The 57,671-nt window shown below is 63.6% G+C and carries 51 protein-coding genes (2 of these 51 cut by a window edge); 19 read left to right on the top strand and 32 right to left on the bottom strand.

Translation table 11 applies throughout. The features are described from left to right. Positions 1-111: the 5' end (the start) of a hypothetical protein gene (locus tag CKO25_RS14205; RefSeq protein ID WP_242467622.1), read on the bottom strand. Its footprint begins 222 nt before the window's first position; only the first 111 of its 333 coding nucleotides appear in the window; its start codon is at positions 109-111; the stop codon falls past the left edge of the window. A gap of 203 nt (positions 112-314) precedes the next feature. On the opposite strand from CKO25_RS14205, the gene folP reads away from it, so the two are divergent. Together folP and CKO25_RS14195 are read left to right on the top strand one after the other, a co-directional pair. After that, the gene (gene folP / locus CKO25_RS14200) at positions 315-1,172 is read left to right on the top strand and encodes a dihydropteroate synthase (RefSeq protein WP_200388598.1); all 858 of its coding nucleotides are present in this window, start codon (positions 315-317) and stop codon (positions 1,170-1,172) included. 65 nt (positions 1,173-1,237) lie between these two features. After that, a complete protein-coding gene (locus tag CKO25_RS14195) occupies positions 1,238-2,542 on the top strand; it encodes an META domain-containing protein (protein ID WP_200388597.1) in 1,305 nt (434 codons plus the stop codon). A 137-nt stretch (positions 2,543-2,679) separates the two neighbouring features. Here the strand turns inward: CKO25_RS14195 and CKO25_RS14190 are convergent, their stop codons facing one another. The 4 genes from CKO25_RS14190 to ppsR form a co-directional block, all read right to left on the bottom strand. Then, complete coding sequence (locus CKO25_RS14190) at positions 2,680-4,080, bottom strand: NAD(P)(+) transhydrogenase (Re/Si-specific) subunit beta (protein WP_200388596.1); 1,401 nt, start codon at positions 4,078-4,080, stop codon at positions 2,680-2,682. A 12-nt stretch (positions 4,081-4,092) separates the two neighbouring features. Further along, on the bottom strand, positions 4,093-4,389 hold the full coding sequence (locus tag CKO25_RS14185; RefSeq protein ID WP_200388595.1) for a proton-translocating transhydrogenase family protein: 297 nt from the start codon (positions 4,387-4,389) through the stop codon (positions 4,093-4,095). A gap of 273 nt (positions 4,390-4,662) precedes the next feature. Further along, positions 4,663-5,760: a Re/Si-specific NAD(P)(+) transhydrogenase subunit alpha gene (locus CKO25_RS14180; RefSeq protein WP_200388594.1), complete on the bottom strand. Its 1,098-nt coding sequence runs from the start codon at positions 5,758-5,760 to the stop codon at positions 4,663-4,665. A 269-nt stretch (positions 5,761-6,029) separates the two neighbouring features. Then, positions 6,030-6,845 carry a posphoenolpyruvate synthetase regulatory kinase/phosphorylase PpsR gene (ppsR, locus tag CKO25_RS14175; RefSeq protein WP_200388593.1) on the bottom strand — a complete coding sequence of 272 codons (816 nt, stop codon included), beginning with the start codon at positions 6,843-6,845 and terminating at the stop codon, positions 6,030-6,032. Positions 6,846-7,033: 188 nt separating this feature from the next. Here ppsR and CKO25_RS14170 point away from each other — a divergent pair, with 188 nt between their 5' ends. Then, a complete protein-coding gene (locus CKO25_RS14170) occupies positions 7,034-7,489 on the top strand; it encodes a hypothetical protein (protein ID WP_200388592.1) in 456 nt (151 codons plus the stop codon). A 92-nt stretch (positions 7,490-7,581) separates the two neighbouring features. On the opposite strand, the gene CKO25_RS14165 is transcribed toward CKO25_RS14170, so the two are convergent. After that, positions 7,582-7,821 carry a HypC/HybG/HupF family hydrogenase formation chaperone gene (locus CKO25_RS14165; protein ID WP_200388591.1) on the bottom strand — a complete coding sequence of 80 codons (240 nt, stop codon included), beginning with the start codon at positions 7,819-7,821 and terminating at the stop codon, positions 7,582-7,584. Positions 7,822-8,083: 262 nt separating this feature from the next. Between CKO25_RS14165 and CKO25_RS14160 the strand changes: the two genes are divergently transcribed. From CKO25_RS14160 to ubiD, 4 genes are all read left to right on the top strand, one after another. After that, the gene (locus tag CKO25_RS14160; RefSeq protein WP_200388590.1) at positions 8,084-8,569 is read left to right on the top strand and encodes a hydrogenase maturation protease; all 486 of its coding nucleotides are present in this window, start codon (positions 8,084-8,086) and stop codon (positions 8,567-8,569) included. Between the two features lie 88 nt (positions 8,570-8,657). Further along, positions 8,658-9,230, top strand: a complete 573-nt coding sequence (locus CKO25_RS14155; protein ID WP_200388589.1) for a CNP1-like family protein — start codon at positions 8,658-8,660, stop codon at positions 9,228-9,230. A 310-nt stretch (positions 9,231-9,540) separates the two neighbouring features. After that, a complete protein-coding gene (gene prlC / locus CKO25_RS14150; RefSeq protein WP_200388588.1) occupies positions 9,541-11,574 on the top strand; it encodes an oligopeptidase A in 2,034 nt (677 codons plus the stop codon). A gap of 30 nt (positions 11,575-11,604) precedes the next feature. Then, a complete protein-coding gene (gene ubiD / locus CKO25_RS14145; RefSeq protein ID WP_200388587.1) occupies positions 11,605-13,089 on the top strand; it encodes a 4-hydroxy-3-polyprenylbenzoate decarboxylase in 1,485 nt (494 codons plus the stop codon). Positions 13,090-13,211: 122 nt separating this feature from the next. On the opposite strand, the gene rbp is transcribed toward ubiD, so the two are convergent. The 4 genes from rbp to CKO25_RS14125 all read right to left on the bottom strand — a co-directional run bounded on the left by rbp (position 13,212) and on the right by CKO25_RS14125 (position 15,798). Continuing rightward, positions 13,212-13,493 (bottom strand): RNA-binding regulator, encoded by a 282-nt coding sequence (gene rbp, locus CKO25_RS14140; RefSeq protein ID WP_200388586.1) that lies wholly within the window; start codon positions 13,491-13,493, stop codon positions 13,212-13,214. A gap of 407 nt (positions 13,494-13,900) precedes the next feature. Next, the gene (locus CKO25_RS14135; protein WP_200388585.1) at positions 13,901-14,131 is read right to left on the bottom strand and encodes a YMGG-like glycine zipper-containing protein; all 231 of its coding nucleotides are present in this window, start codon (positions 14,129-14,131) and stop codon (positions 13,901-13,903) included. Positions 14,132-14,287: 156 nt separating this feature from the next. Beyond that, complete coding sequence (locus tag CKO25_RS14130; RefSeq protein WP_200388584.1) at positions 14,288-14,698, bottom strand: Rap1a/Tai family immunity protein; 411 nt, start codon at positions 14,696-14,698, stop codon at positions 14,288-14,290. Between the two features lie 212 nt (positions 14,699-14,910). Next, entirely contained in the window at positions 14,911-15,798 is an 888-nt protein-coding gene (locus tag CKO25_RS14125; protein ID WP_200388583.1) for an SDR family oxidoreductase, read from the bottom strand. Between the two features lie 30 nt (positions 15,799-15,828). On the opposite strand from CKO25_RS14125, the gene CKO25_RS14120 reads away from it, so the two are divergent. The 5 genes from CKO25_RS14120 to CKO25_RS14100 all read left to right on the top strand — a co-directional run bounded on the left by CKO25_RS14120 (position 15,829) and on the right by CKO25_RS14100 (position 24,749). After that, positions 15,829-16,863, top strand: a complete 1,035-nt coding sequence (locus tag CKO25_RS14120) for a CDP-6-deoxy-delta-3,4-glucoseen reductase (RefSeq protein WP_200388582.1) — start codon at positions 15,829-15,831, stop codon at positions 16,861-16,863. Positions 16,864-16,980: 117 nt separating this feature from the next. Continuing rightward, on the top strand, positions 16,981-17,595 hold the full coding sequence (locus CKO25_RS14115; RefSeq protein ID WP_200388581.1) for a hypothetical protein: 615 nt from the start codon (positions 16,981-16,983) through the stop codon (positions 17,593-17,595). Positions 17,596-17,692: 97 nt separating this feature from the next. Further along, entirely contained in the window at positions 17,693-22,849 is a 5,157-nt protein-coding gene (locus tag CKO25_RS14110; protein ID WP_200388580.1) for a response regulator, read from the top strand. 176 nt (positions 22,850-23,025) lie between these two features. After that, on the top strand, positions 23,026-23,952 hold the full coding sequence (hemC, locus tag CKO25_RS14105; protein WP_200388579.1) for a hydroxymethylbilane synthase: 927 nt from the start codon (positions 23,026-23,028) through the stop codon (positions 23,950-23,952). Next, a complete protein-coding gene (locus tag CKO25_RS14100; protein ID WP_200388578.1) occupies positions 23,952-24,749 on the top strand; it encodes a uroporphyrinogen-III synthase in 798 nt (265 codons plus the stop codon). Before hemC ends, CKO25_RS14100 begins: the two co-directional genes overlap by 1 nt. A gap of 11 nt (positions 24,750-24,760) precedes the next feature. Here CKO25_RS14100 and CKO25_RS14095 read toward each other — a convergent pair whose 3' ends face one another. Together CKO25_RS14095 and CKO25_RS14090 are read right to left on the bottom strand one after the other, a co-directional pair. Next, the gene (locus CKO25_RS14095) at positions 24,761-25,468 is read right to left on the bottom strand and encodes a Crp/Fnr family transcriptional regulator (RefSeq protein WP_200388611.1); all 708 of its coding nucleotides are present in this window, start codon (positions 25,466-25,468) and stop codon (positions 24,761-24,763) included. A gap of 150 nt (positions 25,469-25,618) precedes the next feature. Continuing rightward, entirely contained in the window at positions 25,619-27,085 is a 1,467-nt protein-coding gene (locus CKO25_RS14090) for an MltF family protein (RefSeq protein ID WP_200388577.1), read from the bottom strand. A 244-nt stretch (positions 27,086-27,329) separates the two neighbouring features. On the opposite strand from CKO25_RS14090, the gene CKO25_RS14085 reads away from it, so the two are divergent. Then, entirely contained in the window at positions 27,330-28,307 is a 978-nt protein-coding gene (locus CKO25_RS14085; RefSeq protein ID WP_200388610.1) for a RibD family protein, read from the top strand. A gap of 62 nt (positions 28,308-28,369) precedes the next feature. Here the strand turns inward: CKO25_RS14085 and CKO25_RS14080 are convergent, their stop codons facing one another. From CKO25_RS14080 to mdoH, 6 genes are read right to left on the bottom strand one after another with little or no spacing between them, the layout of a single operon-like run. Beyond that, positions 28,370-29,236, bottom strand: a complete 867-nt coding sequence (locus tag CKO25_RS14080; RefSeq protein ID WP_200388576.1) for a class I SAM-dependent methyltransferase — start codon at positions 29,234-29,236, stop codon at positions 28,370-28,372. Continuing rightward, positions 29,229-30,293, bottom strand: a complete 1,065-nt coding sequence (locus tag CKO25_RS14075) for a glycosyltransferase family 4 protein (RefSeq protein ID WP_200388575.1) — start codon at positions 30,291-30,293, stop codon at positions 29,229-29,231. Before CKO25_RS14075 ends, CKO25_RS14080 begins: the two co-directional genes overlap by 8 nt. 2 nt (positions 30,294-30,295) lie before the next feature. Beyond that, entirely contained in the window at positions 30,296-30,706 is a 411-nt protein-coding gene (locus CKO25_RS14070; RefSeq protein ID WP_200388574.1) for a 6-pyruvoyl trahydropterin synthase family protein, read from the bottom strand. A 54-nt stretch (positions 30,707-30,760) separates the two neighbouring features. Beyond that, a complete protein-coding gene (locus CKO25_RS14065) occupies positions 30,761-31,786 on the bottom strand; it encodes a zinc-dependent alcohol dehydrogenase (protein WP_200388573.1) in 1,026 nt (341 codons plus the stop codon). Beyond that, a complete protein-coding gene (locus CKO25_RS14060; protein ID WP_200388572.1) occupies positions 31,783-32,622 on the bottom strand; it encodes an FkbM family methyltransferase in 840 nt (279 codons plus the stop codon). The genes CKO25_RS14065 and CKO25_RS14060 overlap by 4 nt, the downstream gene beginning before the upstream one ends. A 15-nt stretch (positions 32,623-32,637) precedes the next feature. Beyond that, the gene (gene mdoH, locus CKO25_RS14055) at positions 32,638-34,500 is read right to left on the bottom strand and encodes a glucans biosynthesis glucosyltransferase MdoH (protein ID WP_242467621.1); all 1,863 of its coding nucleotides are present in this window, start codon (positions 34,498-34,500) and stop codon (positions 32,638-32,640) included. Between the two features lie 322 nt (positions 34,501-34,822). On the opposite strand from mdoH, the gene CKO25_RS14050 reads away from it, so the two are divergent. Then, positions 34,823-36,541, top strand: a complete 1,719-nt coding sequence (locus CKO25_RS14050) for a L,D-transpeptidase family protein (RefSeq protein WP_200388571.1) — start codon at positions 34,823-34,825, stop codon at positions 36,539-36,541. Positions 36,542-36,546: 5 nt separating this feature from the next. After that, the gene (locus CKO25_RS14045) at positions 36,547-37,683 is read left to right on the top strand and encodes an aminotransferase class V-fold PLP-dependent enzyme (protein WP_200388608.1); all 1,137 of its coding nucleotides are present in this window, start codon (positions 36,547-36,549) and stop codon (positions 37,681-37,683) included. 27 nt (positions 37,684-37,710) lie between these two features. Here the strand turns inward: CKO25_RS14045 and ubiG are convergent, their stop codons facing one another. From ubiG to CKO25_RS14010, 7 genes are all read right to left on the bottom strand, one after another. Beyond that, positions 37,711-38,466 carry a bifunctional 2-polyprenyl-6-hydroxyphenol methylase/3-demethylubiquinol 3-O-methyltransferase UbiG gene (gene ubiG / locus CKO25_RS14040; RefSeq protein WP_200388570.1) on the bottom strand — a complete coding sequence of 252 codons (756 nt, stop codon included), beginning with the start codon at positions 38,464-38,466 and terminating at the stop codon, positions 37,711-37,713. A gap of 97 nt (positions 38,467-38,563) precedes the next feature. Further along, positions 38,564-39,652, bottom strand: coding sequence for a cell division protein ZapE (zapE, locus tag CKO25_RS14035; RefSeq protein WP_200388569.1), 1,089 nt, complete (start codon positions 39,650-39,652; stop codon positions 38,564-38,566). Between the two features lie 3 nt (positions 39,653-39,655). Then, a complete protein-coding gene (locus CKO25_RS14030; protein WP_200388568.1) occupies positions 39,656-40,858 on the bottom strand; it encodes an aminotransferase class I/II-fold pyridoxal phosphate-dependent enzyme in 1,203 nt (400 codons plus the stop codon). A 9-nt stretch (positions 40,859-40,867) separates the two neighbouring features. Continuing rightward, a complete protein-coding gene (locus tag CKO25_RS14025) occupies positions 40,868-41,650 on the bottom strand; it encodes an HAD family hydrolase (protein WP_200388567.1) in 783 nt (260 codons plus the stop codon). 68 nt (positions 41,651-41,718) lie between these two features. Further along, positions 41,719-42,180: a c-type cytochrome gene (locus CKO25_RS14020; protein WP_200388566.1), complete on the bottom strand. Its 462-nt coding sequence runs from the start codon at positions 42,178-42,180 to the stop codon at positions 41,719-41,721. Between the two features lie 273 nt (positions 42,181-42,453). Next, positions 42,454-43,926, bottom strand: coding sequence for an erythromycin esterase family protein (locus CKO25_RS14015; protein ID WP_200388565.1), 1,473 nt, complete (start codon positions 43,924-43,926; stop codon positions 42,454-42,456). A gap of 91 nt (positions 43,927-44,017) precedes the next feature. Further along, a complete protein-coding gene (locus CKO25_RS14010; protein ID WP_242467620.1) occupies positions 44,018-44,818 on the bottom strand; it encodes a ComF family protein in 801 nt (266 codons plus the stop codon). A 71-nt stretch (positions 44,819-44,889) separates the two neighbouring features. On the opposite strand from CKO25_RS14010, the gene bioB reads away from it, so the two are divergent. Then, positions 44,890-45,957 (top strand): biotin synthase BioB, encoded by a 1,068-nt coding sequence (bioB, locus tag CKO25_RS14005; RefSeq protein ID WP_200388606.1) that lies wholly within the window; start codon positions 44,890-44,892, stop codon positions 45,955-45,957. A 156-nt stretch (positions 45,958-46,113) separates the two neighbouring features. Further along, complete coding sequence (locus CKO25_RS14000) at positions 46,114-46,740, top strand: hypothetical protein (RefSeq protein WP_242467619.1); 627 nt, start codon at positions 46,114-46,116, stop codon at positions 46,738-46,740. A 55-nt stretch (positions 46,741-46,795) separates the two neighbouring features. Here CKO25_RS14000 and epmA read toward each other — a convergent pair whose 3' ends face one another. Continuing rightward, complete coding sequence (gene epmA / locus CKO25_RS13995) at positions 46,796-47,788, bottom strand: EF-P lysine aminoacylase EpmA (RefSeq protein ID WP_200388564.1); 993 nt, start codon at positions 47,786-47,788, stop codon at positions 46,796-46,798. Between the two features lie 52 nt (positions 47,789-47,840). Beyond that, positions 47,841-48,413 (bottom strand): elongation factor P, encoded by a 573-nt coding sequence (gene efp / locus CKO25_RS13990; protein ID WP_200388563.1) that lies wholly within the window; start codon positions 48,411-48,413, stop codon positions 47,841-47,843. Between the two features lie 34 nt (positions 48,414-48,447). On the opposite strand from efp, the gene epmB reads away from it, so the two are divergent. Then, positions 48,448-49,518, top strand: a complete 1,071-nt coding sequence (gene epmB / locus CKO25_RS13985) for an EF-P beta-lysylation protein EpmB (RefSeq protein WP_200388562.1) — start codon at positions 48,448-48,450, stop codon at positions 49,516-49,518. Between the two features lie 154 nt (positions 49,519-49,672). Then, complete coding sequence (locus tag CKO25_RS13980) at positions 49,673-51,481, top strand: EAL domain-containing protein (RefSeq protein WP_200388561.1); 1,809 nt, start codon at positions 49,673-49,675, stop codon at positions 51,479-51,481. On the opposite strand, the gene CKO25_RS13975 is transcribed toward CKO25_RS13980, so the two are convergent. The 5 genes from CKO25_RS13975 to CKO25_RS13955 all read right to left on the bottom strand — a co-directional run. Then, complete coding sequence (locus CKO25_RS13975) at positions 51,478-52,458, bottom strand: 5'-nucleotidase (protein WP_242467618.1); 981 nt, start codon at positions 52,456-52,458, stop codon at positions 51,478-51,480. The genes CKO25_RS13980 and CKO25_RS13975 overlap by 4 nt on opposite strands. A gap of 40 nt (positions 52,459-52,498) precedes the next feature. After that, a complete protein-coding gene (locus CKO25_RS13970) occupies positions 52,499-53,044 on the bottom strand; it encodes a hypothetical protein (protein ID WP_242467617.1) in 546 nt (181 codons plus the stop codon). A 335-nt stretch (positions 53,045-53,379) separates the two neighbouring features. Then, positions 53,380-54,012, bottom strand: coding sequence for a nucleotide-binding protein (locus tag CKO25_RS13965; protein ID WP_200388560.1), 633 nt, complete (start codon positions 54,010-54,012; stop codon positions 53,380-53,382). A gap of 115 nt (positions 54,013-54,127) precedes the next feature. Further along, entirely contained in the window at positions 54,128-54,892 is a 765-nt protein-coding gene (locus CKO25_RS13960; protein ID WP_200388559.1) for a hypothetical protein, read from the bottom strand. Positions 54,893-55,831: 939 nt separating this feature from the next. Further along, on the bottom strand, positions 55,832-57,671 hold the final stretch of the coding sequence (locus tag CKO25_RS13955; RefSeq protein ID WP_200388558.1) for an efflux RND transporter permease subunit. The gene runs 2,090 nt beyond the window's last position; 1,840 of the gene's 3,930 nt are visible here — the last part of the coding sequence; its start codon lies off the right edge, out of view — the gene reads right to left on this strand; it ends in the stop codon at positions 55,832-55,834.

Raw genomic sequence — 57,671 nt, 5'->3', positions numbered from 1 at the left:
GAGGGTGATGTTCGCCGCCTCCGATGGGTTGGTGACCGCCGGCAGGGTGCCCGATAAGCCGCCAGTCGTGCAACCGACCGCAACCCCCAGGATCGCGATTGCCGCACCCATCGTTCCAATCCGCATCATGTCCATCATGGTGACCTTTGCGTTTGCCCACACGCCCCGGCTGCGCGAGGATAGTCGCCTCGACCGGCGCGCCATCGCACCGAGCCCTGATCGACGCGGACACCCTTGCCGCGCCATGCGGGCAGACGATACCTGTGCCGCCCTGAGGACGTCAAAGCGAATCAGCGAACCCAACGGAGCCACCGATGCTGAGCAGCACTCTGGAAAGGGATGCCCCGCCCCTGATCATGGGGATCCTCAATGTCACCCCGGATAGCTTTTCCGATGGCGGACGCTTCACCCGGGCCGGCATGGCCGTGCAACATGCCCTCGACATGATCGACGAGGGTGCCGATCTGATCGATATCGGCGGTGAGTCCACCCGTCCAGGTGCCCTCCCCGTCCCGGCCGCGGAGCAGGAACGCCGTGTCCTGCCGGTCATCGAGCGACTGCGTGAGGTGCTGCCGCGCGCCGTGCGTCTCAGCATCGACACCACCTCGTCGCAAGTGGCCGAGGCCGCGCTCGACGCCGGCGCGCACTGGATCAACGATACCTCGGCCGGGCGCGACGACCCGCGCATGTTCGCACTCGCCGCCGAACGAGCGGTTCCGCTGGTGTTGATGCACCGTCAGGGTATGCCGAGCTCCATGCAAGAGGCTCCCAGCTATCAGGATGTGGTCACCGAGGTCCGATCCTTTCTCGCGGAACGCATCGCCGCCGCCTGCGCCTGTGGCGTTGAGGCCGCACACATCCTGATCGACCCGGGATTGGGGTTTGGCAAGACCTATGAGCACAATCTGGCCCTGCTCGCGCGGCTCGAGACCTTGGTCGATCTGGGGCCGCCCTTGCTACTGGGCGCGAGCCGTAAACGCTTCCTCAGCGCGATCTGTGATGAGCCGCTCTTCACCAATCTCATGCCGGCCACCTGCGCGACCACCGCGCTCGGTGTCCTGGCTGGAGCACGGGTTTTCCGGGTGCACGATGTGCTCGGCAACCGACAGGCCGCCGATGTGGCTTGGGCCGTCAAACAGGCTGCCCGAACCTCCGCGGCCACTCCGCTCTAATCTCTCATACGATTCGTTTTGATCCTTCACCTTGATCTTTGAACCTTGAATGGAGCCCTCTCATCATGACCCTGAACCCCGCCACCCGCGGTCTGGCATTGAGCCTCTCCGTCAGTCTGGGATTCATGACCCTACCCCTCTCTACCGTCGCGGCACAGGATGCCGATCTCAACTCACCCTTGATGATCCAGGGTGAATTGACCTATCTCGCTCGGGTGGCCCTGTTGCCGGACACCCTCGCCATCCTGGAACTGCTCGATCGCAGCGTGCCGGGTGGCCAACCGGTGGCGACGGAACAGCTGGCCTTGGATGGACGACAGGTGCCGATTCCCTTCGCACTGGAGGTCGCGCGTGACCGTCTCGAGGAAACCGGCAGTTATGCCTTTCGCGGAACCTTTCTGGTGAACGGACTGATCGATTGGGTCACCGAGCCGCTGACGATCGATCCCACGAGCGCCCAAGTCGACCTCGGCACCATCTTGATGCTGCGAGAAGAGCCGATCGTGCTCAACTATGATTTTCTCTGTGGTGATCAACCGATTCGAGCAGGGTTCGATGCGGATCGGATGCGTCTGGAGGTTGGCGATGAGGGCTTCGATCTGCGAGCGGCAGTGTCTGCCTCCGGGGCGCGTTATGTCGCGGTTGGGGATCCGAACACCTCGTTTTGGAACAAGGGTGAGCGCGGGACGCTGGAGTTGCGCGGTCAAACCTATCCTGAATGCACCCCGCTCGAGCGCGATCAGTCGATCTTGCGCGCGAGCGGCAACGAGCCCTTCTGGAACCTGAAGATCGAGGCCGCCCGCGTTGAGTTCACCGCCGATCTGGGCGAAACCTGGATCGAGGTCGCGCTCCCCGAGCCTAAGTTAATCGAGGGTGGCCGTCGCTACGCCAATCTCATCGAGGACGGTCAACTGACCATCAGTCTGTTCGACCGGCCCTGTGTCGATACCATGAGCGGCATGCCGCATCCCTTGACCGTCGAGGTGCTGTTCGACGGACGCGCCCTGGCCGGATGTGGCGGTGATCCTGCCGACTTGCTGCGTGGTGGGGAATGGGTGGTGGAGGATCTCGCAGGGGGCGGGATCATCGATCGCGCACGGATCACCCTCGAGGTCGGGAGCGACCAGAGCGTCTCCGGTCGCGCCTCTTGCAATGAATACGACGGATCGTTCGAGTTGACCGGCGAGAGCCTGACCTTCGCGCCCCGTCTCATGACCAACGAGGAGTGTGCGCCGGCCTTGATGGATCAGGAGCGCCACTTTCTCGACCTGCTCAGCGGTGTGCGTGGATTCGCCGTGGATCCGAACGGCGCGCTGCTCTTGCTCAATGCCAACGAAACGCCCTCGATCCTCGCGCGCCGCGCCGACTAGCGACCCGCACAAAGAGCCGCCCCGACGCCGCCAGCCGAACCACGGCGCACAGAACGCTCAGGTGATCGGCTCGATCACCCGCAGCGTCCCGCACCGCTGCCGAACCGGGTTTCGCGGCAGCGGCGCGGGGGCTCGGCTCAGTGCCCGCCGCCCTTCAAGGCGCTGTTCATCCCCTCGATGGTGTCCTTGGCATCGCCGAAGACGAGCGAGGTGTTCTCTTGGTAGAACAGCAGATTGTCGACGCCCGAATAGCCGGGACGCATGGAGCGCTTAAGGAAGTACACCTGCCGCGCACGACCTGCCTCGAGGATCGGCATACCGTAGATGGGGCTGGTCTTATCCTCCTTGGCGGCGGGATTCACGACATCGTTCGCGCCCACCACCAGCACCACATCCGTACTCGCGAAGTCCGGGTTGATCTCGTCCATCTCGAGCACGCGATCGTAGGGGATATCCGCCTCGGCGAGCAGCACGTTCATATGACCCGGCATCCGACCGGCGACCGGATGGATGCCGAATCGCACCTCGACCCCACGCGCCTCGAGTAACTCCATCATCTCCTTCAAGGAATGCTGGGCCTGGGCGACCGCCATGCCATAGCCCGGGATGATGATGACCCGATTGGCATCCTCCATCCAATAGACAGCATCCTCGATCGCCGCCGACTTCACGCCTTTCTCGGCCGCCACGGCCCCGGCGCTGTCGCCGCCACTGGTATCGGTTCCAAACCCGCCAAAGACGACGTTGAGGATCGAGCGATTCATCGCCTTACACATGATGTAGGAGAGGATCGCGCCCGAGCAGCCGACCAGGGCACCGACGATGATCAAGAGATTGTTGTGCAGGGTGAAACCGGTCGCCGCCGCGGCCCAGCCCGAGTAGCTGTTCAGCATCGAGATGATCACCGGCATGTCCGCGCCACCGATCGGAATGATCAGGGTCACGCCCAGGGTGAAGGCGAGCAAGGTCATGAGCAGGAGCGAGAAGATGCTGCCCGTCATCGCAAAATGCACCGCGAGGGCGATGGTCACGATGCCCATGACCGCGTTGAGCAGATGCTGGCCCCGGTACTTGACTGGACTCCCACTCAGGAGCCCCTGCAGCTTACCGAAGGCGATCACGGAGCCGGTGAAGGTGATGGCGCCGATCACCACGCCGGCCGAGATCTCGCCCATCAGCAGCGCGTCCAACTCACCGGCACCGCGCCTGGTCAGGAAGGTCCCGATCGCCACCAAGACGGCGGCCATGCCGACGAAGCTGTGCAAGGCCGCGACCAACTGCGGCATGGCCGTCATCTGGATGCGCAGCGCCACGATGACGCCGATGATGGCACCGCCGACGATGCCAAACGTGATCAAGCCATAGGCCTGGACCTGGTTACCGAGCAGGGTCGCGGCGATGGCGATCAGCATGCCGAGCATGCCGTAGAGGTTGCCTCGCCGTGCCGTCGCGGGATGTGTCAGGCCCTTGAGCGCCAAAATGAAGAGCACGGCGGAGACCAGATAAGCCACCGCCTGGAGATTGACTGAGAGCGTCATGGATGCCGTTCCTTATTTCTTCTTCTTGAACATCGACAGCATGCGATGTGTCACCAAGAATCCGCCGAAGACGTTGATTGACGCCAGGAACACCGCGATGAAACCGATGAACCGTGTGAAGCCACCGGCCTGCGGATCGCCCGCGACCAGCAGGGCGCCGACCAGCACGATGCCTGAGATGGCGTTGGTCAGCGCGACCAGTGGCGTATGCAGCGAGGGCGTGACGCCCCAGACCACCCAGTAGCCGATGAAGCAGGCAAGGACAAAGACATATAATGCAATGAGCGAGGGATCGAGGACCTCGGGCATGGGTGTGACTCCAGTTATGCGGTTGTCTCGAATCAGTTCTCGAGGATTGGATCGCGCGGCTCGGTCAATCGTTGAATCCCAACCCGTTTCACTGAACCGGCTCGACGGAACCGGGGCGGCCTGAGCCGATGCGCGGACCTGATGACCGTTCGCCAGATCTCGAACAGCGGAAAACACGCCCCGCTGCTCGATGTCCCCATGCGGATGCAGGGTGGACAGCAGACCCGATCACCGGCGCCGCGATCGTGGGGGCCACCCCACGACCAGAACGGATCAGGAGGCGGGTTCAACCAACATCGCCGCCGTGATGTCGTCCTCCGCCAGATCCTTCAGTTCCGGGCCGGACGCACCCGATGTGAACATGATATCGATCAGGTTGGCGAGGTTGCGGGCATAGAAGGCGCTGGCATCGGCCGGCAGCAATGCCGGAAAGTTGGTGAGACCAACAATGGTGACTCCATGCCGCTCGACGATCTCACCGGCGACGGTCAGTGGACAGTTGCCACCATTGGCCGCGGCAAGATCCACGATGACCGAACCCGGACGCATCCGTTTGACGACCTCCTCGGTCACCAACACAGGCGCCGGACGACAGGGGATCAAGGCCGTGGTGATGATCACATGGGCCTTGGCAAGTTGATCCGCGAGGGCCGCTTGTTGCTTCGCCTTAGCCTCGTCCGAGAGTTCCTTGGCGTAGCCGCCTTCCCCCGCGCCACTCTCGCCGAGATCAAGCTCGATCGGCTTGGCGCCGAGCGAGCGGATCTGTTCGTGTGTCTCCGGGCGTACGTCGTAGGCATGAACGTCGGCGCCCAGACGCCGGGCCGTGGCGATCGCCTGCAGACCGGCAACACCCGCCCCAAGCACGACGAGTCGCGCCGGCTTGGCCGATCCCGCGGAGGTCATCATCATCGGCAGGAACCGGCCATAGCGCGCCGCGGCCTCCAAAGTCGCGCGGTAGCCGGCGATGTTGCTCTGCGAGGAGAGCGCATCCATCGACTGGGCCCGTGAGGTGCGGGGCATGCGCTCCATGCCGAGCACGCGCACCTGTTTCGCCAGCATCGCGGCGAGCACGGGATCATCACCACAGCTCTCGAGCAACCCAACGTAGAGGCTGCCGGGACGTAATGACCCAACATCGGCGTCATCGGGTCGGCGGACCTTCAGCAGCAGATCGACGTCGAATGCGCCAGCGCGATCCGTAAGCCGTGCCCCGGCAGCCTCGTAGTCGGCGTCAGGATAACCGGCCCGCACACCAGCGCCGGACTCGACGTGGACCTCAAAGCCTTTGCCGACGAACTTTTTCACGACATCCGGAATGGACGCGACCCGGGTCTCGCCCGCAGCCGTCTCCAAGGGAATTCCGATCTTCATCGTCTTGTTGATCCTATTCCACAATGGTCGGCCGCCCATGGGTCGTCCCCGGGCGGCTTAGAGCCGCCGCATTATGGGTGCGCGAACCCTTCACCGCAACCATCGCACCACAATCGCGCAGCAGCAGCCGGCGCGGCGGGGCGGATCCCCCGCGCTCGGTCTCACCACGGGACCCGCTGCGAGCTGCAGTCCGGGCGCGCCCGGTGCGCGCTGGGGTATCGGGTCAAGGGACTCCGGCAATGGTCACGCGAGCGGCGTGGGCGCCGCCTTCAACGCTCGTTCCCGCTGCGCATCGCCTTGATAATGTGCGAGGAGATCTCCTCGATCGATTGGCTGGTGGTGTTGAGGACTGGAATCTGCAGACGCTTGTAGATGGTCGACGCCATGCGGATGTCATCCTGACAGCGTTTCAAGGAGGCGTAGCCACTGCCAGGGCGTCGTTCCTCGCGGATCATCTGCAGTCGCTGTGGATCGATCGTCAGGGCAAACAGCTTATGGCGACAGTCCCAGACCAGCTGGGGCACGTCGCCACGCTCGAAATCCTCTTCGGTCAAGGGGTAGTTGGCCGAGCGCAGGCCATAATGCATCGCCAGGTAGAGGCAGGTTGGCGTCTTGCCGGAGCGTGAGACGCCGATCAGAACGACATCGGCGCGGTGAAAATTGTCCGGGCGAATCCCATCGTCGTTGGCCATGGCGAAATTGATCGCCTCGATCCGCTTGGTGTAGAAGCTGGGTTTGGTGATGGCGTGACTGCGCCCGGATTTGCGGCTTGGGGGAACACCGAGTTCCGCCGACAAGGGCTCGACGAACCCCTCGAACAGCTCGATGTAGAAGCAGTTTCCTTGCTGGAGGATCTCCCGAATCTCGTTGTTCAGCATGGTGGCGAAGACGATCGGGCGTGCCCCATCACGGTCCGCCGCTTCCTGCATGCGTTGCGTCAGGGCATGCGCGCGGAGGTCGGTATTGATGTAGGGCATGTAGACCTGCTCGAAGTCGATGGTATCGAACTGTGAGAGCAGACTGTGGCCAAGCGTCTCGGCGGTGATCCCAGTGCTTTCGGAAACAAAGAAGACAGTACGGTTCATAGGCCCTGACCGAATGATGCAAGTCAATGCAGTGTATATTGGAATTTGGTGATATAGGAAAACATGGCGCGGGACGCTGAGGATGTGCTCCCAACACCGATTTATGCCCAATGCGCACCCAGTCAGCGCCCTGCCAACCCGGCCCCAGCCGGCATGTCCCTGTCTCGAGGATGAGGAGTCCCCCCACCGTGTCACAGATTACGAACGATCATGCGCTCCGCGACGTCCTGAACCATCTGAACGCCACCCAGCAACGCCTGCTCGGTGCGCGCTTCGCCGAGCATGTCATCCACCTCAGTCAGGACGACCGGGTAAACCGCGCCATCGCCACCGGGCTGCGCGAGTCGGCCAGCCCGGGGGAATTGGAAGACGCCTTCAAGGCGGCGAAGGCCTATGCGGCCAAGACCTACACGGCATGCGGAACCGACACCGATTGGCTGGCCCAGGCCGACCATTTCGTCGCCGCGGCCACCGCTGCCGCCCTCACTCCCGATGCGCTCTTGAGCGAGAAGCAGAATCGTGCCTGGAAGGCGGCCATGCATGCACGCATGGCGGTCAACTGCACCCTGATGGAAGACGATGACGCCCCGGAAACCTCCGAAGCCGAGCATCAATACGCCATCACCGGGGCCTTCCTAGGCTGAGCCCGAGCCATCGGCCCCAGCACGGGCGGTGCGCCGAACGCCCTTCCGCACTGACCGAGCCGGCCTGAGCTGAGCAGCTCGCATCCCGTCGCTTAGGCCGGCTCGGTGGCCTCGGCGGCGAGCATCGCGTCATAGATCTCCCACGCCATGGCGGCCTCCTCTGGGCTCATGCGTGAGATGGCGTGCCCTAGATGCACCACGACATAATCGCCGACCGCCAGTCCCTCGTCCTGCAACATGAAGAGACTCACCTCTCGTTGCGCGCCCTTCGCGGTACAACGGGCAACGAAGCCATCAATGGACTGGATCTGCATGGGAATCCCGAGACACATGGACAAACGCCTGTCGTGAAGTCGATCATGACGGACTAGGCTAGACCGGAGCCAGCCTGCCCGCAAGGACGCGGATCAAGGAATGGGCCTGCCACGGCCGTCTCCTGCACCGAGTGGATCAACCGAGGATGGCTGATCAGGCGATGGCTGGTCAGGCGAGGCGATGGCGGAGGCACCGCATACCACTTCAAGGCGAGATGCGCCGACTGCGGTGCGCAGTGATCCAGCGTCATCACCCGAAACCCATAGAGGACCGCCGAGCGTGCAAACAACGACCCTCATTCTTGGCTTAGGCAATGTGCTCATGACCGACGAGGCCGTCGGGGCCGAGGTGGTGCGCCGCCTGGCGCTCCAGAGCGAACCGGATACGCGCCTCGTCTTCGTCGATGGGGGGACCTTAAGTTTCACCCTCGCCTTGCCGATCAGCGAATCTCCACGCCTGATCGTGGTCGATGCCGCGACCATGGGCGAACCACCGGGCAGCGTCCGCGTCTTCGAGAACGAGGCCATGGACCGACAACTCAGTCTCCATGCGAAAACCGTGCATGAGGTGAGCCTCGCCGACCTCTTCGACATTGCACGCCTGACGGACACGCTCCCGCGGCAACGCGCCCTGGTTGGGATCGAACCGGAGTTCGTCGGTTGGGGTGATCACTTGACCCCGGCGGTCGAGGCGGCGATTCCGCGGACCATTGAGCAGATCCATTCGCTGCTCGCACGGTGGGACGCCACGGCTAGCCCGTCGTGACGCACTCTGATGCCGGCCATTGTCGAATCTCTCGCTTGGTCTTAACCTGGCCGACATCTTTCGCCAACCACCGAACCGACCGCACCTCATGATTGATCGCATCTCATCGTGGCCCTGGCTCCTGCTGTTGGCTCTGGCACTCCCCGCGGCACAGGCCGAGAATCTCTTCGTACCGGATGCGAGCCCACCAGTCCCCTCGAGCGTCACCGAGGGCACGCCCTGGCAGGAAGGCAGCAGCACCCTCCCCCCCTGGCCGCAGGATGAGGATTTGATCGAATTCGTTCCTGATGGCCCGCGCTCTGACTTGCGTTATTTCATCGACGAACGCAGCCTGCAGGTTGGAACCGATCAGGCCGTACGATTCACCCTCGTCGCGCAAGGGCCGAGCGGTGCGCGCAACCTCTCCTTCGAGGGCATTCGCTGCACCCCGCAGGGTTCCTACAGAACCTATGCCTATGGCGTGGACGGCCGCTTCGAGCCGGTCGCGAGTGGCGACTGGCAGCGCATCGGACACCGCGCCCCCGAACGCTGGCGCCACGATCTGTGGCGGTTCCATTTCTGCGTCCCGCAAGGATTCACACCACGTCCGCGCCAGGACATGCTGCGGTCACTGCAGGGGCGCATCAACCCACGGCAGAACATGGGGTTCCAGGCGGATTGATCGATCGCGAGCGTCGGGCGTGCAACTGGAAACCGAGCGGAGGCGCCCGCATGCTCATGATCGCGAGATCGACTGAACGTGCCCAAGTCAGATGACACCCGCACGGCAACAGAGCATGCTGTCGGCCTGCCGCCGCGGTCCGGCGACCGATCCACGCGACCGCGACAACCGGCGCGCGCGCCCTTCGCCGCATTGCTCAACCCGCACATCCGCTTGTCATGACGGGCCGCCAGTTCCAGAACGCATCCGCCAACGTGGGCGCCACTGAACGATTACCTGACATCCTCACGACGTCGAAGAGGCCATCACCATGACCAACCCCTTGCTGGACAGCGCCGGTCTGCCGGCCTTTTCCAAGATTCAGCCCACGCATGTCGAGGCGGCGATCGACCACCGCCTCGCCGAGTGCCGGACCGAGATTGCGCGGCTCACCTCCGAGGTCGCGGTCCCGACCTGGGAGAACTTCGTCGAACCCTTGGACGAAGTCGACGACCGCCTGAGCCGGACCTGGTCCCCGATCGGCCATCTCAATGGCGTCCTCAACAGCGACGAACTGCGCGCCGCCTACAATGCCTGTCTGCCAAAATTGAGTGACTATGGCACCGAGGTCGGGCAGAACGAGGCGCTCTTTCGTGCCTACCAGGCGGTCGCCTCGCTCGAGCATCTCGATCCCGCGCAGCGCAAGTTGCTCGAGAACATCCTGCGTGATTTCCATCTCTCCGGGGTCGACCTCCCCCCCGAGCAGAAGGCCCGTTACAAAGAGATCAGTCAGGAACTCTCGCAACTGACGACCAAATTCTCCGAAAACGTCCTCGATGCCACCAACGCCTGGAGCAAATCGATCGAGGACGAGCAACGCCTCGCCGGGTTACCCCCATCGGCCCTGGCCTTGGCCCGCCAGACGGCTGAGCAACGGGGCCTGAGTGGTTGGCTCCTAACCCTTGATTTCCCATCCTACATGCCGGTCATGACCTATGCCGATGACCGCGAGTTACGCTTCGAACTCTACGAGGCCTATGTCACCCGCGCCTCCGATCAGGGTCCGCAGGCCGGGCAATGGGACAACAGCGACCTGATGGAACGCATCCTGGCACGGCGACACGAGCTTGCCGAACTCCTCGGCTTCGCGAACTATGCCGAGCGCTCACTGGCGACCAAGATGGCGCCCTCGCCCGCGGCGGTCTTGACCTTCCTGAACGACCTTGCCGAACGCTCGGTGACCCAAGCCCGGCGCGAACTCGATGAACTCGCGGCCTTCGCCCGCGAACAGCATGGGGTCAGCCAGCTCGAACCCTGGGATATCGGCTACTATTCCGAAAAATTGCGGGTGCATCGCTACCAGATCAGCCAGGAGGAATTGCGGCCCTATTTTCCCATCTCGCGGGTTCTCACGGGCCTCTTCGGAGTGGTCGAGCGTCTCTTCGGGGTGCGAATCCAGGAGGCGGAAACCTTCGAGACCTATCACCCTGATGTGCGGTTTTTCGAGATTCGCGAGGTCGATTCAGGCGCGTTGCGCGGTCAGTTCTATCTCGACCCCTTCGCCCGCCAGCACAAGCGCGGTGGGGCCTGGATGGATGTCTGCACCAACCGCATGCACACGGTGCGCTGCGACCAGATCCCCGTCGCCTATCTGGTCTGCAACTTCTCCCCACCCGTCGGCGAACAGCCATCCTTATTGACGCACCAGGAGGTCGAGACGCTCTTTCACGAGTTCGGTCATGGCCTGCATCATCTCTTGACCAAGATCGATTATCCCGGGGTCGCGGGAATCAATGGGGTGCCCTGGGATGCGGTCGAGCTGCCGAGTCAGTTCATGGAGAACTGGTGCTGGGAGCGTGAGTCACTGGATCTCTTCGCGGCGCATTGGGAAACGGGCGAGCCCATCCCCGAGGATCTCTACCGTCGCATGATGGCGGCTAGGAACTTCCAATCGGCCATGCAGATGGTGCGGCAGCTGGAATTCGCGCTGTTCGATTTCCGCATGCATCATGAATACGATCCAGCCCGGGGTGGCCGGATCGAGGAGATCATCGAGTCGGTGCGGGAGCAGGTCGCCGTGATTCGCCCGCCGGCCTTCAATCGCTTCGCCCACAGCTTCTCGCACATCTTCGCCGGGGGCTATGCCGCGGGCTATTACAGCTACAAATGGGCCGAGGTCTTGTCGGCGGATGCCTTCTCGTTATTCGAGGAGCGCGGCGTGTTCGATGCCGAAGCCGGGCGTGCCTTCCGTGAGAATATCCTCGAACGCGGCGGCTCGGAGGATGCCATGGTCCTGTACGTCCGCTTCCGTGGACGCGAACCCAATACGGATGCCCTGTTGCGACACAGCGGGATCGCGGCTTAGCACACGCACTGCCAACGGGCTGACTGCACAATGAAATATCATGATTTACGCGACTTCATCGAACAGCTTGAGCAGCGCGGTGAGTTGCAGCGGATTGGTGTCGAGGTCGATCCCTATCTGGAAGTGACGGAGATCTGCGACCGCACCCTGCGGGGGGGCGGTCCGGCCCTCCTGTTCGAGCGTCCGAAAGGCTCCAGCATCCCACTGCTCGGGAATCTATTCGGCACGACCCGGCGGGTCGCCCTCGGCATGGGCGAGGAGTCGGTCCAGGCACTGCGCGAGGTTGGCAAGCTCCTAGCCTTCCTGAAGGAGCCCGACCCGCCGAAAGGGATGAAGGATGCGTGGCAGTCCTTGCCAATCTTCAAAAAGGTCCTGGACATGGCGCCGAAGGTGCGCCGCAACGCACCCTGTCAGGAGGTGGTGCTCAGTGGTGATCAGGTCGATCTCGGCCGGCTCCCGATCCAGCATTGCTGGCCCGGCGATGCCGCCCCCTTGATCACCTGGGGCCTGGTGATCACGAAAGGGCCTGAGAAGGCCCGCCACAATCTCGGCATCTATCGGATGCAGGTGATCGGGCGCAATCGGGTGATCATGCGCTGGCTCGCCCATCGCGGCGGCGCGCTCGACTTCCGCGACTGGCAGCGGGCGCATCCGGGCAAGCCCTTTCCGGTCGCCGTCGCGCTTGGCGCCGATCCCGCCACCATTCTGGGCGCGGTCACCCCGGTCCCGGACAGCCTCTCGGAGTATGCCTTTGCCGGCTTACTGCGCGGCAGCCGCACCGAACTGGCCGCCTGTCAGGAATCGGACCTCCAGGTTCCGGCGAGCGCCGAGATCATTCTCGAGGGACACATTCACCCGGATGAGCAGGCCGCGGAAGGGCCGTTCGGCGACCACACCGGATACTACAACGAGGTCGGACAATTCCCGGTCTTCACCATTAACCGCATCACCCAGCGCCGTGATCCCATCTATCACAGCACCTATACCGGACGCCCGCCGGACGAACCCGCCATCCTCGGGGTGGCCTTAAACGAGGTGTTCGTCCCCATCCTGCAGAAGCAGTTTCCCGAGATTCAGGACTTCTACCTGCCACCCGAAGGCTGTTCCTATCGTTTAGCGGTCGTCAGTATCAAGAAACAGTATCCCGGTCACGCCAAACGGGTGATGCTCGGAGTTTGGTCCTTCCTGCGACAGTTCATGTACACGAAATTCGTCATCATCGTCGACGACGACGTCTGCACGCGCGACTGGAAAGATGTGATCTGGGCCATGACGACACGCATGGATCCGGCCCGGGATACGGTGATGATCGAGAACACGCCGATCGATTATCTCGATTTCGCCTCGCCCGTCTCGGGCCTGGGCTCGAAGATCGGATTCGATGCCACGAACAAGTGGCCGGGAGAAACGACTCGCGAATGGGGCGTGCCGATTCGGATGGACGAGGGGGTGCGGGAGCGGGTGGATGCCATCTGGTCACGTCTCGGGATCAGGCTCCCTCAGCCGGTGCGCTGACCCCATTGCGACCAGCACGTTGGCGGACGCATCAGGCCGCCGCATCGCATGCTGCCGGGGCGCGCCTGATACAGGTCGCGGGCCCCGGCAGTGGATGCTGAAGATCAATCAGGTGCGTTGGATTAATAGCGGCCCCCACCGCCACCGCCACGCGGACGATCGGAACGCGGTCGTGCCTCGTTCACGGTCAGCTTCCGACCCTTTAGATCGGTCTCGTTCAACGCTTTGATCGCCGCATCGGCCTCGGCATTATTGGGCATGTCCACGAAGCCAAATCCCTTGGACTGGCCTGAAAACTTGTCCATGATCACCTCCGCGGAGGCAAGATCGCCGAATTGTCCGAAGACATCACGCAGATCATCCTCCGTGACACTATAGGGCAGGTTGCCGACATAGATCCTCATCGCTGTCTCTCATGCTGATGTGCGTTGCGCGAACCAAGACTGCCGAGTGGCCAACACACAAGTCGACTCGACAGTAAACAAACCAGACCGCAAGGCAGACAGGCCTCGCGCGCGGGACATAGGGCACTGAATAGGAATGAATGAGAGGGATAGACCGCTGGCAGGACGGGGGGAAGCATCGGCAAGAGATTCAGTGTTGCGAGCATAGGTCCCTGGACTCAAAGCCAGTCCGTCTGCGTGTCACTGAAGAAAAACTAGACCATCAAGTCATTGTCGTCAACTCCATGACCTTGACAATTTCATGACGATTGCATAGGCAAGCGCGCGGGACTCCGCACCCAACTACAGTCACTTGGCTCCAGCGCGGCGCCACATGAAGGCACCGCGCCGGGCCGTGGCCAGGTGACTCAGTTGCTGAAACTGCCGCGCTGATGTTCATCGACCAGCACGCCGCCCAGCGCGCCGACACTGGCACCGATCAACGCGCCACGCCCGGCGTTCGCGCTGAGTGATCCAACGATGGCGCCGGTCGCGGCCCCCATGCCGGTCCCGGTCGCAACCCGCGAGGTGGTCGTCGACCCACAGGCGACGAGTGCCAGGACGCTCGTTAGCACCAAGGTCATCGTCAAAAGCTTCATGGTCTCACTCCAGAATCCGGCGTCATTGAGCGGGACGCCTGCTTGAAAGGGGGCGCGATGTTGCGGCCAATCCGAGAAGACCCGCAGTGGCACCATGCGCCTGCGATCAGGCCGAAACCCACATGGCGGTCGCGTCAGCGTCGTCGCGCATCAGGCCTAGCGCTTCGCGCAGGGATATTTGGCCGCCAAGGCGCGCACCAGACCCTTCACGGGCGGCTCACCCATCAACTCGGCATTCTCGGCATTGGCTTGGCCCCAGGCGACGAAGGCATCGCGGGCCTGCTCGATCGTCGTGCCTTGTGGGTAGCACACCAGCGGCTTGAGATGATTCCGGTCGGTCACGGCATCGTGATACTGAATGGTCGCCTGAATGAAGGCACGACAGGCCAGGGACGCCAGCATGTAGAAATCAGACTCTGCCGGCGTGGCACAGATCGTATAGAGATCGTCGGTGCTGTCGTAATGGAAAAGATCTTCCTCGAGTGCGCTCACCGTTGGGGCCGTGAAAACGGCTCCGGCAATCAGGGCCGCGAACAGGGCCGACGGATAGGGGTTGGTTGCTCTCATCGTGGGACTCCTTGTAACGGTTCTGTTTTGATTGATCCAGGTTGATTGATCCGGGCGGTCCATGATCCAAACGGGTGAAGCGCCACCCTTTCTGGGTGACTCACGTGTCCAGCGGGTGCTGCGATCGAGCGATTCGCTGAGCGCCCCTGGCCGCCCCATGGGTAGAAGCGGTCGCCAATCATAGCCTGTGATCCCAACGCGGTGCATCCTCCCTAGGAAGCCGCTGCCGGCGGCGCGGTGGAGAGGGCCGCGAGGCCCGCCGCGAGATCAGGATACCGCGGCACCACACCAAGTTCGGTTCTGAGCCGATCGTTGCGCAGGCGTCGTGACTCTCTTAAGTAAGAGAGCATGCCCTCGGACACCTGCCCCGCGGCCTCTTCGAGGGGGATGAGCGGCGGCGCAGGTAACCCGACGGCGGCGGCGACGGCTTGAAAATATTCGGTCATGGTGCTCGGATGCCCGTCGCTGACATTGTAGACGGCACCCGGTTCGGCGCGGGCCATCGCCGCCATGCAGACCGTCACCAGATCCTCGACATGAATCCGATTGGTGTAGGGAGCCTGCTCGGGCCGCACCATCGGGGCCCCCGAGCGCAGACGTGCCAAGGGCAGGCGCTCGGGGCCGTAGATCCCAGCGACCCGCAGGATCACAAGCTCGCCCCCACTCGCACGGCTCCAGTCGCGCAGGCGCTCTTCAGCATCCCAACGCCGCTGGGAACGCTCAGCGACCGGCTTGACCGGCTCATGCTCGTCGATCCAGCGTCCTCCACAGTCACCATAGACTCCGGTCGTGCTGAGATAGAGGACCCGTTTGGGCGACCCGAGCGTCTCGAACAGCGCGATCAGGTGGCGGGTGAGAGGGTCGCGCACCCCGCCGCCAGGTGGGGGCGCAAGATGAAAGACGAGCGCGTCCTGGAACGACAGCGTGCTTGGAGTCTCTCGCGAGAGATCCACGGCCCGCGCCCGAATCCCCTGATCAGTCAAGCGCGTTACACTGGCCTCGGTGCGCACCAGTCCCGTCACCGCTTCGCCGGCTTCAAGATATTGGCGGGCCAGCCGTTCGCCCACATATCCGCAACCAATGATGAATTTCTCCGACATGATGCCACCTCGTCATCCGATGCGATCCTTATGACCCATACCATTCGCACCATGCCCGCGGATCACCAGTTCGTGGCGACCCCCGACGAGACGGTGCTCGACGCCGCACTCCGACAGGGGATCACCCTGCCCTACGGTTGTCGCAATGGGCGATGTGGTTCCTGCGCGGCGTCTCTGCGCCAAGGTCGGGTCCACTACCCGAACACACAACCGGAGGCCCTGGAGGGCCAACCGCCCGAGACCTGCCTACCGTGCCTGGCGGTCGCGGAAACCGACCTGGTGCTCGAGGTGCGTGAGCTCAGCTCCGTCGCCTTCATCGAGGTCAAGACCCTGCCCTGTCGCCTGGTGCGTAAGGAGCAGCTCAATCATGATGTCATGCGTCTCTTCCTCAAATTGCCCGAACAGCAGCGGCTCGCGTTCCTAGCTGGCCAATATCTGGAGTTCATCCTGCGCGACGGCCGGCGCCGGGCCTTCTCGATCGCCAATGCGCCGCACGCGGACGCGGAACTCGAACTGCACGTCCGCCAGGTACCAGGTGGATCGTTCACGACCGAGATCTTCGAGGCCCTGCCCGAAAAGAGCATCCTCCGTTTCCAGGGTCCGCTCGGGACCTTCGTCCTGCGCGAAGACACGGAGCGCCCCATCATCATGATGGGTGGCGGCACGGGCTTCGCGCCCTTGAAGGGCATGATCGAGCATGCCCTACATCGTGGACTCACACGACCGCTCACACTCTACTGGGGAGTGCGGGCACGTCATGATCTGTATCTGCCCGAACTGCCCGAGCAGTGGTCACGCCAATTGGCCAATTTCCATTTCGTTCCCGTTCTCTCGCAACCCGATTCCGACTGGCGTGGCCGCACCGGACTGGTGCATAGCGCAGTGGTCGCAGACCACCCAAGCCTCGCTGACCATGATCTCTACCTCAGTGGTCCGCCCGCGATGGTCGCCGCGGGACGCGCGGCGTTCGTGGCGATCGGAGCCGATCGCGAACGGATCTTCTCCGACGCGTTCGAGTATGCCACCGACAGTCCAGCACGCCCCCACTCCACTCCCGCCCCGTGACACCAGCAGGACGCGCTCCCGCACCGCCGTCGAGCGCGCTGGTCCTTGTTCGCCCGTGCTTGGCAAGGCACACTCCGCTGTCCAGCAGAGCAGTCTGTTCCTTGTGGAGATTCACCCATGCGCCCAGCCCGGCTTGCCGTCACCCTCGGCTTGATCGCCGTGTTCGCGACGGCTTGCACACGGGGCCCCTTGACCTCGACCTGGACCGAGCCCGGCGCCGCGCCGCAGCCCTATCGTGACCTCGTCGTCTTCGGTGTTGCCCCCAACCCCACGATCCGGCGTGCTTATGAGGACAACTTCGTCGACGCCTTGCAGGCGGCGGGCGTGCGTGCGCGCGCGGCCCACACGCTCCTCTCGGACCGCGATGTCGGCAGCGCCAAGGCCGTTCAGGAAGCCGTGGGCAAGTCCGGCGCGGACGGCGTGATCATCACCTATCTGGCGGCTCAGGCCGACGATGCGAACCCCGTGTGGAAGAGCACGCATGTGGTGCCCAGCGTTTACGGCAAACTCTACCCCTACTATGGCAGAATCCTCAGTGACGTGACCACGCCGGGCTACTACGCCGACTACAACGCGCTACGCTTAGAGGCCAACCTCTATAACGCGGCCCGTGCGACCTTGGTCTGGTCCGGGCGCTCCGAGACCTTGGACCCCAATTCCGAGCAGACGATGATCAGTGACGTCATCGCTGCCGTGATTGACAAACTCAAGGCGGATGGATTTTTGCCCTAAGGGATCGAACACGTGGATCCCCTCGCCCGCCGCAGCCCGCCGGTCGGGACTCAGAGGCGCCGGGATTCGGCCATCCGTCACCTTGCCGGCGACCTAAATGATGACTGGTTCGGCGCTCAATGCCCCCTCACACGCTCAAGCGGCCGCCCGCTCACGACGCGTGCCCCGCTGGCTGCCCCTCAGCCTGGTGACCCTGCTGATCCTCCTCGGCGGGACCGCCACCGGTTGGATGGCGGTTCAACACGCCGATCACGAACTCAAGAACCGTTTGCTGTTCGAGGCCCAGCTCATTGCCAACGCACTCAACATCGAGCAGATCAAGACCCTGGAAGGAGCCGACAGCGATCTCGAGCGACCGCAATACGAACGACTGAAGCGCCAGTTCAGCCAGATTCAACAGCATGACGCACGCTACCGCTTTGTCTATCTCATGGGGCGTCGCGCCGATGGTCAGATCATCCTGCTCCTGGATAACGAACCCCCCGAATCCGAGGATTATTCCCCTCCCGGCGACATTTATCACGAGGCCACCGAGGTTGACCGACGTGTGTTTGCGACCGGTCAGGCACAGATCAGCGGGCCGCTCACTGACCGCTGGGGAACCTGGGTCTCGGCACTGGTGCCGCTTTTCGACCCCGCCCATACCAGCTCAAACGGAGCGCAACCCGCTGACGCCCGCGCCCTGGTAAACCGCGCGGCCGACGTCTATCGCGAGCAGGGTCAGGCCGCGCTGCTCGAGGCCATGGCGCAGCGTGACGGCCTCTTTCATCGGGGCGACCTCTATGCCTTCGCCTACGACCTGGACATGACCTTCATTGCCCATCCGATCCGACCCGAACTGGTCGGTCTGAATCTGGTCGACGAGGACGATCGTCCGGGTGGCCAGCCCTTCCGGCAGGAGATCCAACGCATTGCCCTCACCACCGGCGAGGGCTGGGTGGCTTATGAGTATCTCAATCCGCTCACCGGCGCGATCGAGCCCAAAACCACCTTCGTCAAACGCGTGGACGACATGATCCTGTGCGCTGGGGCCTACCGCACGGAGGGCAGCGTGGTCGCGGCCTTTGGGATCGATATCGATGCCGCCACCTGGCAGGACCAACTCACGACCGCCGCGGTCCCCTCCGCGCTCCTGACCGTGACACTGCTGTTGATCCTCGCCATTGGCGCCCTGTTGCTCAGGCGTCGGACGCGCCTTGGAAACGCCGCCCCGGCTTGGATGCGCCACCTCGAACCCCTGTTGGCGCTCCTGTTCGGCCTGACCCTGACCCTGTTCGCAACCTGGACGTCCCATGAGCGCGAGCAGCAAGCACGGGCCTGGTCATTCGCGCAATTGGCGACCAGCCGCACCGATGCCATTGCGACCATCCTACGTCATCTGCGTGATACCGAACTGCAGGCCTTGAGTGCCTTTATCGCGACGGCAACCGACCTGACCGCCGAGCGTTTCGAGCACTTCACGCGCTTTCTCGCCATGAACCCCGCCGTGCAAGCCTGGGGTTGGGTGCCCTGTCTCGACCCGAGCGAGTGGGCGGTGCTCGCGCAGGAACAGGCGACGCTGGATGGGCAGCCCCCCCTGACGCTCTGGGAGTTCAACGCACGGCAGCAACCGGGCGCTGTCACCACCCGGGCGCGGCACTGCGCGACCCGTTTCATCGCGCCGGCTCATCCCGACAATGAGATGATCCTCGGGTTCGACTTCACGTCTGACCCCCGCTATCAGGACGCGCTCAGCGAAAGCGCACGCTCCGGCCTGAGCATGGCCACAAGTCCGGTCGCACCCATTCATCGGGCCGCTAGGGACGTTGCGATCGAGTCCGACGCGACACGCCAGATCATCGTATTCCAGCCGGTCATGGATCACACGGGGCAACTGCTCGGTTACGCGAGCGCGGCGCTTCGCCAGGATGACTTGCTCCTCAGCCTCGGCCCCGAGTCCAGCCATTCGATCGCGATTGCCCAGGTACGCGAGGATGGCACCATCACTCAGCGCGCCACCACGGGCTTGCTCGAGGAACAACCTGACACCGTCCCGATCCTCACGCGCATCATTCCCGTCTTCGGTCGAACGTTCGTGCTCTCGGCGAGCGCCGGACCCGATTTTCTCAAGCGACATCCGATCCGAGCCGGTTGGATGACGGCATTGACCGGACTGGCACTCACCGGCATTGCGGTCCTGATCTCCGGCTTCCTCGCGCGCCGTCACGCCGGTCTGGTGGGCTTGGTCAAGGCACGAACCGCGGAACTCGATCGCTTCTTCACGGCCGGTTTGGACATGCTTTGCATCGCCACGCCCACCAGTGAATTCGTGCGTCTCAATGGCGAATGGGAACGCATCCTTGGCTACCCGACGAGCGCGTTGCAAGGGCGTCGTTTTCTTGAGTTGATCCATCCCGATGACCTCGAGAGCACGCACGACGCCCTGGCGCAGCTCGGAAGGCAGGCGCCGGTATTGAATTTCGAGAATCGCTGCCGCCACCACGACGGCCATTATCTCTGGCTCGAATGGCGATCCTTTCCGGCTGGGGAGCTCATCTATTCCGTGGCGCGCGACATCAGTGCACGCAAACAGGCCCAAATCGACACCGCACGCCGCTTGGAACTCGAAAGTACCGCCACGGCGATCTCGGCACGTTTCGCGGCGGCGAACCCGAAGACCTTCGAGGACACCCTGCGGCAGGCCCTCGCGCAGCTTGGACTCCTGCTCGATGTCGATCGCGCCTATCTGATCCGAATCGGCGAACACGACTCAGCCCTAACGCTGAGCGCGCAGTGGTGTGCTGCGAAGGTGATCTCCCCCTGGCATCAGGTCCAGGAGACGACCCACGCCGAACTGCCCTGGTGGCGGACCCGGGTTGCGAACCTCCAAACCCTGCACATCCCGGATGTCACCAACCTGCCGCGTGAGGCCCAGGCTGATCTCGCGATCCTGTTTGCACGGGGCACTCGGGCACTGCTCAGCCTCCCCATGGTCGACAGCAAAGGACGACTCTGGGGCGTCGTGGGCTTCGATGTGGTCGCACGACCACGGCACTGGAGCGAGAGTGAGATCGGTCTGCTGCAATTGCTCGTGCAGGTCATCGGGAGCACGATTCGCCGCCTCGACACCTTCTCACGGTTGCAAGACCGCGAGCAGAGGCTGCAACAACAGACCCGATTACAGGATCTCTTGATGGAGATCTCGGCCACCTATATCAGCCTGCCGCTCGATCGCGTCGATGGTGCGATCGAGACCTCGCTCGGTAATCTGGGTGATTTCGTCAAGGCCGATCGGGCCTATTTGTTCGACTATGACTTCACGCACGGCATCTGTATCAACACCCATGAGTGGTGCGCACCGGGCATCGAGCCCCAGATCGAACAGTTGCGAGCGGTGCCAGTCGAACTGATGACCAGTTGGACCGTCACGCACCGTCGCGGCGAGGTCGTCCATATCCCCGATGTCTTGGCCTTGCCTCCTGAGGACGAGGTGCGACCGATCCTCGAACCGCAGGGAATCAAAAGCCTCCTTACGGTTCCCTTGACCGATGGCGAGACCTGCCTAGGATTCGTCGGCTTCGATTCGGTCCGTCACCACCACCGCTACTCTGAGGTGGAACTGCGCTTATTGACCGTCTTTGCCCAAATGCTGGTGAATGTGCGCAAACGGCGTGAAACCGAGGATGCCTTACGTCTCAGTCGCGAGCAGGCCGAGGCGGCAAACCGCTCCAAGAGCGAGTTCCTCGCCAACATGAGCCACGAGATCCGCACGCCCATGAATGCGGTGATCGGCCTCAGTCAGATCCTCTTGAGCAAGGATCTCGACGAGGAGAAACGCGACTATGTCACGAAAATCCATGACTCCTCGCGCCTCTTGCTTGGGATCATCAACGACATCCTCGATTATTCAAAGATCGAGGCCGGTAAACTGGAACTCGATGAACATGCCTTCCGGCTCGATCGCTTGCTCGACCAGATGGCCACCTTGTTCGGTTCGCTGGCCGGTGAGAAAGGACTGGAGCTCTTCTTCAGAGTCTCACCCGAGGTGCCCAAGTCGCTGGTCGGCGATGCATTACGGCTCGGACAGGTCCTCTCCAACCTGCTTGGCAATGCCCTGAAATTCACCGAACAGGGTTCGATCGAACTGCGGATCACCCGGCTGTGGGGTGATCACGACCGGGTTCAATTGCGCTTCGAGATCCTGGACACCGGGATCGGAATCGATGCACAGCAGCTTGCACGGCTCTTTCAACCCTTTTCCCAGGCCGATACCTCCACGACTCGCAAATTCGGTGGAACCGGTCTCGGTTTGGTGATCAGCCGGAAACTCTTGGAATACATGGGCGGAAACCTCCAGGTACACTCGACGGCGGGACAGGGAAGCACCTTTTCCTTCGAACTGACGCTCCCGGTCTCGCGTGAGACCTCATCGGAGACACTCGACTCGCGTGTGAAAAGTTGTCGCGTGCTGGTGGTCGATGATCAGGCGATCGCGCGCACCCTGCTGCGTGAGATCCTCGAATCCTGTTCTTGCCAGATCAGTGAAGCCGACAGCGGGCAGGCGGCAATCGACGCCGTGGTCGCGGCCGATCGTACCGGAACGCCCTTCGATTTCGTGCTCATGGATTGGAAGATGCCCGGTGCGATCGACGGACTGGAGGCGGTGCGCGAACTCCAGCGCTTGCGTGATGAGAAGGTTCTGGTCGGCACCGAGGCCCCCGTGATCATCGTCAGTGCCTACAACCGTCATCAACTGCCGAAGTCGGCGCAGGGTTTCAATGGGTTCCTCGGAAAACCCGTGACCGCCTCCGCGCTCCTTGATGCCATGGTCGAGGCCCGTGGCGATCAACCCCAACTGCGACCACCTCCCCGTCCCGTGCAGCCGCCCTCATTCGCTGGGCATTCCATCTTGCTCGCCGAGGACAACGCCATCAATCAACTGGTCGCCGTGCGGATGCTGGAGCGCACCCAAGTGCGCGTGACCATCGCCAATCATGGCGCCGAGGCCGTCGAACTCGCCAACAAGGAGTCGTTCGACCTGATCTTGATGGATTTGCAAATGCCGGTCATGGATGGGTTCGAGGCAACCCGCCGGATTCGTGCACGACACCCACGGCTCCCCATCATTGCCCTGTCGGCCGCTGTCATGGAAGTCGATCGGGATCAAGCCCGCGCGGCCGGGATGAACGCGCATCTCGCCAAGCCCATCGACAGCGTGAAACTCTATGACACCTTGAGCCAGTGGCTGGGTTGCCAGGCGCCAGAGGACGCATGAGCGACGGCAGCGCGCGATTTTGTCGTTCGAGTTCGAAGAGATGGCCCTGGTTATGACACAATCGCACTCCGTCACCGCCCGCAGACCATCATGACTGGTGCGGGCGGGTCTGAAACCCATGCCGACCTTGTCTCCGCTGTGCCGTGCACGCACAGCAGCCTTCCTAAGGATCCACCATGTCGAACATCATCCGTATCGCCACCCGCAAATCTCCTCTGGCCATGTGGCAGGCCGAGCATGTGTCCGCGCTGTTGCGTGCACGCCATGCCGACTTGGAAGTCCAGATCATCGGGATGACCACGAAGGGCGATAAAATTCTGGATGCCCCGCTGGCAAAAGTCGGTGGCAAGGGTCTCTTCGTCAAAGAATTGGAGCAAGGGATGCTTGATGGCGAGGCAGACATTGCGGTGCACTCGATGAAGGATGTCCCCGTCGACTTCCCCGAGGGATTGCATTTAGCCGTCATCATGGACCGTGAGGATCCGCGTGACGCCTTTGTCTCCAATCACTACGCGACGCTCGATGAACTGCCGCGGGGTGCCTGCGTCGGCACCTCGAGCCTCCGTCGCCAGTGTCAAATCGCCGATCGCCGACCGGATCTGCGCATCGAACCACTGCGCGGCAACGTGAACACACGGCTTGCTAAGCTCGATGCCGGTGAGTACGACGCCATCATCCTCGCCGCCGCGGGCCTGATGCGCCTGGGCTTCGAGGCGCGGATTCGGGGTCGGATCGCGCTCGCCGACAGCCTCCCCGCGATCGGTCAAGGGGCGATCGGGATCGAATGCCGCTGTGCCGATGAACGCATCCATGCCTTGATCGACCCCTTGCATCATCGTGACACCGCCGAACGTGTGCGGGCCGAACGCGCGATGAATGCCCGCCTGCATGGCGGGTGTCAGGTGCCGATCGCCGGTCATGCGATCATCGAGGGGGAACGGTTGCAGCTGCAGGGGCTTGTTGGCACGCCCGATGGGTCCCGGATCCTCCGCGCCCAGGCCGAGGGTCCGCGTGATCAGCCCGAGGCGATCGGCACCGAGGTCGCCGATGCGCTGCTCGCCCAAGGCGCCGGCGAGATCCTCAGCGCATTACAGGAACACTGATGAGCCCCCCCTGCGATTTGAGGGGGCGCGGTGTCCTGGTGACGCGACCGGCTGGCCAGGCTGAGGGATTATGTCAGTTGATCGCCGCCGCGCAGGGCCGGGCGATCGCGGTTCCGAGTATCCTGATCGAGCCGACCACCGACCCGGACGCGGCGCGCCAGCTCCTCCAGTCTTCCTGGGACCTGATGTTCTTCGTCAGTCGCAATGCCGTCGAGCAGGCCCTGGCCTTGACCCCGGATGGCACTTGGCCGCAGGCGGCGCGGATCGCGGCCGTCGGGCGTGCGACGGCGCATGCCTTAGCCAGCGCAGGGCGGGTCCCCGACCTCGTGCCAGATGAACGCTTCGACAGCGAGACCTTGTTGCGGATGCCCGAATTGGCGTCGATGCCGGGCCAGCGGGTCCTGATCGTCCGTGGTGATGGCGGTCGCACCCTGCTCGCCGAGACCTTGCGCGCGCGGGGTGCCGAGGTGGTCTATGCCGAGGTCTATCGGCGCTGTCTACCAGCGTTCGATCCGCAACCGCTGCTGGCCGACTGGCGCGCTTCCGTTGCCGTGGTCACGGCCACCAGTGAGGAAGTCCTGCGCAATCTGATGACGATGCTCGGCCCCGAGGGACGGTCCTTGTTACTGGAAACCCCGCTGGTGGTGATTGCCGAGCGCACCGCGCAGACGGCGCGCGAACTGGGCTTCACGCGGGTCTTGGTCGCGGAACGCGCCGAGGACACGGCGATCCTCAAATGCCTTTGCGGGCTGTTCGAAACCGGCGATCAAACCGGCTTGCCGCCGCGGTCGTGCTGACCTGATCAAGGTCAGGGACGCGCTCCCCGAGCAGGGAAACCCAGTTCGGCGTTGGGTTCGAGCTCCGCGACCCTGAAGAGAGTTGCCCGATCAAGGATGGTGACCTGCGCCCCCTGGACCTCGATGATCCCACGGCGTCCCAAATCCTTGATCACGCGCGAGAAGGTCTCGGGCTGGATCGACAAGCGCGATGCCAGCACGCCCTTGCGCACGTCGAGTGTGAGTCCTCGTCGATCGGGGGGAACCTTGGCAAGCAGGTATCGCGCCACGCGGCTGCTCGCGGTGTGCATCGTCAGGTTATCGATCTCCCCAATCAACCCACGCAGACGCTGGCTGAGCGACCCCAGCATCATGAAACAGGTTTCGACCGATTCGCGCAGCATCTGCGAGAAATCACGGGCGTCCAGACTGATCAACTCGGCTGCGGTCAAGGCCCCGGCACACACCGGATAGCGCGGCGCGTTGAGGAACATCAACGCCTCGGCGAAGGTTTGGCCAGGCGACACCAACTCGATGATCTTCTCCGCGCCCCCCGGCGATAATCTGAACAATTGGATCTGCCCCTTCAGGACCAGATAGAAACGCTCCGCCGGATCGCCTTGGCTGAAGAGCAACTGTTCGGCACCCAAGGACACCCGTGTCGCCTGTTGACACACGCGCTCGAGCTGCGCGTCACTCAAATGGGCGAGCAAGGGGGCGGTCTTCAATTCATCGATCATGCTCTGCATGCGGGTGTTTGCGCCAAAATGAGGCTTGCCTCGGGGATTCAAGGGGACCATCCCCAATGAGTGATCAGGTTACATCAGTGCGCCGTGGCACTGCACACCTGGCTCCGGCGTGGGACAAGGCGCGCGATCGTGCGAACCCGATCAAGGCGACCCACCCTCGCTGACGAGTTTGTAGGCGAGATAGTATTTGTAGATGTTCCGCACATAGACCACGGGCTCACCGCTGATCACCTGTGCCGCGGCGATCTCGGTGTTGTCAAACCAGACATTCGGGTTGAGACCAAGCAGAACCGCGCGTTGCCGCGCCCGTGCGATATTGCTCGGACCGGCGTTATAGGCCGCAAGACTGAACAGGGTGCGATCAAGCGCCGACAACTCCGGTTCGTTGAAATAGCGGTCCCGCAAAAGGGCGAGGTATTTCACGCCCGCTTGAATGTTCGGCTCCAACAGATGGATATCCGGGATCGCAACGTTGGGATCACGCGCGGTCGCCGGCATCACCTGCATCACCCCGATGGCACCGGCCGGACTGCGCTGATCCTGCCGCAGTCCTGATTCCTGATAGCCTTGCGCCGCGATCAAACGCCAGTCGAAACCATGGCGAACGGCATGACGTTGCATCAGGTTGGCGACTCGTTGGAATCGTTGCCGTCCGTCCCCAGCCAAGGCGTTTTTGGCCCAATCGATGTTGTTCAGATAACGATCGATCAGGACATTGCCGAGCATGCTGCCACGCCGTGCCTCGGGAACATAGGCGTTCACGAGCGCCTTGAGCCGCGGGCTGTCGTGACGCATGGCCCAGGCGATCTCGCGGTCGGAGGCGAAGACGAGATCCTCGTGAACCTTCAGGTCCTCAAAGATTCGCCCGAAGAGGTTGGCGATGGGTTCGTCGGCGATCGTGGCCGGGATCACCCCGGTGGCGACCTGCTCGAGCAGATCCTCGCCGGAGAGGTTCTCATCGGCGCTGTGAACCGGTAGCGGCGCCGCACCCGCGGCCATGCGCTCGGCATTGAAGTGACTGAGATGTTCAAAAAAACTACTCGAGCGCCGCACGTGGATGCGCGAGGACAGCAGGTCGTCGAAGGTGCGGATCTCGGGGGCAGCCGGACCGGTCACGAGCACCTCGTGCACCCCCGTGACAAATGGGTCGCTAAAGTCCACCAGGGCACTGCGCTCGGCTGTTCGCGTGAGATTCCCCACCGCCAGATCGGCACGGCCCTCGATCAAGGTCGGCAATAACCGTGACAGGTTGGTGGGAATGATCACCAAGGTGAGATGGGCGGCTCGCGCACCCAACGTCCGCTTGAGGGCCGCTTCGAAGGCGACCACCCGTTCATAGCTCAGCCCACGTTGAGTGGGGCCGTCAATGAAGTAGGTCGTGAGACCATAGGGGATGGCCACACGTAATAACCCACGTTCCAGGATCTCATCCAGATCGCCGGTCCAAGGAGCGAGTGCCAGGGCAAGCAAGGGATCATCGGGCATGGGCGCGGAGGATGGCGCGGGCGTGGGAACATCAAGCGTTCGCTGTGGCCAGAGCGTCCAGACGAGGATGACGCCGAGCATCACCGCGGCAAGGAGTTCACAACATCGACTGTCACACCTCATCGGCGCTCACCTCAGATGTCGAACCTTCCGATTGTGACCATTCATGCCTGTTCCGACCGGGGGATCGATTACCCGTCGCGCACCGTCAATGGTCGAATAGGAGCAGGTCGAAGCCAGCGTTGACCGGACCTACGGGCATGCATCTGGGCCAAAACTCACGTATCGTGACAAATCAAGCCGGATCGCGCCAAGCTTCGCTGGTCCGGTACCGGCTCACCAGAGGACATCGATCGTCGTGACCAACATGACCCCGCGTCTGCCATCGGCGCAGCCCACTGGGATCGATGGTGCCGATGACACGGCCCTCGATCCCACTTGGGCATTGATTCTGCAAGCTGCCGACTGCGCACGCAATCCGTCTGGGCGGGCGAGGAGCGCCGCGCGGGTCGCGCCCGCCTCCGCGGCGTCAGGGTTACACACGGGGCTGGAATCTGGGCTCACCGATGCGGACGACGACGCCGACACCCGGGCCTTCCTCGATCTCTATCGGCCCTGCTGTGCGCCCCCGCCGGATAGGGTCGCCCTCGTCGCCCATCTCGGCCAGAGCCTCGATGGCTTCATTGCCACGGCGACCGGGGATGCGCGCGCTGTCACGGGCGCGGCCAACATCCGTCATCTGCATCGCATGCGTGCTCTCAGCGATGCGGTCCTGGTCGGGGCCGAAACGGTCGCGGCCGATAACCCGCGTTTGACCACCCGCTTAGTGCCTGGCACGAATGCGGTGCGGGTGGTGCTGGACCCACGACGACGGCTACCGCCTCATCTGCGCCTCTTCAGCGATGGTGAGGCACCGACCCTGCTCTGCTGTGATCAGACCCGCCTGGGTGCGCACGAGACCCACACCGGGCAAGCCGAGTTGATTGGAGTTCCCTTGCACGAGACCGGCCTGGATCTTGATCGGTTGCTTGAGATCCTGGCGGAGCGTGATCTGCGCCGGGTCTTCATCGAAGGCGGCGGGACGACCGTGTCGCGATTCTTGGACGCCGGGCGACTCGACCGCCTGCAGATCGCCGTGTCACCCATCCTGATCGGCAGCGGCCGGCCGGGGCTGCGGCTCCCGGCCATCGCGTCCATGCGGGACGCACGGCGACCGAAGGTGCGTCTCTTTCGCATGGGCACCGATATCCTCTACGACTTCGAGCTAGGCACGCGGACTGAGTCCTCTTCTCCGTCGCCCGACGAGGATGCGTCAGGCCTCTGCGAGGTCGTGCGCATCGGTTAACAGTGCCCAGTGCGCGGGTGCACCAGTGCCCCCGGGCACGGTGATCCGGCGTGGGGGAGGATTCAGAGTGGCATCAGGAGTTGGTCGCGATGTCCCACCAGGATGCCTAAACGTCCTTGCGCGATGGCCTCCTCGCGAGCCGAGCACCAGGCCTGGAGCGCGGGTGCCGCGGCCGGGTTCTGCTCGCATGCGGCCTGGTACCAGCCCTGGATCAAGGCACGCTGCAAGGGCGCATCCCCTGCTCCGAGTTGCCAATCGCTGCGCCGCGCCTGGACCTGGTAACCGAAGCGGTTCGCAAGTGCCTCGAGTCGGCCCACGGCAGCAGGGCCGAGCGCCGGGCCAAAGCCCTTATCGCGCCCCTGATGTTGATTGACGAGTTCGACCAGGGTGTGATCCAACTCATCGACGGGATCAAAGGTGATGCGACCGTCATAGGTAAGCACGAACAACATCGGGAGTCCTCGTTGTGCGCAGGCGCTGACGAGCCGCGAGAGCCACGCCTCCGACACCAGATCGAGCAATGCGGAGGCGGTGACGAGGTCGCTGTGCGCAAGCGGCAGAACATCGGGTCCCGCGGTCAAATCAGCCGCATGGGTGCGCAGCGCGCATTCGAACGGCGGTGTCTGGCCCCGCGCACAGCGGCGAACAGGATCCCAGTGGTAGCCCATGGCCGCGGCCCAGCGACGAGTCTCCAGGTCGCAACAGGCCAAGAGCGAGCGGTCCGCATCGACCCCGCGCCAGGCTTGGACGCCACCGAGCACAGGGGCCAACACGCGCATGTTGGCCCCTGTGCCACAGCCCAGATCCAAGACACGAATCGTAGCCTGGCGCGCACACAGGTCACGCAGGGGCGCAATGAGATCCGTGGCCCGGGACCGTTGATCCGCCGCGGCACGCAACGCAAGCCAGGCGGCGCTGAACTCACCCATGCGCGAGGGCCTGCAGGGCAGCTGCGAAGGACTCGGCGGCCAGCGGCCAGGACCGCAGTCGCGCCCGCTCCACCCGAGCACCGACCGCCAACCGGTCCCGCAATCCGGGTTCATCCATGAGTTGCCTGAAGACGTCCCGCAGCGCGTCCGGGTCGTTCGGTGGGACCAAACAGCCCGCCGTGGGGGGAACGATCTCCGCGATGGGGCCAACCTGGGTGCTCACGACGGGGAGCGCGCGGGCCAGGGCCTCTGTGAGGACCATGCCATAACCCTCCATGCGGGTTGGAAGAACCACGAGGTCGGACTGATGATAGGTTTGCGCGAGCGCGGCATCCGTGATGGCTCCGGTGAAGCGGACGCGCTGACGCAGCCCCAGGTCATCGGTCATCCGGCTCAAGGAGGCCGTCCAGTCGGGATCACGATCACCGCTTCCAACACAGGTCAGCGACCAGGGCCGGTCAAGCAGTGGCGCCAAGGCCCGTAGCAGGAGATCGTGACCCTTGCGCGGGACCAGCGCGGCGACACAGAGCAGAGCGAGCCCAGGGCCGTCGGAACCCAGCGCGCGCGGCGCGGGATCGACCCCGGGTTCGACGATCGCGAGCTGTCGCTCGGGGACGCCATAGTCCTCGATCAGCAGGCGCCCCGTGGCCGGGCTGGTCGTTACCACTCCGCGGGCATGGCCGAGCGCGCACGCCTCCTCATGGCGCAGCAGAGCGGCGTGCGCGCCGTCCAACCCGGTCTCACAAGCCAGGGGATGATGGACGAGCGCGATCAGGCGCACGCGCTGGCGATGAGCGGCGACGACCGTGGCCATGGCGCCATACGCGAGCCCGTCAATCACCACCAGTGCCCCGTCGGGAAGGGTTGCGAGCACCTGCTCGGTCGCGGCCAAGGCCATGTCCGAGGGTTGGGGGAAGCTGGCATCGAGTGCGCGGCAGTGGACCGACCAATCGAGACCGCGCAGACCCTCGATCATGCGCCGATTGTACCCGTAGCCACCCGTGGGGGTGGCGAGATCCCCTGGGTATAGGAACCAGAGTCGCGACCGCGCGGGCATCGTCAAGGGCGTGACGGGAGTGCCGCGTCATAGGCCGCCCAGGCCACATGGGACTCGCTCAAACAGACCCGCAAGGACGCGAGCTCATGGGCGCCGGGACCGAGCGCGCCGGCGGCGATCTGAGCCACGACGCGCTCGAAGATCGCCCGCGCTAGGAATTCCGTGGTGGTGTTCTGACCCGCGAACGCCGGGACTTCGTCGAGATTCTGATAATCGAACTCAGCGAGCACGGAGCGCAGGGTTTGACTCGCAAGACCGATGTCGACGACGAGACCGTCCTCGTCGAGTGTCGACCGACGAAACTCAACATCCACGACATAGGTGGCTCCATGCAACCGCTGCGCCGGGCCAAAGACCGCGCCGCGGAAGCTATGGGCAATCATGATGTGATCGCGAACGGAGACACTGAACATGGGTGAGTCCTCAAGCAGGGGCTGGGGCAATGAAGCCAGTCGGGGCGCCTCGCATCATGGGTCGTAGCGAATGCGGTGCATCAGGGTTTCGCCACGCGCGTGCACGAGTCGGGGATATACACCGGGTAAGTCATCGAAGTGATCCTCGCCGCTGATCAGGTGCTCCAGACGGTCATCGTCTAATAACCGCAACGCCAAGGCGAGACGTCGGCGGTGATCCCAGCGGGCACGCTGGGTGGTCGCGATCTGACCGACTTGCGAGGATCGAATCGTGAGGCGGCGACCATGGAATGCGCCACCCAGGGCCAGGGTCGCTGGCATCGTGCCAAACCAACTCAGTTCCAGAATGGTCGCCTCGAAGGCGGCCAAGGTGATCGCCAAATCCAGACCGGCCGGGTTGCCGCTGGCATGGATCACAAGATCCGCCTCCGCGGTGGCCTGCTCGGGTGTGGCGAAGGCCAGCCCCAAGCGTTCGGCGATCTCGGCGCGACCTGGGTTGAGATCGATCAACTCGACCTGACACCCCGGAATCCGCGATGCCAACCAGGCGCTCAACACCCCCAGGGTGCCGGCGCCAATCACCGCGATGCGATCGCCCAGCCGGGGCGCGGCATCCCAGAGCCCATTGAGCGCGGTCTCCAGATTGGCCGCCAGCACCGCGCGCCCCGGCGGCACCTGTTCCGGGATGCGGTGCAAGGCACTGGTGGGGACGCAATAGCGGGTTTGATGGGGGTAGAGACAAAAGACCGTCTGGCCGAGCCAGTCGGGCGGGCCGATCTCGACCCGCCCCACGTTGCAATAGCCATACTTGACCGGCCAGGGGAACTCCCCCGCTTGGAACGGGGCGCGCATCGATTGGTACTCGCCCGGGGGCACCTGGCCACTGAGGATCAGGGCCTCGGTGCCCCGGCTGATACCGCTGAAGAGCGTGCGCACCAGCACCTCATCCGGCCCCGGCGGGGCCAAGTCCTCGGTGCGCAGTTCACCCTGCAGCGGACCGGTGACCCAATAGGCACGCGCCCTGCTCAGCGACCGCGGGAGCGGGCGATCGGCAGAGCCGAGTATCTCGTGAGCGCTCATGACGCCTCCTGTCCCTGGGTTGCGGAGGCGCTCCGCGGGGCCCGCGCGTAGATGTCACCGGAATTCGCGGCTGGCGGCAGGGCGGTGAGCCATTGACCGATGGTGTGGGCATCGACCCAGGAGGTCAGCACGAACCGGTGGTCTTCCCCCAACACGGCGTTGAAGGATGTGAAACCGAGTCGGTCACATGCGTCCAAGCAGGCCCGCGCGACCTCTTTTTGGATCGTCGTGAATTCGAACGAGAGCGCTGCCGGAGGTTGACTCAGACCGCCCAGTACTTCGGCCTCGAACCCTTCCACATCGATCTTGATGAAGCGTGGCAGGCCATGGCCCGCGATCAGGTCGTCGAGCGTGACTTGCCGCACCCGCAAACGATCATCCCAGGACTGACCCTGCCAGCCGGGCTTACCCTGCGCGGCGGCGATGAAGGAGGCCGAGAGCGTGCTCACCGTGGGATTGGTGCGATTGAGGTGCAGGATGGCCTCACCCGAGACGCGCCCGACCGCCGCGACCTCGATGCGCACCAAGGGATCGCGGCCATAGAGCCAACGCAGGGTGCGGGCGAGTGCGGGCTGAGGTTCGAGCGCCAGGACGCGTGCGCCGAGACGCCGAAAGGAGCCGATGCGATCGCCGACATGACTGCCGATGTCGAACGCCAAGTCACCCGGTCCGAGAAAAGATCGATAGAAGCGATCCATGCGCGCGCGGCGGCGGTGGCCATAGTAGATCCATAAGGAACGCAGCACACCGCGCGCCGTGCGCAGCCCCGCCCACCGCCCATCGGGTCCGGGTTTGGGAGGATCGACGTCTCGGGGTTCGGGGATCAGGATCGGCATGAGACGCGACCGCGCTCAGTCCTGCCCGAGGGTATCGAGCGCGATCTCATCGGAGACCCGCGCCGGCGTCTCCCGACTGGGTCGCACGGCGGGCAGCTCGAGCTGGCGAATCATTGGTGGTGGATCGTATTCCTCGGGGATGCGCCAGGCCCCGACCTGGGCCAACCAGAGACCAAGGCTCGGCCATGCGGTCAGCAAGGCGATCGGGACGGCCAGCAGAGCACCAGCGACAAAGGGGGAGACGAACAGCACTGCGAGTGACGTGGTCGACAGCAGCCAGAATAAGGCGACCAGACCAAACAGCGTCTGCGGCCAGAGGCGGTGCAACGCTTGCCAGAAACCGAGTCGATGGGGGTCGCGTCGTTGCGGGGACCAAACAATGGCGCGCCCCGCCACGAGGCCACCGAGAAATAGAGTGTGTGCAAGCGCCATGATGGGCGCCAGCAGGGTCGAGAAGAGAATCTCACCAAGAGTCCCCAGGACGAGACGGGGGCCACCCCCGAATTGTGCCCGCGCCGCTCGCGAACGCAACGCGGCCGTGAGCGTTGCGAGTTTCGGCGCGAACACCATGGTCATAACGAAGACAAACAGCAGCCACCCCAGGGTTGGATCGAACAGTGGTCCCGACTCAACGCCACGGCCAATCTGGAGCGCCGCGAGGGTCATAAACGCAACCCATGCCGGAGAGCCGATGAACATCAGGATCGCCAGCATCAACTGAACACGACCGATCCGATGCACACCAGGTAGGCCCAACAGACGCAGGTATTGCATGTTGCCTTGGCACCAGCGCAGATCGCGCCGGATGAATTCGATCAGGGTCGGTGGGTTCTCCTCCCAACTGCCACTCTCCGCGGGCAGCACCCGCACTTCGTAGCCCGCACGACGCATGAGCACCGCCTCGACCTGATCGTGACTCAGGATCCAGCCCCCAAGCGGTGCGCGCCCGGATAATGGCGCGAGCTGACAATGCGCGCGGAAGGGCGCGATGCGCAGGATGGCATTGTGGCCCCAGTAGGGACCGCTGTCGCCTTGCCACCAAGCGCTACCGATCGAGTAGGAGCGCATCCCCAGTCGCATTCCGAACTGAAAAATCCGCGCGAAGGCACTGGTCGTGGGCAAACCTACGATCAGGCTCTGCAGGATGCCCAGACGGGGATTGCGCTGCATCATGCCAACCATGCGCAGGATATGATCCGTGGACATCAGGCTATCGGCGTCTAGGACCACCGCGTAATCGAATCGGTCGCCCCATCGCGACATGAAGTCCTGGATGTTGCCCGCCTTGTAGCCTGGGTTGTCGGGGCGACGTCGATAATGGATGCGCATCCGACCCGCCCAGCGGTCACGTAACTGTTGCACCATCCGCTCTTCTGCTTCAATGCACTCACTCCAGGAGGAGTCACTGAGAACGAAGACGGCAAAGCGCTCGGCCTGTCCGGCTTCGACCAGCCCCTGAATCATCACATCGAGTTGCTTCATCACGCGCTGAGCGTCCTCGTTGCGCAAGCAACTGAGCAGCGCCGTGGTCTGTCGCAGCGCCGTGGGTGGATCAGCCTCGAGCGGGCAGACGGCGCGCGCCGCGTCCCGGTGTCGGGAGAGCATTGTCAGTCCGAACACCGCGTTCCAGAAACCAATCACCGTCCAGGGTAGGGTGATCGCGAAACAGACGGCCAGGATCAGATCCAGCGTATCGAAACCGCCTATCGAGAGCGTCGCCACCATCAAGAAGATGGCTGCCGCGACCGTGCCGCAGACCAGGGATGCGAAGACGAGACGACGCCAGCGCATCTGCGATGGGCTGGGGATCTGTGTCAGCACCTCGGACGACACCCCGCGCTCCGGTGAAGAACGATCAAGGCGACCATCTGTCAACATGCAAGACTCCTGATGAGAGATTTCAACTCGAGGCGCCGGTTCGTGGATTCTCGGTCCATCGCAATGAGGTGACTCGATTCAATGTTTCCACGGCTTCGGGGCGGATTCGCGCATCGTCGTGCCAGTCCTTCAGGATGCGATTCGGGAATGCGCCCAGGCGATCGTCCGACCCAAACAGTTTGTGCAATCGCAGAAAAATCAATAAAAAAAGTTGATGGGGGTGCCCTCTCGTCCCAGTCGAGTTATTCTTAACAGCCAGTGCAGACCTCCTCGTGCGTCGCCTCACGACGGCGCTGCTGACCATCAACGAATCCGAGTCGCTATGAATCTTACTGATCAACATGGGTCGACCCGACTCTTGCTGCGCTATTCGCGCCTCCTTGCCATGACACTGCTCGTGCTCTCGCTGAGCGCCTGCGCACAGTTGTCGAGCGTGGCCAGCAAGACCGATTTGAGCCGCTTTCTCACCCAGTCCGAGCCGTCAGTGGAGATGGACGAGGCCGATGTCATCGGCGATATGGAGCCGCCGTCCGCAACCGAGGAGGCCCTCGCCGCTGATGCGTCATCCGCCAAGCCCTCGAAGCTCTATGAATGGCAAGGCGACGGGCGACCGCTCTCGCGCATCCTCATCGATACCGACGCGCAGAAGGCGCGCTTCTTCGTCGACGGCGAGGAGGTCGGCTGGAGCACCATCGCAACCGGCTTGCCCAATCATCCGACGCCGATCGGGCGCTTCACGGTGATGGAAAAGGTGGCCGAAAAGCGCTCGAACCTTTACGGAAAATTCGTCAGAGGCAATCAGGTCGTCAAATCGAACGTGAAGGTGGGTCGCGATCCAGTTCCCTCGGGCGCACGCTTCGTCGGGGCGAACATGCCCTACTTCATGCGCCTGACCTACGATGGGATCGGCCTGCACGCTGGGCCGATTCCGCGCCCTGGGCAGCCGGCATCGCACGGCTGCATCCGCCTTCCCGATGCGCTCGCACCCGTGCTCTTCCAGCACGTGGCCAATGGCACCGAGGTCACGGTCGTCGGGTCCGGACCCGATTATGGGGATTATGCCGAGCAACTGCGGGTCGCGGCGGCACAACGGGCGGCGCGCGAGGCGGCCCAGCAACGTCTCGCCGAACAGCAAGCAGCGGCCGAAGCGCGCGAGGCCGAGCAAACGAGTGCCGAGCCTGCACCAGAGACCCGCGACGCCTCGCCAAGGCGATCGGCGCAAACGGTGGCCGAACAGATTGCACACAACCCTGCCCCGACACCCTCGGCGACACCCGCGATCTCAGCTCAGGCCACCTCGCCGCGGCAGTCGGCACTGTCTGGCGCAATCGTCGCACCCGCTCCCGCATCCCAGGCCGCACAAACCCCAATCTCCGCCCCGGACCCAACGAGCGAGCATTCCTCAAGCCAGGCTGCGGCGCCAACGCGAGCGGCTGACGAGGCATCCCCAAGTGTCGCACCTGAGGCTACCGCAGGGATCGCGGCGGACGTCCCGGGCTCGGCTCGGACCGACTTACCCGTAACCACCTCGGCGAGCGAACCGGTCGCGGTGCCGAGCGCGACCGGGTCCGCCAACGACACCACCGCCGCCACCACCAACGCGGCGCAGGGCGATCAGAACCCGTCACCCACGGATGGGGCCGCGGACCGCCGGGCGCAGTCCCCAAGCCTTGTCGCCCCACCGGCGGTGACGGAGCGGCCGGCACCACTCAACACCCCCGCGGCGCCGGCGAGTCTGCCTGCGACATCCAGCGATGCCGCGGCGGCTCAACAATCACCACCCGAGACCGCGCCTGCGGCCGCGGCGGTCGTCACGCCTCCGGCAGCCCCTCGCTCGAGGGTCGAGGCGCCTGATCCCGTTGAGCGTGCGGAGCCATCGCCGCCACCCCAGCCCGTCTCGACACCGACACCGACACCGCCGCGCCCCGAGCCAGTCGAAGCCAAGCGGGACACTGATTCAGCCCCTGCCGATCCGGCGGCGCCATCGTCACCCCAGGCACGAATGGATGCGCCCACACCGGCGGTCGAGCAGGAAGGGTGACGATGCTGACGAGCGAGTTCCCACTCGATCCGGAACTCTGTCATCTCAACCATGCCGCGGTCGGCCCCTGGCCGGCGCGCACGGTCGCGGCCATCGCGCGGTTCGCCGAGGAGAACGCACGCCTCGGCTCGCTGCGCTACAGCGACTGGCTGAGCGTTGAGACGCGGCTGCGAGAACGGCTTGCACGGCTGATCGGTGCGGCATCGCCTGATGACATCGCGCTCGCGAAGAACACCTCCGAGGCACTCTCCATCATTGCGCACGGCTGCGCTTGGCAGGAGGGTGACGAGGTCGTCGGCATCGCGCAGGAGTTTCCATCCAATCGCGTGGTTTGGGAGTCACTGCGACGCCACGGGGTCCGCTGGGTCGCGCTCGACCTAGAGCGCTCGCAGGATCCGGAAGCCGAGCTCATCGGGCTCTGTGGGGAGCGCACTCGCATGATCGCGATCAGTTGGGTGCAGTATGCGCGCGGGCGCAGACTGGATCTCGAGCGACTCGGTGCTTGGTGCCGAAACCAGGGTGTCTTACTCTGTGTCGACGCGATTCAGGGACTCGGCGCCTGCCCCGGCAATCTCATCGCCAGTGGCGTGGACTTCGTGGTTGCGGACGGGCACAAGTGGATGCTCGGCCCCGAGGGGGTCGCCCTGTTGTACGTCAACCCGCTCTTACGCCCCACCTTGACCCTCCACCAATTCGGCTGGCACATGCTCCAAGACTCCGGCAATTTCGAACGTCGCCAGTGGGAGCCGGCCACGGATGCTCGCCGCTTCGAATGCGGCAGCCCCAATCAACTCGGCGTCCATGCACTGGAAGCCAGTCTGTCCCTGCTCGAGGAGGTTTCCATGACCCGGGTCTGGGATGACCTGCAGCGGCGCACCGAATTCTTGATTGATCGTCTCGATCAGCGGGGCTTCGAACTCTTAAGCCCACGTGCGCCGGCACAACGCGCGGGAATCGTCACCTTTCGCGTTCCCGATCGGGCAGCGGATCGGCTCTATGCCGGCTTGATGCGGCGCCAGGTTTTGTGTGCGCATCGGGGGGGGGGGATTCGATTCTCGCCACACTTCTACACGCCGTTCGAGGTCATCGAACGTGCCGTCGAACAGGTCCAGATCGTCGCCGACGAGGTCGCACGATCCTGAGCTCCTCACTCAGCGGCGATCCAGGCCTCATGCGCTCCCCTGACGCTGGAGTAAGAGCATGTAATTGACGGCCATCGAGCGCGTGTAATGGAAGCTGCGGTCGAATGGATTGACCCGCACACCGGTTTGATCGACACGCACGAAGTCTGCACCCAGAACAGTCGTGACCTGCTCAGGGCGAACCAGTTTCCGGTAATGATGCGTTCCGCGAGGCAACCACCGCAGGACGAACTCAGCCCCGATGATCGCGATCAGATAGGCCAAGATGGTGCGATTGATGGAGGCGACGAACATCACGCCACCCGGGCGTACCAGCTGGCCACAGTCGATGAGGAAATCGTTTAGGTGCTCGACATGCTCGATCACTTCCATGTTCAGCACCACATCGAACTGCTCACCCGCGCGCGCGAGGTCATCGACCGTCACTAAGCGGTAGTCGATCGACAGGCCGCTCCACTCGGCATGGATCTGCGCCACGCGCACGTTCTTCTCGGTGATCTCGATACCTGTCACTTGGGCGCCGAGAGCGGCCATGGACTCGCTCAGGATGCCACCACCGCACCCGATATCCAGGACCTTCAAGCCCTCGAATGGGCGTTGCGCGTTGGGATCCCGAGCGAAGGCACTCGCCAAATGACGCCGAATGTACTCAACGCGAAAGGCGTTGAGCCGATGCAAGGGCCAGAATGGACCCTCGGCATCCCACCATCGGTGTGCGAGCCGCTCAAAGTAAGCGACCTCTTCCGGGTCAATCGTGGGGTCACTCAGATGCACGACACTCATGGCCTTCTCCGTTTCGCCGCTGTGGTTTCTGGGGACATCGTGGTCTGGGCGATGCTTTGCAATGCAGGCGGGATCACGGCCGCTCAACGCTCCGGCATCACTCGGCAACGGCGGCGAGATAGCGCTCGGACTGCATCTCGATCAAGCGACTGATCAAGCGTTCGTGGGCAAAGTCGACCAAACCGCCCGCGTAGAGTCGCTCGACCGGGACAGTGCTCGAGAGAATCAGCTTCACGCCTTGATCGTAGAGTTCATCGACCAGCACCAAGAAGCGCCGTGCCGCCGCCTCGTGTGCGGGCCCCAGAACGGGCACGTCGGATAGGAAGAGGGTGTGAAACTCGCGCGCGATCTCGATGTAATCGGCCGCAGACCGAGGGGTGCCGCAGAGTGCGTCGAAATCGAACCAGATGACATCGGCACCCGCGCGGCGCATGGGGATGGAGCGGCCGTTAACGGTGAGCTGCGATCCGGATCCATCCGTGTGCCCACCCGTGAGTTGCTCGAAATAGGTGCTGAGTGCCTGCTCCGTGGCCGCGGGAGCAACCGCGTCGATCACGAAGAAGACACCCCCGCGAGTCAGGGCGCGCAGCCGATAGTCACGGCCACCATCGAGCTCGAACACCTGAGTATGGCGCTGGAGCAACTCGATCGCGGGGAGAAAGCGCTGGCGCTGGAGTCCGTTCCGATAGAGCTCCTCGGGGCGGGTGTTCGCGGTCGTGATGAGCGTGATACCACGGGCGAAGAGAGCTCGCAGAAGTCCGTGGAGGATCATGGCATCGGTGATGTCCGTGACTAAGAATTCATCGAGGCAGAGCACGCGCGTTTCGGAGCACAGATCCTGGGCGATCACCTCGAGTGGGTCAGGCTGTTTCGGCAGCCGCGACAGACGATCGTGGACATCGCGAATGAAGTGATGAAAATGCACCCGTCGCTTGCCAGCAAGCTCCAAGTCTCGAGCAAACCAGTCCATCAGATAGGTCTTGCCCCGTCCGACATCGCCCCAGAGATAGAGGCCCTTCACCGGTGGTGGCCGGACCGCGCCTTGCCTCAGTCGAGTACGCCACTGTCCGATGAACCCAACGCGACCCGGGGTTGTCGTCGCCGTCGCGCTGAGTGCCTGATGGATCTCCAAGAGTCGTTCACTCGCCTCTTGTTGCGCGGCATCCAAGGGAATGAAGGTGCTCATCACTTACAACCCCGCAAACCAGGTCCGCAGACGTTGGATCGCGACATCGAGCTCCGCGCTCGCGCGTGTATAGGCAAAGCGAACGTGTGACGCGGCCTCATGGTGACCGAAATCCTGCCCAGGTGTCAGTGCGACACCGGCCTCTTCAAGCGCGCGAGTTGCAAGCGTCATCGAGTCCAGACCGAGTTGCTCGGGCAGGCGCGCGTAGAGATAAAAGGCACCTGTTGGGATTCGGGGAATGGCAAAACCCAGTTCACGCAGCGCCGGCAGGAGCCGGTCGCGACGACGCTGAAAGGCCGCGCGACGGGTTTCCAGGATGGCACGGGTCGCTGGATCGAAGGCCGCGAGCGCCGCCTGTTGCGCGGGCGTGCTGGCGGCGATGAACAGATTCTGGGCGATACGATCCATGACCTCGACCGCGTCCTCTGGCCCCACGAGCCAGCCCAAACGCCAGCCCGTCATGCCGAAATATTTCGAAAAACTGTTGATGACATAGAGTTCCGAGGTGCCAAGCGCGAGGGCGCCGCGCTCGGGGGCGGCACCGTCCGTGTCGGGATAGGTGAGCCCCTGATAGATCTCATCGACGATCAGGGCCGCGCCACGCTCCCGACAGAGCTGATGCAAAGCCGCCAACTGATCCGGCGCGATCGATGACCCGGTCGGGTTCGCGGGCGAGGCAACCAGTACCGCACGCACGCGCGAGGTCCAGGCTCGCGCGGCCTGAGCAACCGTCAGTTGATAATCCGTGTCGGGACCCACGGGCAGCGCGACCGGCTCGACTCCCATCAGCCCCAACATTTGCCGATAGCAGGGATAGGATGGGTCGCAGAGGATCACCTGATCGCCCGCCTCCAACAAGGCGAGAAACACCAACTGCAGGGCCCCGGAGGCACCCGGTGTCATCAGTATTCGCGACGCGCTCACGTCCAGATCGTCGCGATCACCATAATAGTCCGCCACGGCCTGGCGCAGACTCGGCAACCCGGCGGCCGGGGTATAGCGGACCTGCCCATGTGTGAGCGCCTGTCGCGCGGCATCCAGAATCGGGGCAGGCGTCGGAAAATCCGGTTCACCGACCTCCAGGTGGATCACCGTGCGTCCTGCCCGCTCGAGTTCTCCCGCGCGCGCGAGGAGGCGCATCACATGGAAAGGGGCCACCGCGCGAGCCTGTCGGGAGAGCCGGCTCGCCGGCACGCTCGTCACCATCGCCGCCACTCAGGCGCTAGACCAGGCCGCGCGGTGAAGCCGATCGAGGACGGTGAGATCCACCAGCGATCGATTCCCCAGCTCACCGGCGAGGGCCCGCGCGGGCTGACCAGGATCACCGAGGTGATTGACGATCAATGGGGCAGCGCCGAAGTCTTGATCTTGGGTGTAGGCGTTCACCGTGACCAGGATGCTCCGCAGGCCGGCTGCCTGCGCCGAGCGCACGCCGTTATCGGAATCCTCCACGGCGAGACAGTCCGCGGCATCGAGACCGAGTTCGGACAATGCCAAGGTGAAGATGTCGGGCGCGGGCTTCTTATGCGGCACCACATCACCCGCCGCAATCACCTCAAACCAGTCCCCGAGCCTTGGCTCTCCCGCATACTCAAGCAGGACCCTCACATTCTCGGGGGTGGTCGTGGTCGCGATCGCCAGGCGTACACCCGCGTTCCGTGCCTCCCGTAGCAGCCGCAGGACACCCGGGCGTAGCGGAATCGCGCCCTGTTCGAGCAACGCAACATAGTGTCTGGTCTTGGCGCGGTGAAGGTCAGCGATGAAGCGGTCGCGATCCACTGTGGGATCGAGCTGGATCTGCTCCTCGGCAAGGAAGGTGGCGATGCGTTCCTTACCACCGGTGACCCGCAGGAGTTGTCCATAACGCGCGACATCCCAGTGCCAGTCGAGACCGGCATCAGCGAAGGCGGCGTTGAAAGCGGGTCGATGACCATCGCGCTCGGTATCGGCGAGGGTGCCATCGACGTCGAAGATCAGTGCCTTGAGAAGGGATGTCAAGCGGGTCGTCCTCTACCAAACAGGCCGCCTGGATTGGCGGCCCGATCGCGGGTCGAACGTGCGCCGGTTTAGTCGGCGCGGTATTTGTCGTGGCACGCCTTACAAGCCTGACCGACCTCACCGAAGGTGGTCGAGACTTCGATCTCGTCACCGGCATTCGCGGCGGCGGCCAAGGCGTTGGTCGCGGCAACGAAGTTTCCAGCGATCACGGCGACATCATCGAGGTTGTCGAAGAATTCCGGCTTCACGCGCGTCTTGACGTTGCCGACGTTGCGATCGGTCCCTGGGCCAAAGAGTGACCCCATGCCCGAGGTGGCGATGGCATTGATCGCGTTGGCCGCGGCCGCGACCTGCTCAGGATTGTAATTGCCATCGAGGTTCGACTTGATCCGGCCCATGTTCCAGGACATGAAGCTGTAGCCGGCCTGGCGGAATCGGATCTGTTCCTCCGGGGTTAAGTCGGCGGTGGCGGTGCTGGCAATACCAAGGGCGAAGACCCCGAGCAGGGAGCTGGCGATGATGCGTTGCATGTGGATGATCTCCATTGACAGTGTAGGTCCCAAAGACTTTCCACACGTTGGGGTTCACAACGGTGGATTCCAGAGCCATCGACACGCCGCGGCGAGCGGGCGTGACGGATCGATCGGGATGGGGATGATCGCGGGATGGTGCGATCGGTCTTCAACGCGTGGCGGTCTTCAGGGGTTCGCGGTGTCTGGTTGGGGCAGTGCGCGCGAGGGACGCTCGGCATTGGCCGTTATGCACCAGACAAACGAGTGAGTCAGTATAGCCGATGCACCGGGTCAGTCCACCCCTGTCTCTTGCAACGGCTCAAGGGCACGAGTCCGAGCGAGATGGATGAAGGCGTCATAGCGCTCGGTCATGCGCGTCGGAACGTAATTGCGAGTGCGCTCGTGTTCTGGGTCGAAGACGACACCGATCGCGCGGTGGTCGAGCCTTTCCCGCAACGGCTCCTGGAGCGCGCTGTCATCGAGCAGCAACAGGAGATCCGTCAGCCCGGTCCGTTCGAGCAGGTCCTCGAAACTCCCCGGGGCGGCTGCCGGGATGCTCATCACCTCACCAGGTGCTCCCCATTCACGCCCAGCCAGGACGGTGCCGCGATAGGTCCCGAACCCAACCGCGTAGATGTCTTCCGCCCCATGGTGCTCGCGTGTCAGTTGACCAATATTGCGCTGCCCCTGCCGCGCCATGGTCGTCGCCCGCGCATCGCCGATATGGGTGTTGTGTGCCCAGACGATCCCGCGCGATTGCGGTCCAAAATAGTCGCTGACATGAATGAGGGTGTCGAAGAAGTGATCGACCCGTGCGTTCCAGGATGCCGGACCGGGCCGCGTCATCTTGCGGTAGTGACGCTCCGCGCCTTGCACCACGCGCGCGGCCTGGACCAGTTGAAAGGCCAGACGCGGGTCCTGGCCCTCCCAAGGCGACGGCTGTTGGGTGATCAGCTCGACCACCGCGGCGACCGCCTCCTCACAATCGGGTTGCCCGCGCGCGACGGCACGGGCGTAGTCGATGGGATCTTCGCCGTAGCGGTCAAGGCAGGCATAGCGCTCACTGACGACCAGGGCGAGCTCAGGATCCAGGATCCGCAACAGCCGCACCACCGTCTGACGCGCCTGGGCATCGCCATAGACATCGATGCCGTAGAGACCGACCCGCTGTGCCAGTGGCCGTGCGTCATTGTAGGCACGCATCCACTCCACGAGCGCTCGCATCTCCTCGTTCGCCCACATCCAGGTCGGCCAGCGCTCGAAGGTCAGCATGGCCGTGCGCGCATCCGCGGGCGCGCCCGGTAACCCCTTGACGTAGCGGTTCAGCAGCTCGATGGATGCCCAATCGCCCTCCACGGCGACGAATTGGAATCCGGCCTCCTCGATTAGCCGACGTGTCAAGAGGTCACGCCAGCGGTAGAATTCCGCCGTTCCGTGCGTGGACTCACCCAGCAGGACGAGACGCCGCGTGCGCGCCGCCTCGATCAGCGGGTCGAGGTCGGACGCCTCCTTGAGCGGCCGTGCGGTGGCCCGCAGCTCGGCGACGCGCGCATCCTCGAATCCACGGCTCGCCTCGCTGTTCTCGCTCGCGCAGGCCGGTAACGCAAACCCGGCCGCGACCCAGAGGCCGCTCCCGACCAGCCAACCGAGCCGCCGCCGAGTCGATCCCTTGGGTGCCTGAGCAGGTCGTCGTGCCCGCTGATCCGTGATTGGTAATGCGATGGGATGATCCTCCGCTGGTTGAGACGCGCGCCGGGCACCCATGCCTGCTCAGACCGTCACACCGTCTCGGTTCAATGGGGTGCAGTCTTGAACATGCATCGGGTTGCGGTCAAGCCCGCGCCGCGACGCCCGCTCAGGGAGTCCGTGCGACGGCCCAGATCTGGATGCGACGAACGCCGGCACGCCGCAGGACGCGACTGAGCTCGGCGACAGTGCTGCCGGTCGTCATGACGTCATCGAGAATCGCCACATGACTCCAGGGCACGGCCCCCTCGACCCGGAAGGCACCTCGAATGTTGCGCCGCCGCGCCCGTTCGTCGAGACCGGCCTGCGGCGGCGTTGCGGTGAGTCGCCGACAGGCGTTCACAGCGAGTGGCAGGTCCAGCCGCCGAGCGACCACCCGGGCGATTTCCAGCGCCTGATTGTAACCGCGCCCGCGCAGACGTGCCGCATGCAGTGGCACCGGCAGCAGGACCTCAGGGCGCGGCGGATCGACTGCGAGGATCCGCTCCGCCAGACATTGTCCGAGGAGTCGCACCACGTTGAGGCGCCCACGAAACTTGGCGTCGACCACCAGTGAGGCGACCGGCCCTTCGTAGCGGAAGGCCGCAAGGCTGAGGTCGAACGGTGGTGGATGCTGCTGACAGGTTCCGCAACGCCCCCCGGGCGACACCGGGTGGTCCAGTGGGATCGCACATTGAGCACAACTCCAGAGCGTGCTTGGCAGCTCCGCCGCGCAGCCGGCGCAGAGATCGCGCCCGCCCCCGCCCTGCGGTGATGCCAGCTCAGCCTGATGTGGTTCACGCGCCGGCGCCCCGCAAAGGATACAGGTCGGTGGAAAGAATAGCGCGAGGAGGCGCTCCCACCGCCGGTCCCGGTTACTCGGCGCGGCCGGCCAACGTGGTGGTCCTGACCCGGAATTCGCGTTGAACATCGGTTGACAAGCCTCTCACGCACTCTAGGATAGACCCCTTTATGCCCCTCTTGCTTGGCTCAATCACGCCCATGTCACCACAGCCCATCCCACTCGATCGCTCGCTCTTGCGTCATGACTGGTCGCTTCAGGAGGTCCAGGCCCTCCTCGACACCCCATTTAACGACCTCATGTTTCGCGCACTGATCGCACACCGGCTCTATTTCGACCCCAATCGCATTCAGGTCAGTACCCTCTTAAGTATCAAGACCGGCGCCTGCCCGGAGGACTGCGGCTATTGCGCGCAGAGCGCGCATCACGGTACTGGATTGGAGCGAGCGTCCCTCATGCCGTTGGATGCGGTGCTGGAGGCGGCACGCACCGCCCGCGACCAGGGGGCAACCCGGTTTTGCATGGGTGCGGCCTGGCGCAACCCCACGGACCGGAATCTCGAGTCCGTGATCGCGATGATCGAGGGTGTCCATGCCCTGGGCCTGGAGACCTGTGTCACGCTCGGCATGCTCACCGCGCCCCAGGCCCAGCGTCTGAAGGCCTCCGGTCTGGACTATTACAATCACAACCTGGACACGTCACCCGAATTCTACGGCGAGGTCATCAGCACCCGCACCTTCCAGGATCGCCTCGACACCCTTGAGCATGTCCGCGCGGTGGGGCTGAAGACCTGCAGCGGGGGCATTCTCGGCATGGGTGAGTCGCGCGCCGACCGTGCATCCATGCTGTGCCAACTCGCGAATTTACCCGCCCATCCTGAGTCCGTGCCCATCAACCTGCTGGTGCGGGTCGAAGGCACACCGCTGGCGAACAGCGCACCGATTGATCCGTTCGAGTTCATTCGCGTCATCGCCGCGGCACGCATCATGATGCCCGCCTCCTATGTGCGTCTCTCCGCCGGGCGCGAGGCGATGAGCGACGAGCTGCAGGCGCTTTGCTATCTTGCGGGGGCGAATTCCATCTTCTACGGCGAGCGCTTACTCACGACATCGAACGCCGAGGCGGCTCGGGATCAGCGACTCTTCGAGCGCCTTGGGCTCGCGTTCGAAACGATCGAGGCCGAGCGCAGCGAACCCGGCGCGTGCCACCGGACGCTGAATACCGAGCCCCCCGGAGCGCGCCCTTCACATCCATCAGCGTCCGCTTGACCCCCTGCTCCGATGGCTCACCTCGCCCATTCGCCGCGACTCGCGACCGGATGGTGTGGCGGAATCCCCAAACCAACGTGCGCCAAGTCATCCTGCCCGTCAGTCCTGAATTGGACCGGGCAATCACCGCAACCTGAAGATGCCGGAGACCCGAGAATGAACACCCCGATCAAGCAGAGCCTGTCCACCCTCACCCTCGGCGGCCTCATCAGCCTCGCGATGCTGGGCCAGGCTGCTCATGCCGATGCCGTGGTCGATCAACTCGACGCCGGCAAGCGCTACTATGAGGCGGGAGAACTACGCAAGTCGATCGAGACACTCAATGCCGCGGTCTCGCAGATCCAGGAACAGGTCACTGACGGGCTGCTCCAGCTCCTGCCCGAACCGCTTGAGGGCTGGAACGCCGATGCCCCGGAATCCCAATCAGGGGGAATCGCGGCCATGATCACCGGGACCAATCTCAGTCGTCGCTACTACCAAGACGATGGGGCCGAGGTCAACCTGAGCCTGATGGTCGATTCACCGATGATGCCGATGCTCACCATGGCGCTCACCATGCCGATGCTGATGCAGTCCAGCGAGGACACCAAGCCCTATTCCTTCCAAGGCGAGCGGGGGATGCTCGAGCACACCAAGGGCAGCGATGAATACAAGATTACCCTCATGGTGGGCAATCGCATCCTGGTGCAAGCAGAGGGATCGCGGCTGGCCGATGTCACGCCCGTTGAGCAATATCTTCAGGCGCTCGACCTCAAGGCGATTCAGGATTCACTGGCCAATTGACCAGCCCTCGTGATGCGCATGCGCGGCGACCGACCATGCTGGAGCTGTCAGGAGATCAGGCGCGCTCGATCGGAAAGGCCAGGACCTCATCGATCCGCTGTGCGCCGAGCCCGATCATCAGGAGTCGGTCAAGTCCGACGGCCACGCCACTGGCCGCGGGCAGGCCGGCTGAGAGTGCCGCGAGCAGGCGCTGATCCGGTGGGATCGCCGCCAGCCCCCGGCGCTGGCGCCGCTCGCGATCACGGATGAAACGCGCCTGCTGCTCCGCGGCATCCGTCAGTTCTTGGAAGCCATTAGCCAACTCGATGCCGTCGAGATAGAGTTCGAAGCGCTCGGCCACGGCGATCTCGCCGCGCGTTTGCACGCGGGCCAGCGCGGCCTGACTGGGTGGATAGTCGATCACGAAGGTCATGGTGTCACACCCGAGCCGCGGCTCCAGACCGACGCTGAGCAGGAGATCGAGCCAAGCGTCATGATCGAGATCCAGCCGCTCCGCGTCTGCAATGCCCAGCTCGGCGGCCCGTGCGCGCAAATCCGCCACGGTGCTCGTCCAGGGATCCACCCCCAGGTGATCCGTGAACAGATCCCGATAGCCCATGGACGCGACCGGAAGCGCGGGTCGCTCAAGCACGACACGGACCAGCTCGGCAAGCTCATTCATCAGCGCCTGGTAGGTCCAGCCGGGACGATACCACTCCAACATCGTGAACTCGGGGTGGTGCAAACGGCCGCGCTCCCCGGCTCGAAACACTTTGCAGATCTGGTAGATGGAGCCAACCCCACCAGCCAGCAAACGTTTCATCGGAAATTCGGGGGAGGTCTGAAGGTACAGCGTTGCCCTGCCGTCCGGGGCGGACCCACCGCACGCCTCGTGGCAGCAGAGACTCGCGAGCGCCGGATCAGTCGCGCCTGCCTGCGAGAGCAGCGGGGTCTCGACCTCCAGGACCTCGCGCTCGCTGAAAAAGGCCCGGATGCGAGCGAGCATCGCGGCGCGGGCGCGCAAGACCCTCGGCTCCGCACAACTGGACCAGTCATCAAGCCCCATCATCCGCCCCCCACCAGGCGTCGCCGAGAGTCGGCCCCTGGTCCTGTCGGCCAGCTCAAGTCTCCTTCGCGCGCGAGACATATTCGCCGGTACGGGTGTCGACCTTGATCAGCTCGCCGGTCTGCACGAACAGCGGAACCCGGACGACCGCCCCGGTCTCTAGAGTGGCGGGCTTGCCACCGCCACCCGAGGTGTCGCCTTTCAAACCCGGATCGGTTTCGGTGATGGCCAAGATGACAAAATTGGGCGCCTCGATCGTTAAGGGAACATTGTTCCAAAGCGTCACCTTGCAGATGTCCTCTTCCTTGATCCACTTCGCGGCATCACCGACGGCGTTCGCATCCGCGGTCATTTGCTCGAAGCTGGTCGGGTCCATGAAGTGCCATTCCTCGCCGTCGTTGTAGAGATACTGCATGTCGGTATCATGCACATCCGCGGCTTCGACCGTGTCACCAGACTTGAAGGTCTTTTCGACGACCCGACCGGTCTTGAGGTTGCGCACGCGCACCCGATTGAAGGCTTGACCCTTGCCCGGCTTGACGAATTCGTTCTCGACGATGGTATAGGGATCGCCGTCCAACATGATCTTGAGTCCACCCTTGAACTCGTTGGTGCTGTAATAGGCCATATCGTCCTCGATGACTGTGGAGCGAAAAGGCGCAATGGTACCGCGAAGCGGCACGATTTGTCAGACATCGGCTTGGAAACAGGAGCTTGCCGAGGCCTATCGGCGGCTCGATGACCTGCTCGCGGCCTGTGGCCTAGTCGCCGCCGAGGTCCCCGACCTCGACCTCCTGCCCGCTGACTTCCGTCTGCTCGTACCCCGCGGGTTCGCGGCCTTGATGCGTCGAGGGGATCCGCGGGATCCGCTGCTGCGCCAGGTTCTCCCCCTGCGCGCGGAGCGGCACCTGACCCCTGGCTATGTGTTGGACCCGGTCGGCGACGGTGCCGCGGCGAGGGGGCAAGGTCTGCTGCACAAGTATGCGGGGCGTGCGTTGATTCTCATGACCGACGCCTGTGCCGTACATTGTCGCTACTGTTTTCGCAAACACTTCGACTACGAGGGACTGGTACCAAGCGCCCAGCGGCAGGCGGCCGTGGTGGCGGCGATCCGCGCGGATGAGAGTCTCAGGGAGATCATTCTCAGCGGAGGGGACCCCTTGTTGTTGAGTGATGGGATGCTCGGGCGCTGGCTGCACCGATTGGATGCCATCGCACACCTGCGCCGCCTGCGTATCCATACGCGCCTGCCGGTGGTCTTGCCCTCCCGCATCACCGAGTCACTGGTTCGGGTATTGCGTGCGACGCGTCTCGACGTGACGGTCGTCATCCATGCCAATCATCCGAACGAGCTCGGCGTGGCGGCTGAGCACGCCCTGCGGCGTCTGCGCCGGGGTGGGATCACACTGCTCAACCAGAGTGTGCTGCTGCGCGGCGTGAATGACCAGGTCGCGACCTTGGAGGCACTGAGCGAGCGTCTCTTCTCCTGTAGCACCCTGCCCTACTATCTCCACCAACTCGACCCCGTGCAGGGGGCCGCACACTTCGCGGTCACCGACCGCGACGCCTTGATCTTGGAGGAACGCCTGCGCACACGTTTATCCGGCTATCTAATGCCGAGGCTCGTGCGGGAACACCCGGGTGCATTCGCCAAGATGCCTGTGTCCAGCGATGGGTGGTTTAGCCGCCTATTGAATCCTGGGGTTTCCCTCAACGACCCTGAGGACCCATAATCCAACGCTCACCCTCGAGCAACCACGGGAAGACACCCCCGCTGCTGAGTGGCGAGGTGGCATCTGGTTCAGCAGCGGCCTCACCGTGCGCGTCGGCGATCGCGATCCGTTCGCATCGTCCGTCATCCGTCTGGATTGGGAACAACACAGATTCATGGCCCCGCAAACCCCATTGCTCACCCTGCTGCTGTTGACCAAGGACAGGTCCGCGGCAGAACGCCTGGTCGCGGGTCTGCGCGCCACGGGGACCGAGACCAGGGCCTTGGTGACCGACCGCACGGATCGGATCAGCAGCTTACTCTCGCGTCGCGCCTTCGACATCGTTCTGCTCTGGGATCACTTCGCGGATGCCGCGCTCGATCAGGCCCTCCATGCGCGCGGCGCATCCGGGGGCGATGTCCCGCTGATCGTCCTGGTCGAGCACGAACCGACCGGCGAAGATCTCCAACGAGCGCTTGCGGTGGGCGCGACTGATCTGGTGCCGGCGGCGGCACCGGAGCGTCTGCTCATCTGGCGACTCCGGCGCGCGGCGTCCGAACTGCGCCATCGCCGCCACGCGATCACCCTCGCCTCACGTCTGCAGCAGTGTGAACAACGTCAGCGTGAATTGATCGAGCAGTTGCAGGACCAAACCACGCCAGCGCTAGCGCCACCCGAGGAACCCTTCAGTGATCCAGATGAGATCATGCAGGTCGCGGAGATGGGACGTGCACGCCTCTTTGCCGAGATCGATGCCCGCCTTGGCCCGGATCGCAGCGTCCCAAGCGCATTCGGCGTCTTCTTTATTCAATTGCGGCGCCATGCCGAATTGCTGCGTGACCTCGGGCTGACGCATGCCGTAGCCCTCTTCGACCGACTCGGCCCTGAGTTACGATCCCTGATCGGCACGCGACACCTGCTGGTGCGCGCCAGTGAGGATGGCTATGCGATGCTCTACGACGGGTTGAATGAAAAGGCGGCGGAGAAGATTGCCGAACGCATTCGCAGTCAGGTTCATTTACTCCAACCAGCAGCGAGTAGAGACACGGCCGAGCCCAATTGCGAAGTGGGGTATTACCTGGTGAAGGGGCGTGCCGCCGACGGGGAGGACATTCTCAACGCGGCGCATCGGCTCTGTCTCTATCGCGCCGTCGCCACTTCGTCCGCGCCGGACGGGGCCGGCATGCAAACTCCGACTTCACTCGCGGCGCGCGCGAAACAGGGTTCCGTCGATGGAGATTCGGCGCTCGCCGAGAAGATCGCGGCGGCGATCGGTACCGAGCAATTTAAACTCGTGTATCAGCCCATCATCAGCCTGATGGGCGACAATCGAGAAAACTACAGCGTCTTCGTGCGCCTCCTCGACGAGCAGGGTGAACTCCTCGAGGCGAAGGATTTTATCGGCGCGGCCATTCGCCGTGGTTTGATCGAAAAAATCGATACATGGGCCGTCCGTGAAGCCATCCGCGTCCTCGCCGAGCAACGCCAAGCCGGACACAAACTGCGCTTTTTCATCAATCTCGCGGAGGACACCTTCCGCAATCCCAACATTATCGTGCACATCTGCGACTGTCTGCGCGAGTTCGACATTCGCGGCAATTGGCTGGCCTTCCAGTTCCAGGAAGAACTCATCCTGGACAACTTAGCCAGCCTCGCAACCCTGATCAACGCGCTCAAACAGATCAAGTGTCAGGTGGCCATCAATCGATTCGGTCGTCACGAACGACCGGAAATGATCCTCCAAGCATTGCCCGCGGATTTCGTCGTCTTCACTCCCGATTATGGGCGCGAGCTGGCGGGGGATCCTGCCAAACAACAACGACTGACCGCCCTCGCTCAGTTGGCGCGCGAGTTCAACCTGAAAAGTATCGCGACGGGCGTCGAGGATGCCGAGGCGTTGACGGTGCTTTGGACCGCCGGGGTGGACTATGTCCAGGGCAATTTTCTGCAACGACCGGTGCCGACCCTCGAACTCCAGGCTTAGTGGTCCCGGTCACCTGTTTGGCTGTCCGCGGGATCCCATTCCTCGGCATTCGCAATGCCGTGCGGGACATGTCCGGTCGCGACATGTTGACTGGCGACGTCGCAATGCGCGCGCTGATCATCAAAAAAGATATCCGCATCGAACGCGGCCAGGAACCGTCCCTTACCGAGACCGCCGAGAAAGAGTGCCTCATCGATCCGGATATCCCAGGCACGCAGGGTGCGAATCACCCGCTCATGCGAGGGGGCGCCGCGCGAGGTCACCAATGCGGTACGCAACGGGGCATCAGCGGGAGAGAAGAGTGACTGGATTTGGTGGATCGCCACCAATAACCCCTTGAACGGCCCACCCGGCAGCGGATCATGCGCGGCGGCGAGCTCCCGTTCATTGAAGGCATCTAGACCCTCGCGACGGAAGAGTTGCTCCGCGTCGTCCGAGAACAGGACGGCATCTCCGTCGAAGGCGATGCGAACCTGGTCATGACTCTGCTCATCGGCGCTCGACTCCGGCGGGATGGTCGCGGATCGAACCGTCGCGGCCGCGCAGCCCGCACGCAAGGCCGAGCGGACATCTCGCGGGTCCGCGGACAAGAAGAGATCGGCGCCAAACGCGGCGACATACCGATAGGGGCTTGCCCCGCCCGTAAAGGCCGCGCGCGTGATCGTTAAACCATGATGATGCGCCGAAGTCAGGATGCGCAGACCCGTATCGGAGCTGTTTCGCGAGATGAGGATGACCTCGACACGCCCGCGATCACCGAGCCGCGCACTGAGATTCAGGAGCTTCCTAGCCAGGGTGAATGCAACCCCAGGGGCGAGAATGTCGTTCTCGTGGGCGACCTGATAGGCCCGATAGGCATCCACCCCCTCGGTCTCGAACACCCGATGCGAGTCACTGAGATCGAACAGCGCCCGTGAGGAGATGGCGACGATCAGCTTAACCGGTTCAGCTGTGGTGTCGTCCAGCTTCGGCATCATGCCGTGCAAAACGGTCGGTCCATCGAGGCACGGACGCCCCTCACCACGGCATGAACCAATTCATGAATTGCATGGGACGACTGATGCTTTGATTCATGACCGCCATGTCATTGCGCATCGAGGAGGTCGAATGCGTCATATTCTGCATGGAACGATCCATCGTTTGAATGCTCGTCAGCATGGGTTCGAGTGTGTTCACATCGCGCGCCATCGAGTCGACGCTCACCGCCATGGTGCGCACATTCGAACTCATCTGACTCATGTTGTCGGAGATGGACTGCATGTTGCTCGCCAGCACCGTCATGTTGGTGTCGACGCTGATGGCGAGATAGTGGACGTCCTTCGCGAGGCTGAACACCAGATAAAAACCGTAGGCGGCCAGGATGATGAACGCAAAGAGCGACGGATAGACGATCAATTCCCAGCGTTTGGCACTGGTCTCGAATGCCTGGGACAGGCGTTCAATGGCAAAGGCATGGAGTTGCGTCTCCGTCACCCCTGCCGCGAGCACTTCGGTTTCCGCCTGTGGCGGCTGCTCCGGCCCGGAGGTTGAGGACGTGCTTGCGGAGTTCTCGTGTTGCGACATGGCTCGGGCCGGCTCGTGTTCGATGTGGTGGCTCGCTCGATCTCTGTCTCGGCGGAGAGGGATGCTCTTTGACCCTCCCTCACCCTTGATCAATCCTCAAGCCATGACGATCGCCAGTTTGGTCCAACCCGCGTGGCGGATCGGACCCAGGGTCTAGGCAACCGACTAAGCATCTGAGATCTTAACAGAAAGCTCAAATTGCTCAAGCTGAGGTCCCGGTATCGGCGCACCCCTAGGGAATCGGACCCGCACACGCACACTGGGTTCCGACAGCGGTTCGGCCACGTCCCGATTCCAGAGGCACTCGAGAGTGCCGCCGGCGTCCGCCAGCCGTGCTAGCTCACCATATGGGGATAGAGGGATGCCGCCAGGCTCAGGAACTCACGCGCTGCCTTGCCGCGCGATTCGAGTTCGAACACCGCCAGGCCCTCACTGAACGACCGCCGAAAGACCGTTCGCTGGGACAGTCGCGGTTTGATGAAGCGAATTCCCGGCAGCGAGACCAGTGCCGCGGCGGCCTCGTTGGTCTCGCGCACGGCATGATGGGTATCACCCCGATTGATGAATCCCAGAATCTCGGGCGGAGCGGCGCGTTCGACCGCTGAGATCAGTTGAATGAACCGCTGCGTCGACCAGATATCGGCCTGCGAGGGGGGAACGGGGACCACCACTCGATCACAACGCGCAAGCGCGGTGCGCAGACTATCCATGTCCGAGGTCCCAACATCGACGATCGTCTCATCAGCCGCATGGAGTTGTTCAAGACTCAGGCCCTGCTTGTCGAGGACGCTCAACGTCGGGTCGAATCCCTCCTCGCGGCGAACGTCGATCACGTCGCTTAGCGTGGCCTGTGGGTCGGCATCAATGAGTTGAACCTTGACACCGGCCATCGAGAGCCAAACGCCGAGATTGAAGGTTAGGGTGCTCTTCCCCGAGCCACCTTTCAGGCTCCCGATGATCGTGATCATGGCTTGGTTCCAAATCAACTCTGTCGCAGGACCCCGTCCTGCCGGGGCCTGACGCCACGGATGGGCTCGGATCGAAGCCGCGGTCAGGGGCACGACCGCGGTCTCAAGTCAGGTCTCAGTTCGTCGGCTGCGGCATCTCCATGCGCTGATAGCCAGCCGGCAGAGTGAAGAGATGATCGGGTTGCTCGGCAATTCGGATGCTGGTCAACTCGCGCACATAGCCGCCCGGAAATTCCTCGCGTACCGAAAGCTTCAGTTGCGGGTCATACCACTGGAAGGTCCGGCTCGGTGCCTGGTCGGGCACGCTTGTGATCATCTCCCATTTCTCCACCTGACGACCCTCGACCGTCTCGGTGCCAATCAGGGACAACTCCATCGTTTCGCCATTGGGCATCTCGTGCCGCAGCGGTAATCCCCGTTCGCGGTCGATCCATTGCGCCCCCTGCATCGTCTGACCTTCATGGGTCATGACCATCTCCCATTTCACCGCCGGGCGACCCGCGACATCCTCCTCCCCAGCGCGCGTGCAGGTGAGGCCGGGTAGATTGGCACAAGGATTGGTTTCAGCCGATGGCGCCGGGGCCAGGCCCTCGGAGCCGGGTGGCGCGACCTGTTCGAGATACGACTGTTGTTCAGGGAAGAGGATCCACTCAACACCACGGTTCTGGTCGCTGATGCGAATGACGTTTTGACCCTGCTGGGTCATCTCCATCCGCATCCGCCCCTCACCGACGAACATCTTGCCAGCGGTCGTCTGACCGTCCGGACCACTGCTGATCATGTCGGCGGAAAACTGCACTCCAGACAGGTCGGCTTGAACGTTTCCCACGAAGAGGGACGCAAGCGCGAAACACATGATCATGGGCTGTTGTTTTGTCATCTTCATCTTGTCCTCGCGTCGTTCGGTGGTCAATCTTCTTTCTCGTACGCAGGGTGGCCGTGCTGTCACACCCCCGACCCCACAGCGAAACCCATTTCAATTCAATGGGTCGCATCAATAGGCGCGGTGTCCATTGCGCGTCGAATCATCGGTTCACGGATACAGATTGGGGCAATTCGGCGCCCTCCACAAGCGGGCTACCCCCGGTGCCAGGCCCTGCTCACCGCGCCTCTCTAGGGCCAAGGAACCCCCTCGTAACCCAGACTCGGCGGCGGGGGGCTCAGGGCATCCATCAAGCCCCCCGAGGATCCGCCTCGCCATCCGCTCGCGGGATCCCGCCAGTTGCTGGGATCCTCGCGAGACGACTGGGACATGCTCGGCTCCAGCGGCCTCCAACCGGGTGTGTCCACACCGCGACTCGACTCAGCCGGAGACAAGGGTCGAAACCGGTAGCCGCTCTGGGCGTCAAACTCCCTGGCCGGACCCGCGCCAGGCATTGGATCGCCGCGGAAGCGGTATTGAATTGACTCCCGTTCCCACTGTGGCGACGACTCGACACGAGCGGGCGCCGGTTGCTCCCAACGGAGATCACCGGGCGGCCAGGTCGGAGCCTGCCATCCACTCGGATCCTCGCCTGACCACTGCCGCCGGGAAGGAGCCCCCCAGGGCGCCGGGCTCGCCTCCTGCCACGATGGTCGCGAAGCCGTCGCGCCACGGCCGGACTCACCTGCATCACCACCCCAATCGGGAGTGGATGACCGGTCCCAGGCGGATTGGGCGCTCACCGACGCACTGATCACGATCCAGGTCATGACCAGAACCCATCGCGGGGCCATATCCAATAGGCGTCTCCTCGGTCGCACGGCATTCCATCCTGACTGCTGTTGATCGGCCGTGCGTTCCCCGTGGCGCGCCGCTTATCACCGATCGGTGAGTGATCTACCGATCGGTTGACTCGCCCTCGTCATCGATCTTCAAACGAATGCCACGTCGCGGGGCCTTCTTCTGCACCGACTGTGACGACTTGTCCGCGGCGGATGACCCGGACTTCGGAGCGGCTTTCTTGGTCGCCGTCTTCTTGGTCGCCGTCTTCCGCGTCGTGGTCTTTTTGGTCGCCGCCTTCCTGGGCGTGGCCGGCGTCTTGGGCGCATCCGCCTCGTCCGCCGCGGGTGGTGCAACAACCGTGGTCGACGGGGTGCTCACCACCGCGTCGCGCGCTACCGCCGGGCTTGGATTCGTACCGGCGGCGGAGGCTGCTGAAGACCCGCGCGTGGCGGCCGTCTCCGGCGAGGACGCGATGGGAGTCGACGGGCGCTTCGGTTCCGGCTTCGATTTCGATTTGAAGACCGACTTGATCGCCTCGAACAGCAGCAGACCAATCCCGCGCAGCGCATAGAGCGCGAGGATGAAGAACTCAACCAGCTTGCCGAAGAAACCACTCACCCCCCCGGCGGGACGACGCGGTGTCGTGGGCTTCGTATCGGCCTCGAGCTGACAGGGCAGGCTTGTCCCGGATGGGGCCGCGGCCACCGCCACGCGGCACATATCATCGCCCGCGGCCACGCAACCCAAGGGGATCACGATCAGGGTCAGCACGGTCGACACCAGCACCCCGGACAAGAGCGAGATCGCCATCCCCTGGAAGATCGGATCGGTAATGATCACGCTCGACCCAGCCACCAAGGCCAGCGCGGTGATCACGATCGGCCGCGTTCTGATCTTGCAGGAGCGAATCATGGCCTCGGCGACGGGGACACCCTTTTGAATCTCGTGGATCGCAAAATCGACCAACAGGATGGAGTTGCGCACGATGATCCCCGCGAGAGCGATCCAGCCAATCATGGAGGTCGCCGTGAACTCACCTCCCAAGCCAAGATTGAACATGATGGCATGCGCGGGAATGATCCCCAGCAGGGTCAGCGGAATCGGCGCCATGATCACGAGCGGGATGCGGAAATTCCCGAACTCCCAGACCACCAGGATATAAATGAGCACCAGCGCCACGGCGAAGGCCGCGCCCATGTCCCGGAAGGTTTCATAGGTCACGGTCCACTCCCCGGCCCAGGTCCAGGCGAGACGCGTGCTGTCAGGCGGTGCGCCGACCCAGAAGATGGCATCGTCCATGTTCTCGTCGCCCTGCGGCTTGGTGCCATCCGGCGCGATGTAGTTCTGCTCGCGCAGGAGCCGCTCGATTTGGAACATGGCATAGACCGGGGCAGCGAGACGCCCACCGACGTCGGCGACCACGTATTCGACCGGGCGCAGATCCTTGTGGAAGATGATGTCCTCTTCCGGCGTCAACTGGAATTCACCAAGTTCACGCAGCGGCACCGTGATGCCTTGACTGGACAGGATCGGCAAGTCCCCAAGACGCTCGATCTGCGACCGTTCGGCGAGCGGAACCTGGAGGATGATCTGCACCGGCTCATGGCCGATCTGGCGACCCGTCTGCGGCTTGATGTCGCCGATTGGCGAGCCGCCAAGGGCCATGGCCAGATTGCGATTGATGGTATCCACCGAGATCCCACGCCTGACCGCCTTCTCGGTGTCGACATTGAAGCGCCAATAATCAAAGGCACCGCGCAAATAATTGTCGACGTCCCGGGTACTTTCGGCTTGTCGGAAGAACTCGGTCAGATCACGCGCGAATTGGCGCCGCAGTTCTGGCGTGGGGCCATACACCTCGGCGACGACCGACTGGAGCACCGGCGGCCCCGGCGGCATCTCGACGACCGCGATGGTCGCGCCGGTTCCCTCGACGAGGGTGCCGAGCAGATCA

The sequence above is a fragment of the Thiocapsa imhoffii genome (assembly GCF_016583985.1).
Taxonomy (GTDB): Bacteria; Pseudomonadota; Gammaproteobacteria; order Chromatiales; family Chromatiaceae; genus Thiocapsa; species Thiocapsa imhoffii.
This window is presented reverse-complemented; position numbering and strand designations above follow the sequence as displayed.

Excerpts from the sequence above, each read along its gene's own strand:
- rbp (WP_200388586.1), bottom strand. The coding sequence starts at position 13,493 with ATGAGGATCTATGTCGGCAACCTGCCCTATAGTGTCACGGAGGATGAT.
- bioB (WP_200388606.1), top strand. The coding sequence starts at position 44,890 with ATGTCACCACAGCCCATCCCACTCGATCGCTCGCTCTTGCGTCATGAC.
- ppsR (WP_200388593.1), bottom strand. The coding sequence starts at position 6,845 with ATGAACCGTACTGTCTTCTTTGTTTCCGAAAGCACTGGGATCACCGCC.
- CKO25_RS14185 (WP_200388595.1), bottom strand. The coding sequence starts at position 4,389 with ATGCCCGAGGTCCTCGATCCCTCGCTCATTGCATTATATGTCTTTGTC.
- CKO25_RS13975 (WP_242467618.1), bottom strand. The coding sequence starts at position 52,458 with ATGATGCCGAAGCTGGACGACACCACAGCTGAACCGGTTAAGCTGATC.
- CKO25_RS14050 (WP_200388571.1), top strand. The coding sequence starts at position 34,823 with ATGAATCTTACTGATCAACATGGGTCGACCCGACTCTTGCTGCGCTAT.
- ubiD (WP_200388587.1), top strand. The coding sequence starts at position 11,605 with ATGAAATATCATGATTTACGCGACTTCATCGAACAGCTTGAGCAGCGC.
- CKO25_RS14190 (WP_200388596.1), bottom strand. The coding sequence starts at position 4,080 with ATGACGCTCTCAGTCAATCTCCAGGCGGTGGCTTATCTGGTCTCCGCC.
- CKO25_RS14060 (WP_200388572.1), bottom strand. The coding sequence starts at position 32,622 with ATGCCGATCCTGATCCCCGAACCCCGAGACGTCGATCCTCCCAAACCC.
- CKO25_RS14100 (WP_200388578.1), top strand. The coding sequence starts at position 23,952 with ATGAGCCCCCCCTGCGATTTGAGGGGGCGCGGTGTCCTGGTGACGCGA.
- CKO25_RS14030 (WP_200388568.1), bottom strand. The coding sequence starts at position 40,858 with ATGGTGACGAGCGTGCCGGCGAGCCGGCTCTCCCGACAGGCTCGCGCG.
- CKO25_RS14165 (WP_200388591.1), bottom strand. The coding sequence starts at position 7,821 with ATGTGTCTCGGGATTCCCATGCAGATCCAGTCCATTGATGGCTTCGTT.
- hemC (WP_200388579.1), top strand. The coding sequence starts at position 23,026 with ATGTCGAACATCATCCGTATCGCCACCCGCAAATCTCCTCTGGCCATG.
- CKO25_RS14125 (WP_200388583.1), bottom strand. The coding sequence starts at position 15,798 with ATGTCGGAGAAATTCATCATTGGTTGCGGATATGTGGGCGAACGGCTG.
- CKO25_RS13960 (WP_200388559.1), bottom strand. The coding sequence starts at position 54,892 with ATGACAAAACAACAGCCCATGATCATGTGTTTCGCGCTTGCGTCCCTC.
- CKO25_RS14085 (WP_200388610.1), top strand. The coding sequence starts at position 27,330 with ATGACCCCGCGTCTGCCATCGGCGCAGCCCACTGGGATCGATGGTGCC.
- CKO25_RS14095 (WP_200388611.1), bottom strand. The coding sequence starts at position 25,468 with ATGATCGATGAATTGAAGACCGCCCCCTTGCTCGCCCATTTGAGTGAC.
- prlC (WP_200388588.1), top strand. The coding sequence starts at position 9,541 with ATGACCAACCCCTTGCTGGACAGCGCCGGTCTGCCGGCCTTTTCCAAG.
- mdoH (WP_242467621.1), bottom strand. The coding sequence starts at position 34,500 with ATGTTGACAGATGGTCGCCTTGATCGTTCTTCACCGGAGCGCGGGGTG.
- ubiG (WP_200388570.1), bottom strand. The coding sequence starts at position 38,466 with ATGAGTGTCGTGCATCTGAGTGACCCCACGATTGACCCGGAAGAGGTC.
- CKO25_RS14070 (WP_200388574.1), bottom strand. The coding sequence starts at position 30,706 with ATGTTCAGTGTCTCCGTTCGCGATCACATCATGATTGCCCATAGCTTC.
- efp (WP_200388563.1), bottom strand. The coding sequence starts at position 48,413 with ATGGCCTATTACAGCACCAACGAGTTCAAGGGTGGACTCAAGATCATG.
- CKO25_RS14155 (WP_200388589.1), top strand. The coding sequence starts at position 8,658 with ATGATTGATCGCATCTCATCGTGGCCCTGGCTCCTGCTGTTGGCTCTG.
- CKO25_RS14015 (WP_200388565.1), bottom strand. The coding sequence starts at position 43,926 with ATGGGTGCCCGGCGCGCGTCTCAACCAGCGGAGGATCATCCCATCGCA.
- CKO25_RS14080 (WP_200388576.1), bottom strand. The coding sequence starts at position 29,236 with ATGGGTGAGTTCAGCGCCGCCTGGCTTGCGTTGCGTGCCGCGGCGGAT.
- CKO25_RS14195 (WP_200388597.1), top strand. The coding sequence starts at position 1,238 with ATGACCCTGAACCCCGCCACCCGCGGTCTGGCATTGAGCCTCTCCGTC.
- CKO25_RS13980 (WP_200388561.1), top strand. The coding sequence starts at position 49,673 with ATGGCCCCGCAAACCCCATTGCTCACCCTGCTGCTGTTGACCAAGGAC.
- CKO25_RS14120 (WP_200388582.1), top strand. The coding sequence starts at position 15,829 with ATGACCCATACCATTCGCACCATGCCCGCGGATCACCAGTTCGTGGCG.
- CKO25_RS14075 (WP_200388575.1), bottom strand. The coding sequence starts at position 30,293 with ATGCCCGCGCGGTCGCGACTCTGGTTCCTATACCCAGGGGATCTCGCC.
- CKO25_RS14090 (WP_200388577.1), bottom strand. The coding sequence starts at position 27,085 with ATGAGGTGTGACAGTCGATGTTGTGAACTCCTTGCCGCGGTGATGCTC.
- CKO25_RS14000 (WP_242467619.1), top strand. The coding sequence starts at position 46,114 with ATGAACACCCCGATCAAGCAGAGCCTGTCCACCCTCACCCTCGGCGGC.
- epmA (WP_200388564.1), bottom strand. The coding sequence starts at position 47,788 with ATGATGGGGCTTGATGACTGGTCCAGTTGTGCGGAGCCGAGGGTCTTG.
- CKO25_RS14115 (WP_200388581.1), top strand. The coding sequence starts at position 16,981 with ATGCGCCCAGCCCGGCTTGCCGTCACCCTCGGCTTGATCGCCGTGTTC.
- CKO25_RS14065 (WP_200388573.1), bottom strand. The coding sequence starts at position 31,786 with ATGAGCGCTCACGAGATACTCGGCTCTGCCGATCGCCCGCTCCCGCGG.
- CKO25_RS14130 (WP_200388584.1), bottom strand. The coding sequence starts at position 14,698 with ATGAGAGCAACCAACCCCTATCCGTCGGCCCTGTTCGCGGCCCTGATT.
- CKO25_RS14010 (WP_242467620.1), bottom strand. The coding sequence starts at position 44,818 with ATGTTCAACGCGAATTCCGGGTCAGGACCACCACGTTGGCCGGCCGCG.
- CKO25_RS13970 (WP_242467617.1), bottom strand. The coding sequence starts at position 53,044 with ATGTCGCAACACGAGAACTCCGCAAGCACGTCCTCAACCTCCGGGCCG.
- CKO25_RS14135 (WP_200388585.1), bottom strand. The coding sequence starts at position 14,131 with ATGAAGCTTTTGACGATGACCTTGGTGCTAACGAGCGTCCTGGCACTC.
- zapE (WP_200388569.1), bottom strand. The coding sequence starts at position 39,652 with ATGAGCACCTTCATTCCCTTGGATGCCGCGCAACAAGAGGCGAGTGAA.
- folP (WP_200388598.1), top strand. The coding sequence starts at position 315 with ATGCTGAGCAGCACTCTGGAAAGGGATGCCCCGCCCCTGATCATGGGG.
- CKO25_RS14020 (WP_200388566.1), bottom strand. The coding sequence starts at position 42,180 with ATGCAACGCATCATCGCCAGCTCCCTGCTCGGGGTCTTCGCCCTTGGT.
- CKO25_RS14110 (WP_200388580.1), top strand. The coding sequence starts at position 17,693 with ATGATGACTGGTTCGGCGCTCAATGCCCCCTCACACGCTCAAGCGGCC.
- CKO25_RS13965 (WP_200388560.1), bottom strand. The coding sequence starts at position 54,012 with ATGATCACGATCATCGGGAGCCTGAAAGGTGGCTCGGGGAAGAGCACC.
- epmB (WP_200388562.1), top strand. The coding sequence starts at position 48,448 with ATGGTACCGCGAAGCGGCACGATTTGTCAGACATCGGCTTGGAAACAG.
- CKO25_RS14180 (WP_200388594.1), bottom strand. The coding sequence starts at position 5,760 with ATGAAGATCGGAATTCCCTTGGAGACGGCTGCGGGCGAGACCCGGGTC.